Origin of the sequence: Knoellia terrae, assembly GCF_048606435.1 — a bacterium.
GTDB lineage: Bacteria > Actinomycetota > Actinomycetes > Actinomycetales > Dermatophilaceae > Knoellia > Knoellia terrae.
The window spans coordinates 1-56,146 of record NZ_JBMBWH010000006.1; the positions used below are offsets into that span (position 1 = coordinate 1).

Consider the following 56,146-nt stretch of genomic DNA (forward strand, 5'->3'; position numbering starts at 1 on the left):
TCCTCGACAAGCTACTGTCCGAGCACGACAACCCCGGTGTTTCCTTCACCGCTTGAATCCACCCCGCACTACGGTGCAGTAGGTCGCTCGAGAAGCGGCGCGGTATGCCGGGTGGGCGGCTCAGTCGGTGACGTGCGCCGCGACGTGGGCGGCGTCGTGGACCAGGGGGCTGAGGCCGACGGAGCGGTCGACGGCGTCGGGGTCGCCGCACACCTCGAGCCAGTTGGCGAGGAGGCGGTGGCCTCCCTGGGTGAGCACCGACTCCGGGTGGAACTGGACGCCGTGCAGCGGCAGCTGGCGGTGCTGGACCGCCATGATGATGCCGCTCTCGGTGTGCCCGGTGGAGACGAGCGACTCGGGCAGGGTCGCGGGGTCGATCGTCAGCGAGTGGTAGCGCGTGGCCGTGAACGGCGTCGGCAGCCCGGCCAGCACCCCGTCGCTCTCGTGGTGCACGAGCGAGGTCTTGCCGTGGAGGAGCTCGGGTGCCCGCCCGACGACCCCACCGGCGACGACGCCGAGCGCCTGGTGCCCGAGGCAGACGCCGAGCATCGGCTGCGCCCGCTCACCGCACGCCTCGATCATCGCCATCGACACCCCGGCCTCCTCCGGCGTGCCCGGCCCCGGCGAGACGAGGACCCCGTCGAAGTCGGCGCCGTCGGCAGCGCTGATCGCGTCGTTGCGCACGACCGTGCACTCGGCGCCGAGCTGCTCGAGGTAGCCGACGATCGTGAAGACGAACGAGTCGTAGTTGTCGATGACGAGGATGCGGCGGGGCGAGTCGGTCACGAGGGCTCCGGAGTCGGGAAGGGCGGGTATGCCGTGCCACCAGTATCGGTGCCCACGGTCGTCTCGTCGTAGGGCAGCCAGGAGGCGACGAGCGGGAAGAGCCACTCGAAGCAGGCGACCACGACGAGCCCGACCAGCAGGAGCAGGAGCAGGACCCTCACGAGGACGGGTCCCGGCAGCGTGCGCCACAGTGCGGCATACATCAGGACGTCTCCACGCGCGGGGCGGGCAGGTCGTCGACCAGCGAGAGCTGCGCCCGTGTCCGGGTGCGGACGAGCTCGGCGTGCACGATCCACCGCTGCTTGGCACTGAAGCGGGGATGACAGGACGTGAGCGTGAGCATGGACTTCGTCGGCGTGGCACCCGGGTCACCCGGCACGGGCGCGATGACGTCGGACTCCCACGGACGCACGATCTCGTGGCTGGTCACGGCATAGGTGCTCTCGCCGGCCGCGGTCTCGACGACGACCTCGTCGCCTGCGCGGAGCCGGTCGATGTCGGCGAGCGGCTTGCCGTAGGTGGTGCGGTGCCCCGCGATGGCAACGTTGCCGACCTGTCCGGGCGCGGCCGTCCCGACGTAGTGGCCGAGGCCCCGTGCGAGCTCCTTCGCCGACGTCCCCTCGACGAGCGGACGGGCGTAGTCGGCACCGAAGCGCGGGATCCGCACGACGGCGAAGACGTCTCCCTCGATCCGCACCGTGCTGTCGGCATCACCGGGGTCGCCGGCGCCACCCACGTCCCGAGACGCCTGAGCGAACTCGCGCTCCAGGGACGTGACCGTCGCCGCGTGCGCCCGGTCGGACTCGACGTCGGTCCACCACACCTGCCAGACGACGAAGAGCAGGACCAGGGCGCCGAGGGTCACGAGCACCTCGCCGACGACCCCCACGACCCCTGCTGCCCTGCCGCGCAGGCTCCGGCTCACGGCGCCACCGTGGCGTAGTCGGGCGTGATCGAGCCGGCATACGCCGGGAACGAGAAGTCGTCGAAGGACGCCACGTCGTAGCCGAGACCGACGGCCTTGACGTACTCCTTGTAGATCGAGACCTCGGGCGACTGCTCGAGGATGTCGCGCAGCCGCTGCGGGTCGCCGATGGCGCGGATGCGGTAGGGCGGGGAGTAGACCCGGCCCTGGAGGATGAGGGTGTTGCCGACGCAGCGGACGGCACTGGTGGAGATGATCCGCTGGTCCTGGATCATCATCGCCTCGGCGCCGCCGGCCCAGAAGGCGTTGACGACCGCCTGCACGTCCTGCTGGTGGACGACGATGTCGTCGACTGTGAAGCCGGGCGGCAGGGCGTCGACCCCGAGCTCGGAGTCGTCGAGCTGGACCTCCACGCCGGGGCCCTCCACCGGGGTGCGCCCCGCGGCGACGGCGAGGGCGTCGGCCTCGCGCTTGAGCTCGCCGATCGCGGCGTTGCCGGGGGTGCTCGTGCGGGTGAGCTGCTCGACCTCGGTCTCGAGGGCCTGCAGCTCCTGCGTCATCCGGGCGTTCTCCTTGGTCTCCTGCCGGATGATGTCGGGGATGCCGGCCGCGTCCGAGCGCAGGCTGCGGCCCTGGGCGACCGACCCGCTCGTGGCGAAGAGGATGCCGGCGAGGATGGCCACGACGGGGACGAGGAGCGACCACCCGCTGGGTCGCGTCGTGAGGAAGGTCCTGCGCTCGGCCACGGGGGTCACCGCCTTTCAAGGTCCAGGCTCTACGCTAGGCCACGACCCCGAACGTCAAGGAGACAGTCCGTGCCAGAGTCCAAGGGCCGCGCCAAGCCCGCCTACACCCCGCCCCGCACGGCGCAGACCAACGCCACGAAGCCGAACCCGCGCTGGTTCGTGCCCGTCATGCTCGGGCTGATGCTCATCGGTCTCGTCTGGGTCGTGACCTACTACATCTCCGGCGTCAAGGAGTACCCGCTGCCCCAGATCGGCCGCTGGAACCTCGGGGCCGGCTTCGCCTTCATGATGGCCGGCTTCCTCATGACGACGCGCTGGCGCTGACCGCCCGAGCCGCGCGAGCCGCCCGAACGGCATACGAGAACGGCCCCTGACCTCATCGGTCGGGGGCCGTTCCGCGTCTGCCGCCCACACCGTGTGGGGACAGGCTGTGGACAACCGGGAGTTGTCCACAGGAGTTGTCCCCAGTGTGGATGAATGACAGCGATGTAATCCGGCGTCAGATCGGGGACGAGGTGAGCGCGTACTTGAGCAGGGTGAGCCCGACGAGCGCGACCGCGATGGCGCCCAGCCCGATCCAGTGCACCCCGAAGCTCGCACGCTGCGTCGGCGCTGCGTCCGCCGGCCGACGACCGGTGTAGGCCACGACCGCCGCGCACGCCGCCCCGACGAGGAGCCCCCCGAGGTGCGCCTGCCAGGCGATGCCCGGGATGACGAAGCCGAGGACGGCGTTGATGCCGATCGTCGCGTACATCGTCGCCGCCGAACGGCCGAGCCGGCGCTGCAGCACGAGGAACGCCCCGAACAGCCCGAACACCGCACCGGACGCGCCCACCGCTGGGGTCTCCCACGCGCCGAAGTCGCGCCGGTTGAGCTCGTCGATGGTGTGCGGGAAGGCGAGCAGCAGGTAGACGACCGAGCCGCCGATGGCGCTGATGAGGTAGAGCGCGGCGAAGCGGGCCCGCCCCAGCATCGGCTCGAGGTACTGGCCCATGACCCACAGCGCGTACATGTTGAAGCCGATGTGCAGCAGCATGCGCGGGCTGTGCGCGAACGCCGAGGTGATGAAGCGCCACGGCTCGGTGTCGCCGAGGTAGGGCACGAAGGCCACCTCGTCGGTGACCGGTGGTGAGGCGAGCTGGGCGAGGAAGACGGCAATGCAGATGCCGATGATCGTCGTCGTGACCATCGGCCGGCCGGCGACCCCGCTGACGTCCCCGCCGAAGACGGTGCGGCCCTGGCGGATCGACTTCTGGCCCTCGCGCACGCAGTCGACGCACTGCACGCCGACCGCCGCCGCGCGCTGGCACTCGGGGCACACCGGCCGGCCGCAGCGCTGGCATCGCACGTACGAGACGCGGTCGGGGTGACGCGGGCAGACCGGCACTTCTTCCGGGGTGCCGGTCTGTCCGTATGCCGTGGGCTCGCTCACGCGCTCACGCTCGCCTTCGTTCTGCTGGGGTCAGTCCTCGATGGTGAAGCTCTCGATGACAACGTCCTGGACCGGCTTATCGTTCGCACCGGTCCTGACGGCGGCGATCGTGTCGACGACGTCGCGACTTTCCTGGTCGGCCACCTCGCCGAAGATCGTGTGCTTGCCGTTGAGGTGCGGGGTCGGCGTGACCGTGACGAAGAACTGGCTGCCGTTGGTGCCCTTGCCCATGCGCTTGCCGGCGTTGGCCATGGCGAAGAGGTAGGGGCGGTCGAACTGGAGCTCGGGGTGGATCTCGTCGTCGAACGTGAAGCCGGGGCCACCGAAGCCCTGGCCCATCGGGTCGCCGCCCTGGATCATGAAGCCCGGGATGATGCGGTGGAAGATCAGGCCGTCGTAGTACTTGTCCGGGCTGGTGCGGCCGGCGTCGTCCTTGTACTCGAGCTCGCCCGTCGCGAGGCCGGTGATGGTCTTCACCGTCTTGGGCGCCTGGTCGGGGAACAGGGTCAGGTTGATCGTGCCGTGGTTGGTCTTCATCGTTGCCTTCATGCGTCCCATCGTATGGGTTGCCCTGTGACCCGACTGTGACAGTGCTGGTCAAACAGTGTTTGATGGAAGGAGCCGTTGAACGGCGACACCGTTCAATCGTCCATCGATAGGAGATCGTCGTGTTCCGCACGAAGAGCAAGACCGAACAGGCCCGTGAGGCCGTCGCGGCTCGGGTCGAGACCGCCGCCTCCAGCGCATCGGACGCCTCGTCCGCTGCCCAGAACACCGCTGCCGACCTGCGGGCTCGCGCCGCCGAGCTCAAGGTGAAGGCCGCGCCCCGCGTCGAGCACGCCCGCGAGACCGCGCGCAGCTACGCCGACGAGGCCGCCCCCAAGGTGCAGGACGCCCGGGACACCTTCGTCGAGGAGGTCGTGCCCAAGCTCGCGTCCGCCCTCGCCACGGTGCTCGCGGGTGCCGCGGCCACCAAGGCGGCCGCCTCCGAGGCCGCCGACCGCGCCCCCGACGCGTACCACGTGCTCAAGGGTGACGCCGTCGCCAAGCCGGCCAAGCGCGGTGGCGGCAAGGGCCTCGTGCTCCTCGGCCTTCTCGCCGCCGGCGCCGCCGCCCTGGCGTGGAAGAAGTCCACCGAGAAGAAGGACCCGTGGGCGACCGCGGGCGCCTACAACGCTCCCGGCTCGGGCCGTGACTCCTCCCTCGGCGGCACCCACGCCAGCACCAACGGCTCCAGCGTGGGCGACAAGGTCACCGACCTCGCCGCCGCCGCCAAGGAGAAGGCCGCTGCTGCCGGCGCCGCCGTCAAGGACAAGGCCGTCGAGGTCAAGGACAAGGCGTCCGACAAGGCCGCCGAGTCCAAGGACTCGGGCTCGGGCTCGGCGGGCGACGCCTCCGAGTTCGGTGGCGAGCAGACGACCGAGACCGTCTCCGACAGCAACGCCTGGACCGACGCCGGGGACTGGGCCGAGGGCTCCGCTCCCTCGACCTCGGGCACGTCCGAGGGCTCGGACCTCTCCACCCCGCACCTCGACGAGAGCCGCAACGACAGCAACACCTGAGCTGCGCGCCCTTTTCCGCCTGATCCCGGAAAGTGACCGTTCCCCCCGGAAGTGTTCCGGGGGGAACGTCGCGTTTCCGGGGGGCAGGCCACCCCCGTGACGGCCCGATAGGTTGAGCGCCATGTCATCGCCGACGACGCCCGCTCCCCTGGTCGACACCGGGCTCCGGCCCACGGACGACCGGGCGTGGGTGCGCGAGGCGATCCGCAAGCTGCGCGCCGACGCGACGCGGACCTCCGACACCCACCTCATCAAGGTGCACCTGCCGGGGTGCGACCGCGTGGACCTCTACCTCAAGGACGAGTCGACCCACCCGACCGGCTCGCTCAAGCACCGGCTCGCGCGCTCGCTCTTCCTCTACGGGCTGTGCAACGGCGTCATCGGGCCGAGGACGACCGTCGTCGAGGCGTCGTCGGGGTCGACGGCGGTGAGCGAGGCGCACTTCGCCCGGATGCTCGGCGTGCCGTTCGTGGCGGTGATGGCGTCGACGACCTCGCCGGCCAAGATCGCCCTCATCGAGCGCGAGGGTGGGCGGTGCCACCTCGTCGACGACCCGACGGCGGTCTATGCCGAGGCGCGCCGGGTGGCCGATGCGGCCGGTGGCGTCTACCTCGACCAGTTCAGCAACGCGGAACGGGCGACGGACTGGCGCGGCAACAACAACATCGCCGAGTCGATCTTCGAGCAGATGTCGATGGAGGAGCACCCGGTCCCCGCCTGGATCGTCGTGGGCGCCGGGACGGGCGGGACGTCGGCGACGATCGGGCGGTTCGTGCGCTACCAGGCGCTGGACTCGCGGGTGTGCGTCGTCGACCCCGAGCACTCGGCGTTCCTGCCGGCGTGGCAGGGCGACGGGGAGGCGCGGCTCGAGCCGTCACGGATCGAGGGCATCGGGCGGGCCCGGCTGGAGCCGTCGTTCCTGCCGCTCGTCGTCGACCGGATGCTCGGAGTTCCCGACTGCGCGTCGATCGCGGCGATGCGCTTCCTGCGTGAGCGGACCGGCATATCGGCGGGCCCGTCGACCGGGACGAACATCTACGGCGCGCTGCGGTTGGCGGCGGAGATGGAGGCGTCTGGCGAGCGCGGGTCGATCGTGTCGCTCGTGTGCGACCGCGGCGACCGCTACGACGAGACCTACAACTCGGACGAGTGGGTGGCGGCCAAGGGTCATGACCTTGCGCGGTATGCCGGTGTGCTGGCTTCCGCGTGGGACGACGGTCTCTGGACCGGCTGAGTTCCAGAAGGTTTCGCTGTAAGCAGGGGGACGGCCTAGCCCCGGATGGCTCATTCTGGCTATGAGGAATTGACTAGCCCGGTTTCACGATTCGCCTCATCACAAGTGTCAGGCCGACCTAGGTTCGCCGTGGGGGACAACTCCCTACTCGCCGTCGACCACCCTGCCAGGAGAGCCCGTGAGAACGTCCCTGCTCCGTCGAACGTCCCTCGCCGCGATAGCTGCCATCGCCCTCACCGCCGGCGCCGCCACCGCCATTGCCGACGATGTCTTCAACACTGTGGGCAACACCCTGGACGACACAGTCGAGTCCATGTCATTGGCCGCCGGTGGCGCGACAGGGACGACCGCGTTCGATGTCCAACCGAGGGTCGGCGACGGTGAGAACGGCTGCAACGTGAAGAACGACGCAAGCCTCACCGTCAACGTCGTCTCGTCCGACGCCACCAAGGCCACGGTCTTTCCTAGCAGCCTGACGTTCACCGACTGCGGCACTCCTCAGAGCATCACCGTCACCCCCGTGTCGGCTGGCTACAGCCGGGTCACCCTCACAGTGGCAACCAACAACAGCACTGGCACCTTCAACCTCGCGCCAGCGACCTTCGATGTCGTCATCGCGCCGGGCGCCCAGACGAACACGGCGCCGACCGTCACGGTGACAGGCGTGACGGACGGCGCCTCCTACGAGCACGGATCCGTTCCCGCAGCCACATGCGCGGCTGATGACGCCGAGGACGGTTCCTCCACTCCACCCGTGTCACTGACTGAGATCACCGGTCCGCTCGCGGCATACGGTCTGGGCTCACAGACGGCGACCTGCAGCTACACCGACAAGGGCGGCCTCATTGCCACGTCGTCCGCGACCTACTCCATCGTCGACACCACGGCACCGACCATCTCGGCCGTGATCAGCCCGGTCCGCCCTGACAGCGGCTGGTGGAACGTCACCAGCGGTGCTCCGACCGTCACGTACACCTGTGGCGACACGGCTTCCGGCATCGCCGACTGCCCCGCGCCTCACACCTTCATCGAGGGCGAGGACCAGCTCCACGAAGGCACGGCCTACGACAGGGCGGGCAACAGCGCCAAGGGGGGCGTGAGTGACGTCGATGTCGACCTCACTGGGCCGGGTGTGACCTGGCTCGGCGGGCCGGCCGCTGGCGCGAGCTACTACTTCGGCTCGGTTCCTGCTGCAGGCACCTGCGAGGCGAGCGACGCCCTCTCCGGTCCGGACGGCTGCGCCGTCACCGGCTACGGCACGACGGTCGGCGCTCACACCCTGAGCGCCACGGCAAAGGACAAGGCGGCCAACTCCACCACGGAGCAGCGCGACTACACCGTGCTCGCGTGGACGCTTCGCGGCTTCTTCCAGCCGGTCGACATGGGCGGCGTCCTCAACACCGTCAAGGGCGGCTCCACCGTGCCACTGAAGTTCGAGGTCTTCGCCGGCAACACCGAGCTGACCGACCCGGCGGTCGTCGAGGCCTTCTCGGTCAAGCAGGTGAACTGCGGCACGAGCACCGTGACGGATGACGTCGAGCTCGTCACCACGGGAGCCACCTCGCTGCGGTACGACGCCACCGGCGGCCAGTTCATCCAGAACTGGCAGACCCCGAAGAACGCGGGCGCGTGCTACACGGTCACCATGAAGACCGACGATGGGTCCGCCATCAGCGCCAACTTCAAGCTGAAGTGACCCATGACGAAGGCCCGGGTGAGCACTGCTCCCCCGGGCCTTCCTCATGTCCAGTGTGCGGGTCAGACCACCATGCCGGCGCGGTCGACCTTGCGGTGGTAGCGAACACCGGTGATGGCACCGAGGATGGCGCCCACGAGGCTCGCCACCAGGGCCACCACGAGGGCGATGATCCCGGCCGTGCTCAGCGTGCCCTCGTCCACCGGGATGCGGGGGAAGACGTTGATGTCCTGGAGGACGTTGTACTCGTTGCCCGCGAGGACGGCGAGCAGGGCCAGCAGCCCGGCGATGACCAGGGCCCACACCCAGACGGCCACGCCCTGGGCAGGGCCGCTGAAGCGGGCCATCCGGCCGGCGACGTAGCCACCACAGAAGTAGGCCAGCAGGAGGATGAGGCCGAGGCCGACGATCCCGGCGGTACCGACACCGGTGGCGTTCTCCGTGGCGTCGCTCGCGGCCTGGTCGACGTCCGTCCCGGTCGCGATGCCCAGCGCGGCACCCGCCGCGGCGAGCAACGCCGTCAGGACGACGGTCATGCCGGTCGCGGTGAGCCAGCCGAAGAAGGCCGCGCCCGGCTTGACGCCGCCGTACTCCGCCTTCTGGGCCGCCACGTCGGTGATGGGACGGGACGGGTCGACCACATGCCCGGCCCTGTCGTCACGTCGGACGTCCCTGTCGTAGTCGTGGTCGCGCCGGACGTCCCGGTCATACGCGTCGTCGCGCCGGACGTCCCGCTCGTGCCCGATGCGCCGGTCGTCCCGGTCGCTCGGGTCGTCCCGGTCGTTTCGGTCACGGTTGAACACGCCGCGCCGACGGCCGTCCTGGTCACTCTCGGCGTGCTCGTACCTGTCGTCGGGGTCGGTGTTCCTGCGGCCAGGTGTGCTGCTCATGTCGCTTCTCCTGTGTTCGGTCCTCGGCAGGTGCCGGGGAAGCCGTCGTGGGGCCGATCCGGGGGTGCGGATCGACCCCACGACGTGTCTCGGGGTGTGAGCGCTGGATCAGCGGTCGCGGGTGCCCCGGGTCTCGTCGACGCCGTCGGCCTCGATCTGCTCCTTGCGCACCTCGCCGCTGACCTGCTCCTGCTCGGTCACGGTCTCCTTGCCGAGGCTGACGCGCTCGACCGGGACGGCCTCGGTCGCGACGACCGGTCGCTCCTCGTGGAGCGTGATCTCGTGCTCCTCCTCGGAGATCGCCGGACCGGCCATCGCCTCGTCGCGGTTGGCGTCCGTGATCGGCTCGCGCTCTACCCGGACCTCCTCCCGGCTGACCGGGACCGTGACCTGCTGCTGCTCGGTCGTGACGTACTTGCGCAGGCGAGCCCGACCGGTCTCCCGGGCCTCGGTGCCCACCCGGAGCCGCTCCTCCGACCGCGTCATCGCGTTGTCGGTGTCGGGCCCGGACGTGTCGCCACGGTCGCCACGACCCAGGTCAGCGTCGTCGTCGACGCCGCCGGTCGCGTACGCGGTCTGGGTCTGGTCGCCGTCGATGTCACCACCGACGCCACCGCTGACGCCGTAGTGGCGGTAGAGCCGCTCCTCCTCCTCGGGGTCGAGGTGGCCCTCATCCGGGTTGACGTTCGGCGCGTCCTTGACGACGTCCTTGGTGAAGGGGACCGTCAGCCTGTCGTCGCCGAACGTCGCGGACTCCAGCGGGACGAAGCTCTCGTTCATCCCGAACAGGCCGGTGTTCACGGTGACCCACTCGGGGCGTCCGGACTGGTCGTCGAGGTAGACCGTGCCGGCGCGGCCGATCTTCTCGCCGTCGCTGCTGTAGACGTCGTTGCCCATCACGGACTGGATCTGGTTCTCGTCGAGCATGAATCCTCCTGGTGCGGTGCACGGTGATGTCCGTGGGTCGGCTGCCTCCCTCCCAGACGGGGGGGCGGCCGTGCCGACCGCCTCGGTGTGGCAGTCGACCCACTCGGCACGACGTCTCCTGGTCGAACGGAGCCTCGTGCCGGCACAGGGTCGGATACCCCTGCGGCTCGGGCACAAACCTCCTGCTCTCTGCACCTAGTCACCGACGGCCCGACCTGACCGGGAAAATTTGGTCCCGTTGAGTGCGTGAAACGGCTTCGCCCTCACAAGGGCGAGGCGGATCATGGAGCGCGTGGGGCCGCGCGCCCGGTACGGCGCCGCGCAGGAGGTGGACCATGAGCCAAGCACGTCGTCTGTCGACCCGGGCGGGCGCCGTCCTCGCGGCACTCGCCATGGCCCTGGTCCTGCCCGGGGCGGCCCAGGCCGACCCGGCCACCCCCGGGAGCTACCCCGCAGCCTCCTCCGCGAGCCGTGTCTCCGCCTACTTCTTCGACACCTGCACGGCTCCGTCCCTCACCGCCCTGGGCGCGTGGAGGGGCAGGGCCCCCTACACCGGCGTGAACACCTACTTCGGCGGTCGCAACCGCGCCTGCACCCAGCCGAACCTCACCGCCTCGTGGGTGCGCAGCGCGACGGCCGCCGGATGGTTCCTCGTCCCGACCTACATGGGCGACCAGCCGTTCTGCATGTTCGGGAGCAAGCCCTATCGCTACAGCACCACCAGTGCGGCAGCACGGGGGGCGGCCGACGGGGCCGACGCCGTCGCCCAGGCCAAGGCACTCGGCATGATCCCCGGAAGCGCGCTCTACGCCGACGTCGAACACTACGACCGGGCGGCGGCCGGCTGCACCGCCGCCGTGCGCACCTACGTCTCGGAGTGGACCCGGGCCCTGCACCGGGCCGGCTACCTCGCCGGTGTGTACGCGCACCAGGACTCCGGCGTCCGCGACCTCGCGGCGAGCTACCTCTCGACGAGCCTCGCCCGACCGGACGCCGTCTGGATGGCGCGCTGGGACGGCGTCGCCACGACGCAGAACTGGCCGACGGCCGGCAACACCCTGTGGGCCGAGTTCCAGCGCGCGAAGCAGTACCGCGGCGACCACAACGAGACCTGGGGCGGCGTGACCCTCAACATCGACAGCAACCTCATGCGCGGACCGGTCGCCACGGTGCTGCGGACCTACCGCGTGACGAGCACCGGGACGCTCAACGTGCGCAGTGGCCCCTCGAGCGCCTACCCGATCGTCGGGACCCTGGCACCCAACGCCTCCGTCTCCGTGATCTGCCAGGCCCGCGGCCAGGTCGTCGGCACCACCTCCGTGTGGGACCGGATCAGCACGGGCGGATACGTCTCGGACCGCTACATCTCCACCCCGTCGTCGACGACCTTCAGCGCGCCGCTGCAACGGTGCTCCTACCCGGGACAGACGACGATCTCGACACCCGTCAACACCCGCAGTGGTCCAGGGACCTCGTATGCCGTGAACGGCTCGTTGCAGGGCGGCGCCCTCGCCTGGGTCGCCTGCCAGAGGTCCGGCACGGTCGTCGGCACGACGGGGGTGTGGAACCAGCTCGTCGACGGCAGGTGGATCAGCGACTACTACGTGTCCAACGCCTCGAACACGACGTTCAGCGCGCCGGTCCCGCGCTGTCCCTAGTCCGACGCTGGGCCGGTGCCGCAGCCCGGATGGCGTCGGTGAGCCGGTCGACGAGCGGTGAGCGCAGCCGCCACGACTGCCAGTGGAGCGGGACGTCGACGTGGTCGCGGGTGCCGAGCCTGACGAGCGACCCCCGCTCGAGCTCCTCGGCGCACTGGGCCTGCGGCAGGGCTCCCCACCCGAGCCCCGCGCGCACGGCCTCGGCGAACGCCTCGGAGCTCGGGATGCGGTGGGTCGGTGGCATCGCCTCGCGCTCGACCCCGTGGCGGGCGAGCACACCGGCCTGCACCTCGTCGTGCTCGTTGAACCGCAGCACCGGCATCCGGGCCCAGTCGACGGTTCGACCCCTGGTGAACCGGTCGCGCAGCTCCGGGGTCGCGACCGGCAGGTAGCGCATCCCGCCGATCCTCTCGACCGAGCAGCCCTGCACGGGAACGGGGTTCGACGTCACGGCACCGAGCACCGTGCCCGCACGCAGCAGCTCGTGGCTGTGTCCCTCGTCCTCGACGTGCAGCCGGAGGACGACGCCCTCCCAGCCGGCGAACTCGTGGAGGATCGGGCGGAACCAGCTCGCCAACGAGTCCGCGTTGACGGCCACGGCCAGCTCCCGAGGGGCGGCCGACTCCTCGAGCGCGGCCCGTGCCTCCTGCTCGAGGAGGTGCTGCTGGCGCGCGAGGCGGACGAGCACCTCGCCCGCCGGCGTCGGCTCGCACGGCAACCCTCGCCGGACGACGACCTGCCCGAGCGAGTGCTCCAGTGCCTTGATCCGCTGGCTCACCGCCGAGGGCGTCACGTGCAGCCGGCGTGCCGCGGCCTCGAAGGTCCCCCCGTCGACGACCGCGAGGAGCGCCCGGAGCTGGTCGGTCTGCACCCATCGATCCTAGATGAAGCGCCACTAAGGGCTGCGAAGAATCCTTCGCTGGGCTTCACCGCCCGCGAACCGTAGCGTCGACCACGATGACCACCACGATCCTCACCACCGTCCTCGCCGGGCTCCTCTCCGGCTTCTCCCTCATCGTCGCCATCGGCGCACAGAACGCCTTCGTCCTCCGGCAGGGTGTCGCCCGGGACCACATCGGCGTCGTCGTCGCGATCTGCGCACTGAGCGACCTCGCCCTCATCGTCGCCGGGGTCGTCGGCGTGGGGGCCATGGTCGAGGGCCACCCGACCGTCCTGCGGGTCTTCACCCTGGGCGGGGCGGCATACCTCGTCTGGTTCGGGGTGCGCTCCCTGCTCGCGGCACGCACGCCGAAGACCCTCGTGGCCGGCGCACCGTCGGCGAAGGGGTCGATCGTCCTCACCGCGCTCGCCCTGACGTGGCTCAACCCGCACGTCTACCTCGACACCGTGCTCATGCTGGGCAACCTCAGCGCGTCGTACGGGCCGACCGGGAAGTGGTGGTTCGGCCTGGGCGCCGGGGTCGCCAGCGTCGGATGGTTCACCGCTCTCGGGTATGCCGCTCGGCTCGCCTCGCGGTGGTTCGCCCGCCCCCGCACCTGGCAGGTGCTCGACATCGGCATCGGTCTGGTCATGCTCGCGCTGGCCGCCTTCCTCCTCCGCACCGCCTTTTAGAACCAGTTTGGCCGCCGCCGATCGGGGAAGGAGGAGGTGGAGGAGAGAGCCATGAACCACCACACGTCGCACCTTCGACCGGACGGGAGCACGTTCCCGCCGGTGACGCCGGACCCGCCACCGCCCCCCGGCTACGTCGACCCGCTCCAGCAGCTCGAGCAGGCGCTTCGGCGCAAGATGTCTTCCGCTGACGGGTCGGACGACGAGGGAGGGGAGTCGACGGAGTCCGCGGCCGACGTCGAGAACGACGCCTGAGCTGGGTCGGCGCGCGCTCCGCGTGGTGCCGCTCAGGGTTCTTTCGTGCCGGATGCCCTCAGTGCCTCGGCACCCGGGCCGGTGAGCCGTTCGAGGGCCGCCGGACGGCCGGTGAGCAGGAGCAGCAGCGCTCCGATCGGGCCCTCGATGCTCGGGCCCTCACCTCGGGTCCAGTCGGTGTCGGTGGCAGCGAGTCGGTACGCACCCAGCGGGAGCCGGCGGAAGACCGTCGAGAGCCAGCTCCGGCGGGTGTCCCACCGCCTGGTCGCCGCGGTCTTGCAGGCGGCGGGCGGCATCGCGAGTTCAACGCCGAGGGGGATTGCGATGTCCTGGCTGTGGACGAGGATGTCGGTGAGCGTCTCGAGCGGCGTGACGAAGGAGTTGTGCCGCCGGGTGCCGATGCCGCTGCGGATCCGGTCGACGATCTCGTCGGTCGCAGCGGTTCGGCCCGGAGCACGGCCGAGTCGTGGATCATCCGGTTGAGGGTGAGGTTGCGCAGCAGGTCCGTGACGCCCTCACGGCGCTGCGCGGGGTCACCGACCCCGACCTGTGACGGCCAGCTGCTGCCGGTCAGGTCCGCGTGGTCAGCTCGGGGTGTTCGGCGGGGTCCGTGACCACTGCCCGGGCGACGTCGCTGATCCGGTGCCGATGGCGGCGGGCATAGAGGCGCATCAGCTCGAAGGCGGCATCGACATCGATGCCGTGGGTCCGGGACAGGATGCCCTTCGCCTGCTCGATGGTGATCCGGCTGGTGAGCGCCCGCTTCAGCTGTTCGGTGAGGATCTCCGCGTTGCTGATGCTGCGCTCTTGCAGGAGACCGATCGTGGCGATGTCGGCAAGCCCTTGGAGGATGCGGACATCGGTCGGCTCGAGGTCGCCGGTCCCGGAGCCGAAGAGGTTCAGCGCCCCGATCACGGTCCGCCGGTGTCGCAGGGGGAAGGCGTGGACCGACTGGAACCCGGCAGCCGCCGCGCGCGGTGCGAAGCGCGGCCACCGCTGCCCTGCTCGCTGCAGGTCGCTGTTCACCACGGCCTCGCCGGTGCGGTAGCAGTCCAGGCACGGCCCTTCGTCGTACTGGAGCTGGAAGAGCTCCAACAGCCGCACCGACTCCTGGGAGGACGCCATGTACTGCAGCTGGCCGTGCGGGTCCGCCAGCAGCAGGCCGGCTGAGGTGGAGCCGCTGACCTCGGCCGTGTGCCTGGTCAGGGACTCGAGGAACTCGATGACGTCGAAGTCGTCGACGAGGGTGTCGGCCACCTCGACGAAGACCTCGGTGAGACGCTCAACGGCGATCATGCTGTCCGCCTCCCGCTTCTGCGGTGCGCCATCGCGTGGGTTCCGACGCTCTCATGTGCTGTCTCGTTCCAGGACGAGCTTTCCGTCGACGATGTCCTTGGCGACATCACTGATGGCCCGCCCTTCACTGTACGAGAAGGCCCTCAGTCGCGCCATTGCCTCGTCGAGGCCGACGTCGAGGTCCACCATGACCATGCCCTGCGCCTGGTAGACCTCGAGGCGGTGAGCCATCGCGCCATCGAGGTCGGTTGAGGGCGCGTCGGCGGTCGCTCGGGCCTGCGTGTCCACGAGCAGGCCCATGGCGACATCGGCGAAGGTGCGTGCCCGGTCGAGGGCGCTGGGGGCCAGTGAACCTACCTCCGAGCGGTAGATGTCCATGGCGCCCGCGCGAGCCGAACCCACCTGCAGTGGGAAGGCGAAGACGGCTCGGACACCGCGCTGCTGCGCAGCCGGCGCGTACCCCGGCCAGCGGCGGGTGCCCTGACCTTCAAGGTCGGGCTCGAAGACCGGCCGCCGGGTGGCATAGGCGTCGATGGAGGGCCCTTCACCGAGGCTGAACTGCAGCTCTTCGAGCACCCTGCTGTCGGGGTCTGAGACGGCGACGGTGGCACCGGCGTGGACGTCGTCGATGAGGAGGCTGACCCCGACCCCGGTTGCCGGGAGCACGCGGGCGAGGGTCGTGCACAGGCGTTCCAGTCGTCCCAGGCTGCCCGACGGGGGAGCCGTGCTGCCCGCATCGTCGCCGAGAATCCGGTCGAGCGCCACCCGAAGATCCTCGTCACTCATGACACACCCGCTCTCGGGAGGGGGCGGGGACGCACCCTCTCCGCCACCGCGAGCCTCCGGAACGGCGCCAGCGGGATCCCTTGTGTGCGACCGCCAGGCTGCTGGCACTCACGTCGATCCCTTCCCGGACCTCGTTGGGCGGTGGAGGACCCTGACACCAGGGGCGACCATGATCCACCTGTCAGCGTATCCCCCTGCGACGACGGCACCGCCGGATCGTCTCGTGGCGCGAGGTCTGCGTGTGACGACAGAGCCCTCCACCGGTGGCTCGATCGGGTTGGCCCGCCCCAGGCCTGTCCGATGGAAGCGACGTGCCATAGACTCGACGGGTACGGCTGCCCTGGACCCCGGTGGCGAGATCCCCCCATCGCGGGAGTCCATCATCATGGCAGTCACCGACGGCAGGCACGCTGCGTGCGCAGATGCGCTCGGTCGGGCGCGTGTGGTGACCGGGCTCCGCGACCACAAGCACGCTGGCGCCAGCTGTCGACCTCACGTTGGCGCCAGCGCTGAGCCATGAACGCTGGTCCGTCGCCTCTCCCTCCGGCGCGACGGATCAGCGGCGCGAAGGTGCCCGTCCCCCTCCAAATCTGACGGGCCGCCTGGGGCTGAGCGTCGTCGGCGTCGCGGCCCTGCCCGTCGACGGGATGCTCGTCGCCCTCGACGGGCTCGCCCTGGGCACACCCCACCGACCGGGACGTATCTGAACCGGGCCTCGCGGCTCCTCAGTCCCGGTGCCTCACCACACCCACCCCCATCCGCCACGGGCCCACACCGAGGGTCCCGTTCGCTCCTCCCAGAGAAGGACTTCCGCCATGACCGTCGAGACCACCCTCGACCCCACCCCCGTCTCTCCCGCCGACGCCCTGCGCGACCTGTGCGGAGGAGCGGTCCACCTGGCCGGCGATCCCGGCTACGACACCGCCCGTATGCCGTGGAACGTCGCCGTCGACCAGCGTCCGGCCGCCGTGGCCTTCCCGCGTCACGCGCAGGACGTCACCGACGTCGTGCGTGCCGCCGCCGCTGCCGGGCTGCGCGTCGCCCCTCAGGGCACCGGGCACAACGCCGGGGCGCTGGCCGACCAGGCGCTCGAGGACGTCGTCCTCCTGCGCACCAACGAGATGTCGGCCGTGAGCATCGACGCGGAGTCGCGGATCGCCCGCGCCGAGGGCGGTGCCCTGTGGCAGGACGTCGTCGAGGCCGCAGCCCCACACGGGCTCGCCGCCCTGCACGGCTCGTCGCCCGACGTCGCCGTCATCGGCTACTCGCTCGGCGGTGGGCTCAGCTGGTACGCCCGCTCGCTCGGCCTCGCCGCCAACAGCGTCACCGCCGTCGAGGTCGTCACCGCCGACGGCTCGCTCGTGCGCGCCGACGCCCGCACCGAGCGCGACCTGTTCTGGGCGCTGCGCGGCGGCGGCGGCAACTTCGGGGTGGTCACCGCCATCGAGTTCCGGCTCTACCCGATCTCGGACGTGTATGCCGGCATGCTCCTCTGGGACCGCGAGCGCGCTCCCGAGGTGGTCCGGACCTGGGCCGAGTGGTCGCGCACCGCCCCCGACTCCGTGACGACGTCGCTGCGGGTGATGAGCTTCCCGCCACTGCCGGAGCTCCCGCCTTTCCTCAGCGGCCGCCAGCTCGTCGTCATCGACGGCGCCGTGCTCGCCGACGACGCCGTCGCCGAGGCGCTGCTCGCGCCGCTGCGGATGCTCGAGCCCGAGATGGACACGTTCACCCGCGTCCCGTCGGCGACGCTGACCCGGCTGCACATGGACCCCGAGGGTCCGACGCCCGCGGTGTCCGCCGGGACGGTCCTCGACGGACTGCCCGAGGAGGCGATCGAGGCGTTCCTCGCCGAGGTCGGTCCCGGCTCGACGACGTCGCTGCTCGCGGCCGAGCTCCGCCAGCTCGGCGGGGCGCTGGGTCGCTCGTCCGCCGACGCCGGTGCGCTCTCCCACCTGGACGGTGCGTATGCCGGGTTCTTCGTCGCGATCGCGGCGACCCCGGAGATGGCCCAGCAGGGGCGGGCCGACGCCACGTCGCTCGTCGGGGCGCTCGCGCCGTGGGCCACTGGCACCTCAGTCCTCAACTTCACCGAGGAGCGGACCGACACCAGCACGGCATACGACAGGGGAGCCTGGGAGCGGCTGCGCACCATCCGCGCGCAGGCCGACCCGGACGGGCTGTTCGCCGCCAACCACCCCGTGCCCGGGCGTCGACGCGGTCCGGCCTGACCCCCGACTCGGTGTCCCGGGCGCTGCAGGGGCGCGCCCGGGACATCGTCGGAACGCGTCGACGACCTCCCGATCGTGGGCACACTGGACGCATGGCGCGGACGACGACCAGCGAGGCCCATCGGGCCGGCGTCCGCAGGTACTACGACCGCAACACTTGGAAGTTCCTGCTCAGCGGCAGCCAGCGGGCGATCCATCGCGAGCTGTGGGGGCCCGGCGTCACGAACCGCCGCGAGGCGGTGCACCACGCCCACGCCCTGGTGCTCGCGGAGCTCGGCCCGGACGACCGGCGGGTGCTGGACCTGGGCTGTGGAGTGGGGACGGCCGCGCTGTATCTCGCAGCGCGGAGGCCGGTCGAGGTGGTGGGTGTATCGATCAGTCCGGACCAGATCCGACGGGCGGAGCGGCACGCCGCTGCCGCCGCCGCTGGGCCGGGGCCGGGACAGGTGCGCTTCGCGGTGGCCGACTTCACCGCGCTGCCGAGCGACCTGGCCGGCGTGGACCTGGCGTTCGCGATCGAGTCGTTCGTGCACGCCGACCCGGCCGCCGCGTTCTTCCGCGAGGCGGCCCGCGTCCTGCGTCCGGGCGGCACGCTCGTCGTCATCGACGACGTCCTGGCCGGTGACGCGAGCCATCCGCGCCTCGACGACTTCCGGTCCGGCTGGCACGCGCCGTCCGTCCTGTCCGTCGCCGAGGCTGCCCGACTGGCCCGGGTGGTGGGGCTCGAGCTGGTGGAGTCCCGCGACCTGTCGGCGATGCAGCGGCTGAGCCGCCCGCGGGACCGGCTCATCCACCTGGCCCAGCCGTTGCTCCGCCTCGGGCGCGGCCGCTCCATGTGGGCCGACTCGATGGTCGGTGGAGACGCCCTCCAGGCCTGCCATCTCGGCGGGGTGCTCGAGTACCGGCTGCTCCGCTTCGTCCGACGCGCGGATCACGGCTGAGCGACTCGTCCGGGACATCGTCGGGACATCTCGACGATGTCCCCGGGACGGTGGGCGCACGACGGTGGATTCATGACCACCACCTCGCTCCCCAGCTCCCCGTCCACCGAGACCTCCACCCCCGAGGTCTCCCGTCCGGGCCGCGGCCGCCGCGCCGCCGTCGCCCTCACCGGGCTGCTCGCCTGCGCCCTCCCCACGTCGTTCGCCGTGAGCATCACCGCGATGCTCGTCACCGGCACCGAGGCCGACCACCGCTTCCACCAGCTCACCGGTCAGGGCCTGCTCCTCGTGGCGCTCTGGTTCGGAGCGCTCCTGCCGATGCTGCGAGCCGGGTGGAGGGGCGAGCGGCCGTCGACGGCGGCCGGCTACCGCCACCTCGCGTTCGTCGGTGTCGGCCTCGTCGCCTCGGCGGTCTCGGCCGGCGGCGGCGCTCGCTCCCTCATGGTCATCGTCACGCTCACCGGGGCGCTGGTCTGGGCGGCGCTGCCGCAGCGGCCCCGGCTGCGGGCGCGGGTCTCGCTCGACCCAGGGGACGAAAGAGGCCCTTCTCGGATTCGAGAAAGGGCCTCTGACCTGTGGTGGAGCCAAGGGGACTCGAACCCCTAACCCCCTGCTTGCAAAGCAGGTGCGCTACCAATTGCGCCATGGCCCCCGGGCGGCAATCAGCACCGCCGAGGTGTTCAGTTCTTGCTGGGGACCTGCGGCGTACCCGAGTCGGTGGCCTCGGCCCACAGCCGCTGGTCCGCGCCCTGGGCGTCGAGCTTCTTCTTCACGATGCCGGCGGTGAGCGCGGTCAGGGCGACGACGAGGATCTTCTTCACGGATCTCCACCTCTGCAGGTCGAGGATCGGATGGTGGGCCTAAGAGGACTTGAACCTCTGGCCTCTTCCTTATCAGGGAAGCGCTCTAACCGTCTGAGCTATAGGCCCGTCGCCGATCCGGCGGCGCCACCTTCACGGCGGCGCGAGAGACGAGGTTACCCCACCCTCCGGCCTACCAACAAAACGGTATGCCGCCCACGCAAGCGCGCGGACGGCATACCGGATGGAGGTGGTGAGGTCAGTCGTCGGTGAGGGTCAGCTGGAGGCCGCCGACGAGGCTGCTCGACACGTTGTAGAGGAAGGCCGCGAGGGTAGCGAGCGCCGTCATGAGGATGACGTCGATGACGCCGACGACGATCGCGAGCGAGACGACCCGGCCGAAGCCGAGGAAGTCCATGATGTCGAAGGTGTTCTCGCCGTCCTGGATGATCTGGCCGACGAGGCCGTTGACCTGGTCGAAGACGCCCATGCCGGCGAGGATCATCCACAGCACCGAGACCATGACGACGCCGGCGATGCCGAGGGCCACGGACAGCAGGAAAGACATCTTCATCGCCGACCACGGGTCGACCCGCGAGACGGTGAGCCTCACGCGACGACCGCGCGCCGGAGCCGAGGCGGCGGGCGCCTGCGACGCAGGAGCCGACGCGGCCCGGCTGGAGCCGGAGGACCCGGTCTGGCTCATCGATCGGGTGGGCTCAGGGGCCGGGGCGCCCGACGCCGAGCGCATCGAGGTCCCTGCCTGGTCTGCCGTGCTCACTCGTCGTCTCCGTCACGCTCGTCGTCGCCAGCGGCGCCGTCCTGAGGTTCCGACGGTACGCCATCGGTCGAGCCGAGGTCATCCCCCGCACCTGTGACTGCAGCCGTGTCGTCGGTGTCGTCCACCTCGGGACCAGCGGCCTCGACCGCCGTCTCGAGGGGCGCGTCGAGCGGGGTCCCGTCGACCGGGGAGACGCCCTCGGCGTCGGCCTCGGCGACCTCCTCCTCGACGACCTTCTCGGCGTTGCGGGCCACCCCGACGATCGCGTCGTTCTTGTTGGGCTTGGCGAACCAGACGCCACCGGTGTTGCGGCCGGTGAGACGGACCTCGTCGACGCGGGAGCGGACGATGTTGCCGCGCTCGAAGACGACCATGACCTCGTCGTCCTCGTCGACGGTGAGGGCGCCGACGAGGTCGCCGCCCTTCTCGGTCTGCTTGGCGACGGTGACACCCTGGATGGCGCGCCCCTTGACGCTCCACTGCGAGGCCTTGGAGCGCTTGGCCATGCCCGTCTCGAAGACGACGAAGACGTCCGGGTCGGTGCCCTCGTCGATGACCGACATCGCGAGGAGCGAGTCGTCGCCGACGAACTTCATGCCGGTGACCCCGGAGGTCGACCGGCCCATCGGCCGCAGGGTCGCGTCGTCGGCGTGGAAGCGCACCGACTTGCCCTTCTTGGAGACCAACAGCAGGTCGTCGGCCGACGAGGTCAGCCCGGCGGCGACGAGCTCGTCACCGTCGCGCAGGTTGACGGCGATGAGGCCGCCCGAGCGAGGGGAGTCGTACTCGGAGAGCCGGGTCTTCTTGACGAGGCCGTTGCTGGTGGCGAGCACGAGGTAGGGCGACTGCTGATAGTCCTTGAGCGCCAGCACCTGGGCGATGTGCTCGTCGGGCTGGAACGCCATGATGTTGGCGACGTGCTGGCCCTTGCTCTCGCGGCTCGCGTCCGGCAGGTCGTACGCCTTGGCGCGGTAGACCCGGCCGAGATTGGTGAAGAACAGCAGCCAGTGGTGCGAGGTCGTCGTGAAGAAGTGCGCCACGACGTCCTCACCGCGCAGGGCCGCGCCCTTGACGCCCTTGCCGCCGCGCTTCTGCGAGCGGTAGGCGTCGACCTTGGTGCGCTTGGCGTAGCCGCCCCGGGTGATCGTCACGACGACGTCCTCCTCGGGGATGAGGTCTTCCATCGACATGTCGCCGTCGAAGCCGTGGATCACCGTGCGGCGATCGTCGCCGAACTTCTCCACGATGGCCGCGAGCTCCTCGGAGATGATCGTCCGCTGGCGCTCGGGCTTGGCGAGGATGTCGAGGTAGTCCTCGATCTCGCGCTGGATCGAGTCGTGCTCGTCGATGATCTTCTGGCGCTCCAGGGCCGCGAGGCGACGCAGCTGGAGCTCGAGGATGGCGCGGGCCTGGATCTCGTCGATCTCGAGGAGCTCGATGAGCCCGTCACGCGCGGCCTCGGCCGTGGGCGAGCGGCGGATGAGGGCGATGACCTCGTCGAGGAGGTCGAGGGCCTTGAGCAGCCCGCGCAGGATGTGGATCCGGTCCTCGGCCTCCTTGAGGAGGAAGGCCGTGCGGCGCTGGATGACGTCGATCTGGTGGTCGACCCAGTGCCGGATGAACGCGTCGATCGGCAGCGTGCGCGGCACCCCGTCGACCAGCGCCAGCATGTTGGCGCCGAACGAGGTCTGCAGCTGGGTGTGCTTGTAGAGGTTGTTGAGCACGACCTTGGCGATCGCGTCGCGCCGCAGCACGATGACGAGGCGCTGGCCAGTGCGGCCCGAGGTCTCGTCGCGGATATCGGCGATGCCGTGGAGGCGGCCGTCCTTGACGTGCTCGGCGATCTTCTGAGCGAGGCTGTCGGGGTTGACCTGGTAGGGCAGCTCGGTGATGACGAGGCACTGCCGGCCCTGGATCTCCTCGACCTCGACGACCGCGCGCATGATGATCGAGCCGCGGCCCGTGCGGTAGGCGTCGTCGATGCCCTTGCGGCCCATAATGAGCGCGCCGGTGGGGAAGTCCGGCCCGTGCACGCGCGCCATGACGGCCTCGAGGGCCTCTTCGCGCGTGGCGTCCGGGTGGTCGAGCTGCCACTGGGCGGCGTCGGCGACCTCGCGCAGGTTGTGCGGCGGGATCTGCGTGGCCATGCCAACGGCGATGCCGGACGAGCCGTTGACGAGCAGGTTGGGGAAGCGCGCCGGCAGGACCGTCGGCTCCAGCGTCTTGCCGTCGTAGTTCGGGGCGAAGTCGACGGTCTTCTTGTCGATGTCGCGGACGAGCTCCATGGACAGCGGCGCCATCCGGCACTCGGTGTAGCGCGGCGCGGCGGCGGGGTCGTCGCCCGGGCTGCCGAAGTTGCCCTGGCCCTGGACGAGCGGGTAGCGCAGCGACCAATCCTGGACGAGGCGCACGAGGGCGTCGTAGATGGCGCCGTCACCGTGCGGGTGGTACTGACCCATGACGTCACCGACGACGCGGCTGCACTTGTTGAAGCCGCGGTCGGGCCGGTAGCCCCCGTCGTACATCGCGTAGACGACGCGGCGGTGCACCGGTTTGAGGCCGTCACGCACGTCGGGCAGCGCCCGGCTGACGATGACGCTCATCGCGTACTCGATGTAGGAGCGCTGCATCTCCGTGTTGAGGTCGACCGGCTCGACCCGGTCGGTTTCGCCCGGTGACCGGTCGGGCGCGACGGAGCCCTGCTCGGCCACGTCCTCCACGTCGAGGTCGTCCGTGCCGTCGATGTCGTCAGCCATCAGTTCCCTTGTCTCTCAGTACAGTGCGACAGCGGTATGCCGCAGAAGTTCGGTTCGTCAGGGGCGAGGCGCGAGCGCCAGGCGAGCGGACGGCATACGCATCAGATGTCGAGGAAGCGCACGTCGCGAGCGTTGCGTTGGATGAACGACCTCCGCGACTCGACGTCCTCGCCCATGAGGACCGAGAAGATCTCGTCCGCAGCGGCCGCGTCGTCGAGCGTGATCTGGAGCAGGACCCGGGTGTCGGGGTTCATCGTGGTCTCCCACAGCTCCTGGTAGTCCATCTCGCCGAGGCCCTTGTAGCGCTGGATGCCGTTCTCCTTGGGCATCCGGCGGCCCTTGCTCTGCCCCTCGGCGACCAGCGCGTCGCGCTCGCGGTCGGTGAAGGCGAACTCGTGGGCGGCGTTGCTCCATTTGATGCGGTAGAGCGGGGGCTGCGCGAGGTAGACGTAGCCGGCCTCGATGAGCGGCTTCATGAAGCGGAAGAGCAGCGTCAGCAGCAGCGTGCGGATGTGCATGCCGTCGACGTCGGCATCGGCCATGATGACGATCTTGTGGTAGCGAGCCTTCTCGATCGTGAAGTCCTCGCCGATGCCGGTGCCGAACGCCGAGATCAGCGCCTGGACCTCGGTGTTGGCCAGGGCCTTGTCGAGGCGGGCGCGCTCGACGTTGAGGATCTTGCCGCGGATCGGGAGGATCGCCTGGTTGTGCGGGTTGCGGCCACGCACGGCCGAGCCGCCGGCCGAGTCGCCCTCGACGATGTAGACCTCGGAGACCGCAGGGTCCTTGGCCTGGCAGTCGCGCAGCTTGCCCGGCAGGCCGCCGGACTCGAGGACGCGCTTGCGGGTCGCCTCGCGGGCCTTGCGGGCCGCGAGGCGAGCGGTCGCGGCCTGGATCGCCTTGCGGACGATCTCGCGGCCCTCGGCCGGGTGCCGCTCGAGCCAGTCGCCGAACGAGTCGGTCATGGCGCGCTGGACGAAGCCCTTGACCTCGGAGTTGCCGAGCTTGGTCTTGGTCTGGCCCTCGAACTGCGGCTCGCCGAGCTTGACGCTGATGACGGCGGTGAGGCCCTCACGGACGTCGTCGCCGGTGAGGTTCTCGTCCTTGTCCTTGAGCTGGTTCTGCTCGCGGGCGAAGTCGTTGATCATCCTCGTGAGGGCGGAGCGGAAGCCCTCCTCGTGGGTGCCGCCCTCGTGGGTGTTGATCGTGTTGGCGTAGGTGTGGACCGACTCGCTGTAGGAGCCCGTCCACTGCATTGCGAGCTCGAGGCTGAGCTCGCGGGCCTGGTCCTCGACCTCGATGCTGATGATCTCGGGATGCACCGGCTCGGACTTCTTGCTCGAGACGAGGTGGGTGACGTAGTCGACGAGGCCGTTGTCGTAGCGGTAGGAGACCTTGCGCTTGCGGGTCTCGTTGCCGGCGACGTCGTCGGCCTCGTCCTCGTCGGCGGCCTCCTGGACGCGCTCGTCGACGAGGTTGATCGTCAGGCCCTTGTTGAGGAAGGCCATCTGCTGGAAGCGGGCCCGGATCGTCTCGTAGTCGTAGTCGACCGTCTCGAAGATCTGGTCGTCGGCCCAGTAGGTGATCGTCGTGCCGGTCTCGTCGGTCTCGCCGACTTTCTCGAGCGGGGCGATCCGCTCGCCGTGGTCGAACTCGATCCGCCACACGTGCCCGAGCTGGCGGACCTCGGCGATGAGCCGGGTGGCGAGGGCGTTGACGACGGAGGAGCCGACGCCGTGGAGGCCACCGGACACCTTGTAGCCGCCGCCGCCGAACTTGCCGCCGGCGTGGAGCTGGGTGAGGACGAGCTCGACGGTGGAGACGCCGTAGGCCTCGTTCATGCCCGTCGGGATGCCTCGGCCGTTGTCGGTGACCCGGACGCCGCCGTCCTCGAGCAGGGTGACGTCGATCGTGTCGGCGTGGCCGGCGAGGGACTCGTCGACGGAGTTGTCGACGATCTCCCAGACGAGGTGGTGCAGCCCACGCTCGCCGGTGGACCCGATGTACATGCCGGGGCGCTTGCGGACCGCTTCGAGGCCTTCGAGGACGGTGATCGCCGAGGCGTCGTATGCCGCGTCGTGGGCGACCGCTGACGAGGACCGACCCGGGGTGGTCGTCCGTCCGGACGTGTCGCCCGGCGCCACCTCGGGGGTGCTGTCGAGGCCGCTGTCGGCGCCGGAGTCGAGCGGGGACTCGAGGTCGGCGGGCGTCGCGATGCTGTTGTCGTCGGGCGTGCTGGGCACGGGGCTCCTTCGGCTGGCGTGGCTCATGCCGCGCGCCCGGGGCGCAAGTGCACCCTGGGCGCGACGTTCACCCCGAAGTTTACCTGTCAGGACCGTAAGCGCACGCCAGTGGAGGCCCGTGAGGGCGGTTTGTTCGACATTTCAGAGGTGTTTCCGACCCGGCATACGGCCCCCACCCCTCTGAGGCCGTCTGGGGCGGCTTTCGCGAGAGCGCCGAAGAGCTCAGCGGCCGGTGGTGAAGAAGGTCCAGGTGCCGTCGCCGGCGATCCCGACGCGGTAGCCGGTGTAGCCGCCGTCCTGCTGGCGCATCCTCTCGGCGGAGGCCCGGGTGACGAGACCGGCGGAGACGACCGCGTCCCACTCGGCGTCGGTCTCGGCGTACTGCTCGGAGAAGACCCGCGGCTGGATCGTGCCGTCGAAGGTCTCGGTGGGAACCATCGTGAGCAGGGTCGCCAGGGCGACGAAGTTCTGGGGCGTGCCGGCGCTGAAGACCGTGGCCGGCGCCCGGTCGCCGGCGAGGCCGGTGCCGTCGGCCTTCGCCATCGCGACGAGGGTCGCGGCGTCGCACTTCTTGGCGGCCGAGAGGAGCTTCTTGGCGGTGGCGGCTGCTGCCGGAGCCATGCCGGTGGTGTCGGCGGCACCCGCCCTGCCGGCGGCGCAGGCGGCCGTGGTGCGGCTCGCGGAGGGCGAGGCCGACGACGTGCGGGTGGCGGAGGGACGCACGGTCGGCGTCGCCGACGGGGTGGCGCTCGGCGTCTCCGTGACCGTCGGGGTGTGGGTGGGGTTCGGCGTCTCCGTCGTGGGGGTCGGCGACGGCGTCGCGCTGGCGGTGTCGCTCGTGCTCGGCGAGGTCGCCGGCGCGGCGGTCGGCTCGTCGTCGGAGCAGGCACCCAACGCGAGTACGGCGACGAGCATCGGCACGGCCGCGCTCCCCAGGCGGAGGCGGCGGGCAGACAGCAGGGATCCCCGGGTGGTCATGGTACCCACTGTAACGGGAGTGACTGGTGTGACTACTCCGCCACGCTGCGGGCGGGCTGGGCGGCCGCGGTGCGCTCGACCACCTCGCGCACGACGTCCGGCAGGGCGACCGTGTGCCGCCCCACCCGGTCGATGTAGACCTGCGCCCACAGCCCGTGGGCGGCGATGGCGTCGCTGCCGTCGGCGAAGAGGCCGAAGGCGAACGTCACGCTCTTGGTGCCGACCCGCTCGACCCGGACCCCGACGTCGATCGGCTGCGGGTAGGCCAGCTCGGAGTAGAACCGGCACGACGACTCCGCGACGACGCCCATGGCCTCCGACACCGTCTCGTCGATCCCGGTCTCACGGATGAGCCAGGCGTTGAGCACGGAGTCGAAGAGCTCGTAGTAGACGGCGTTGTTGAGGTGGCCGTACATGTCGTTGTCGGACCACCGCGTCGAGACCCGCTGGATCTCGGGGAAGTCCGCGCGCTCGAGGGTGCGGGGGTCGGGCAGCTCCGAGGTCATGCGGCTCAGGCTAGTTGGGCCCGTCGGACGCTCCGTGCTGGGCACACACCCACCACGCACGACGCGGACGTCGCCCCAACGACGCGGCGCGAGCCACGGCATACGGCGACGCGTCGTGGGAGGAACGGCCTTTGGGTGGGGGCCCCTCCCTACCGCCCTGGGACGTGTCTTTGCACCGGGTGGCGATGCAAGGACACCCCCATCTGCGTCACCTGCGAATGCGAATGGGGGTGCCCGTGCGTCACGAGGCGCAGCAAAGACACTGTTGGACCAAGGGAGGTGTCCGAGTCCTCAGAGGTGGATCGGGGCGAGGCTGAGAGGTCGACCGACGGTTCCGCGTCAGCGGGCGAACGGTCCGTCAGCGGGACCCTCAGGCGGCGGGGAGCACCGACCCGTCGGCCCAGGTCTTCTCGATGAAGGCCTTGACCTCGGGGGAGTGGAGCAGCTCGTCGAGCTTCTTGAGCGCGGCGTTGTCCTTGTCCGACTCCTGCACGGCGAGGAAGTTGGCGTAGGGGTTGCCCTCCGCGTCCTCGACGAGGATGGCGTCCTTGGACGGCGACAGGTCGGCCTCGAGGGCGTAGTTGCCGTTGATGACGGCGACGTCGAGGTCGTCGAGCGAGCGCACGAGCTGGGCCGGGTCGGTCTCGACGAACTTCAGCTTCTTGGCGTTCTGGTCGACGTCGTAGATCGTCGCGTTGGTGGCGTCCTTGCCCTCCTTGAGGGTGATGACACCGGCCTTGGCGAGGAGCTCGAGGGCGCGGCCCTGGTTCGACGGGTCGTTGTTGATGCCGACCTGGGCGCCCTCGGGCAGCGCGTTCACGTCCGTGACCTTCTTGGAGTACAGCGCGAACGGCTCGACATGGACGCCGTCGTAGTGTGCGAACTCGTAGCCGCGGTCCTTCACCTGCGCCTCGTAATAGGGCAGGTGCTGGTAGTAGTTCGCGTCGAGGGTGCCCTCGGCGAGCTGGACGTTGGGCTGGACGTAGTCGTCGAAGGACTTGATGTCGAGGTCGAGGCCGGCCTTCGGAGCGAGCTCCTTGTCGACGAACTCGAGGATCTTGGCGTGCGGCGTGGGGGAGGCACCGACGACGAGCGTGGTGACGCCCTCGTCATTGGCCTCGGGGCCGCTCGTGTCGCCGCCTCCGGCGCCGCACGCGGTGAGGCTCATGGCGGCGAGCACGGACACTCCGGCGACGAGACCACGACGGGGGAACGGGAACATGGGCATTCCTTTCGGTGTGCCGGCCTGGCGGCCGACGTCTGTATGCCGCGTGCGCGGCGGATCAGGTGGGCCGACGACGGTGTCGGAGCGGGCGGCATACGCCGCACGGAAGGGAGCGGTCAGCGGTGGTCGACGGCGCGGGCGACGCGGTCGCCGACGACCTGCACCAGCTGCACGACGACGACGAGCAGCACGACGGCGGCGATCATCACGTCGGTCTGGAAGCGGTTGTAGCCGTAGGACATCGCGGTCGCCCCGAGGCCGCCACCACCGACGGCGCCGGCCATGGCGCTGTAGCCGATGAGGGCGATGACGGTCGTCGTCAGCCCGGCGACGATGCCGGGCAGGGCCTCGGGCAGGAGCACCTTGCGGGTGACGTCCCAGCGGGTCGCGCCCATCATCGTGGCCGCCTCGACCTTGCCGGACGACACCTCACGCAGCGAGGTCTCGACGAGGCGCGCGAAGAACGGCACGGCGCCGATGGTCAGCGGCACGATCATCGCCCGCCACCCCACGGTGGTGCCGGCGACGAAGCGGGTGAACGGGATGATCGCGATCATCAGGATGAGGAACGGCAGCGAGCGCCCGACGTTGACGACCGCGCCGAGGACACGGTTGAGGCCGGGCTTGGGCGCTATGCCACCCGGTGAGCTGTTGTGCAGGAGCACCCCGACGACGACGCCGAGCAGGGCGGTGATCGCCGCTGACCCGATGGTCATCGCCAGCGTCTCCCAGAGCGCCGTCGGCAGGCCTTCGGTGATGACGGGGTTGTCGAGCCACTCGCCCTCGGTCTTCATGCCGCCACCTCCGGGTGGAGGTTGGCGGTGTCGAGGACGCCGTGGGCGCGCTCGACCTGGCTCGGGTCGGCGAGCTCGACGAGGAGACGCCCGACTCGGCGGCCGGCGATCGTCTCGACGGTCGCGGCGGCGACGTCGGACTCGATGCCCTCGCGGCGCAGCAGCGCGACGATGCCGTCGATGGTGCCGACCGTGGCGTCCGGGTGGCCGAGGGCGACCTGGAGACGGGTCAACCCGTCCTGCGCCGGCTCGACGAGCGGGATGAGCTCGCGGTGCAGGCGGTTGGTCGGGTCGGAGATGAGCGTGCCGAGGCGGCCCTGCTCGAGCACGGCGCCGTCACCGAGGAGGGTCACGGCGTCGCAGACCTCGCGGACGACGGACGGCTCGTGGGTGATGATGACGATGGTGATGCCGAGCCGGTCACGCAGCTCGCGGAGCAGGCCGAGGATCGAGCCGGTCGTGCTCGCGTCGAGCGCCGAGGTGGGCTCGTCGCAGAGGAGGATCTCGGGGTCGGCGGCCAGGGCGCGGGCGATGCCGACGCGCTGCTGCTGGCCGCCGGAGAGCTGGCCCGGGTGGTTCTGGGCGCGGTCGGCGAGGCCGACGAGGTCGAGCAGCTCGGTGACGCGGGCGTCGATGCGGGCCTTGTCCCAGCCGGCGATCTCCAGCGGCAGGGCGACGTTGTCGGCGGCGGTGCGCGAGTCGAGGAGGTTGGCGTGCTGGTAGACGACGCCGAACCGGCGCCGGGCCGCGCGGAGCTGGTCGCCGCGCAGGGCGGTGATGTCCTGGCCCGCGACGACCACGTCGCCCGACGTCGGCTGCTCGAGGCCGGTGAGGCAGCGGATCAGCGTCGACTTGCCGGCGCCCGAGCGCCCGACGATGCCGTGGATCTCGCCCCGGGGGACGGTGAGGGAGACCCGGTCGAGCGCCGTGACGGCGCCGCTGCGGGACTCGAAGGTCTTGGTGAGGTCGCGCACGGCCAGAGCCGGGCCCCCAGATGAATCGTCAACCACACACCCATAATCGACGGTTATCCCTCGCATAATCAAATCGGTCCCACGCTCTGGCGGCCGCAGCACCTTTCCCACCTCAGGCGGGAAACGCTCACGTCGCTTGACCGCGGCAGTCAGGCGAGGTGGGAGGAACCCACTTCCGGCGGGAAAGGGGGGAGGCGACGGGGGTATGCGGGGTACGCCCGTCGCGGGGTCAGGCGGACGGGGCGGACGGGGAGGGGGCGGCGGGGGTGGGGGTGGGCGGGTTGGCCGGTGAGGGCCCGAGGGTGCGCTCGCCGACGAGGACGCTGGGGATCATGCCGAGGATGATCGAGACGAGGACCTCGGTGCCGACGGGGTAGCGGACCGAGTGCGGCTGCCACGACCGGACGGTGCGCCCGGAGGGCAGGCGGACGGTGTGCAGGACGAAGGCGCCGTGGTACTCGACGTGGGTGACGGTCGCCGGCGCACCGTGGACCCCGGGTCCGGGCAGCTTGAGCGAGACCTCGTGCGGCCGCAGGACGATCTCGGCCCGGTCGGCGTCGCGCCGGACGGTGACGAGGCCGAGCTCGCACGCGAGCCCCTCCTCGACGAGCGCCGCGGGGAGGAAGTCGGCGTCGCCCATGAAGGAGGCGACGAACCGGCTCACCGGTCGCTCGAAGACCTCGACGGGGCTGCCGAGCTGCTCGATGACGCCCTCGCGCATGACGCCGACCCGGTCGCCGACGGCGAGCGCCTCGGTCTGGTCGTGGGTGACGAGCACGGCCGTGGTGCCGGTGGCGCGCAGGACGTCGACGGTGTCGGTTCGCACGCGGGCCCGCAGCGACTCGTCGAGCGACGAGAACGGCTCGTCCATGAGGACGACGGCCGGGCGGGGGGCGAGAGCCCGCGCCAGGGCGACCCGCTGCTGCTCACCGCCGGACAGCTCGTGCGGGTAGCGGTCGACGACGTGCGAGAGGTGGACGAGGTCGAGGACCTCGCGGACCCGGGCCTCCTGCTCGCCCCGCGGCCGGTCGTCGAGGCCGAAGCGGATGTTGTCTCCGACCCGCAGGTGCGGGAAGAGGGCGTGCTCCTGGAAGACGAGCCCGACGCGGCGCTGCTCCGGCGGAACCCAGGACGGCCCGGCGACGACCCGGCCGCCGACGCGGACCGCGCCGCCGTCCGGGCGCTCGAGCCCGGCGACGAGCCGCAGCAGCGTCGACTTGCCGCACCCGGACGGGCCGATGAGCGCGAGGATCTCGCCCTCCGGCATCACGAGGTCGAGGTCGCTGACGGCCGGGGTGTCGCCGTAGGACTTGGAGACCGCGTCGAGGACGAGCGCGTCGGTCATGACGTCACCTGCCGGTGCGGCTCGGCGAGGCGGACCTGGCGGACGAGGAACCACACCGGGACGATCGCCAGCGCGACGATGAGGAGGGCGGGCAGGGCCGCCTGCTCCCAGAAGTTCTCGTTGGCGAGCTCGTAGACCCACACGGAGAGCGTCGTGAACCCGAACGGGCGCAGCAGCAGCACGAGCGGCAGCTCCTTGACGGCGTCGACCGCGACGAGGACCAGCGCGACGGCGATGCCCGAGCGCGACAGCGGCAGGTGAACCCGGCGCAGCACCCGCAGCGGAGAGGCTCCGAGCGAGAAGGCCGAGTTCGTCACCGACGGCGAGATCGTCGCGAAGCTCGCGTCGACCGCCTGGTAGGCCGGCGCGAGGAAGCGTACGACGTAGGAGGCGAGGATGCCGAGCACCGAGCCGGTGACGACGAGGCCGGTGCCGCCGGGAACCCCGAGCGCCTCGAGCCAGCCGTCGAAGGCGGCGAAGGCGACGAGGACACCGATCCCGATGACCGCACCCGGGACGGCATACCCGAAGGTCGTGAGCTGGGCGGCGCCCCGGGCGAGCCGGCCACCGGTGACGCGCACGCCGTGGGTGACGAGCAGCGCCAGCGCGACGCAGGCGAGCGCGGCGAGGCCGGCCATGACGGCGCTGTTGGTGAGGTTGGTGGCGAAACGGCCGGTCGAGAGGGCGGACGAGTCCGCGAGCGTCGCGCTCACCGCCCACCAGAGCAGCTGCACCACGGGCAGGAGGAAGCCGGCGGCGAGGACGGAGCCGGCCGCGGCGAACGCCCACCAGCGGGAGGCGCCGGTGAGCAGGTGCGGCGTGGCGGGCGGGCGCTGGCCACCACCGCGGGAGTCGTAGCGGGCGCCGCCGCGCAGGATCCGCTCGCCGGCGAGGACCATGACGGCGAAGACGAGCACGAGCACGGAGAGCTGGGCGGCCGACGCGAAGTCGAAGCTGCCCTTCCAGGTGAGGTAGACGCCGACCGAGACGGTGCGGACGCCGAAGTACTGGACCGTGGCGAAGTCGGTGAGCGTCTCCATCATGACGACGGCGAGCCCGCCGGCGAGCGCCGGACGCGCCAGGGGCAGCAGCACCTGGCGGAAGGCGCGCCACGGCGAGGCTCCGAGCATGCGGGCAGCGTCCCACGTCGCCTGGCCCTGCCCGCGGAAGGCCGCCCGCGACAGGAGGAAGACATAGGGGTAGAGCGTCAGCGACAGCACGACCGGCGCACCCAGGGGTCCGGCCAGCAGCTCGACGACCCTCGAGCCGCCGAACAGCCCCCGGCTCGCCCGGGCGGGCCCGCCCGCGGCGCCGAACGTCGAGAGGAAGAGGAAGCCGAGGACGTAGGCCGGCATCGCCAGGGGGAGGACGAGCAGCCACGAGAAGGCCCGCCGTCCGGGGAAGTCGTAGGCCGTGACGAGCCACGCCAGGCCCACCCCGAGCACCGCCGTCCCGACCGCCACCCCGGCGAGCAGCAGCACCGTCGTGAGCAGCATCTCGCCGAGGTCACCCGGCCACGCCGGCGACCCCACCGAGGCGGTGGCGGCGACGAGCACCGAGACGACCGGCACCGAGACCACCAGCGCGATGACGACGACGGCCGCCGACCACGCGGGTCGGCCCGTCCCGGCGAGCCGGCTGGCCCGCCCGCTCGCTCGCACGCTCATCGCGTGCTCATCGACGGCTCACGACCGGTCGGTCACTTGTAGCCGGCCTCGGAGAGGACCTTGACGGCCTCGGCGTTCTGGGACCCATAGGCCTCGGCCGACAGCGGCATGCGCTCGAACTCGCCGAACTCGCCGATGACCGGCTCCGGCTTCACGGACTCGTTGACGGGGTACTCGTGGTTGCCGTCGACGAACGCGCTCTGCCCCTTCGTCGCGAGCCACTCGATGAGCTGCTGCGCCTGGGCCGCGTTGTCGGAGGTCCTCACGACCCCCGCGCCGGAGATGTTGACGTGCGTGCCGGCGCCCGACTGCGAGGCCCAGAACGGCTTCACCTTGAGGTCGGGCTTCTTCTTCAGCTCGCGGGCGAGGTAGTAGTGGTTGGTGATGCCGACGTCGCACTGGCCGGCGTCGATCGCCTTGAGCAGCTCGACGTCGTTGGACTTGATGTCGACGCCGTTGGCCACCCAGCCCTTGACCGTCGCGAGCGCCTTGTCGCGGCCGTCGAGGTCGATGAGGCTGGCGACGAGGCTCTGTGTGTAGGCCGAGGTGGAGTCGCGCATGCAGAGGCGGTCCTTCCACTTCGGGTCGGTCAGGCCGGCATACGTGTTCGTCGCGTCGAAGTCGGTCGGCTTGACCGCGTCCGGGTTGTACATCGTCGTGCGGGCGCGCATCGCCAGGCCGTACCACTGGTTGCCACTGTCCCGCAGGTCCTCGGGCACGCCCTCGGTCAGGGCCGTGGAGTCGAGCGGCCGCAGGACGCCCTCCTCGGCGGCGTTCCAGAGGTTGCCGGCGTCGACGGTCATGTAGACGTCGGCCTCGCCGTCCTCGCCCTCGGCCTTGATCCGCTGGAGCAGCTCGGCGTCGTTGCCCGAGATGAACTCGACGCTGATGCCGGTCTCGTCCTGGAAGTCCTTGAAGGCACCCTCGAGGTCGTAGTGGCGTGCGGAGTAGATCTGCAGGTCGGCGTTGCTGCCACCGATGCCGAGCACGCCGCACCCAGCCAGGGGGAGGACGGTCGCCGTCGCGACGAGGCCGGCGGTGAGGACACGGGCGGTGCGGGGCACGGGGAGCTCCTGGTCTGGGTGGCGAACCCCTCCATTGAACCGGAGTTAGGTAAGCCTGACCAAATCCCCGTATCATCAGTCGCCATGACGGCCCCCGCCCTGCCCCGGCACCGCGTCGCCCTCGTCGGGCGGCTGCGGTCCTTCGGCGGCGCGACGGCCCTGTCCTGGAGCGGTCCCGAGGGCCTGGAGACGCTGACGTATGCCGGCCTGGCCGACCGCGTCGACGCCCGCCGGGCCGCGCTCGGGGCGGCTCCGCGGCTCGTGCTGCTCGAGGCCGCGAACGACGTCGAGACCGTGACGACGCTGCTGGCCGCGCTCGCCGGCGGCCACCCCGTGCTCCTGTGTGCCCCAGTGGAACCCCTGGCTTCCGGTGAGGCACACGAGGCGAGGTGGTGGGAGGCCTACGACCCCGACGTCGTCGCCCGCGGCGCGGTGCTCGAGGCCCGGCGCGAGGGCAGCGCCCACGAGCTGCACCCCGACCTCGCCCTGATGATGTCGACCTCGGGCAGCACCGGCTCACCCAAGCTCGTGCGGATCAGCACCGAGAACCTCGACTGCAACGCCGCGCAGATCGTCGACGCGCTCGGGCTGCGAGCCGACGACGTCGCGGCGACGACCCTGCCGCTGCAGTACTGCTACGGGCTGTCGGTCCTGCTCAGCCACCTCTCCGTCGGCGCCGGGGTGCTGCTCACCGACTTGTCCGTCGTCGACGCCTGCTTCTGGGAAGCGTTCACGCATGCCGGTGGGTCGACCCTCGCCGGGGTGCCCTACACCTTCGACCTGCTCGACGCCGTCGGCTTCGCGTCGATGGCGCTCCCCCGGCTGCGCCTCCTCACCCAGGCCGGCGGGCGGATGGACCCGGCGTCGGTGCGGCGCTGGGCCTCGCTCGGCGAGGAGCGCGGGTTCGACCTCCTGGTGATGTACGGCCAGACCGAGGCCACCGCGCGGATGGCCACCCTCCCGACGCACCTGGCCGCCGAGCACCCTACGAGCATCGGCGTCGCCGTGCGCGGCGGGCACTTCTCCCTCGAGCCCGTCGAGGGTGCGCCGGCCGGGGTCGGCGAGCTCGTCTACGAGGGCGGCAACGTCATGATGGGCTACGCCTCGTCACCCGCCGACCTCGCCCGCGGCCGGGACGTCACCTCACTGCACACCGGGGACCTCGCGCGCTTCACCGCCGACGGTCTCGTCGAGATCGTCGGCCGGCGGAGCCGCTTCGCCAAGGTGTGCGGGCTGCGCATCGACCTGGACCGCATCGAGGCCGACCTCGTCGACGCCGGGCACCCAGTGCTCGTCATGGACGGTGGGGACCGCCTGCTCGTCGCCGTCACCGGCACCGGCACCGGGGACGTCGACCCCGCGGCCGTGCGCCGCGAGGTGAGTGAGCGGTATGCCGTCCCGCGCGCCGCCGTCGTGGTCACCGACGTGGGCGAGGTGCCGCGCACCGCGTCCGGCAAGCTCGACCGCCCGGCCCTGGCCGCCCTGGTCGATGCGTTCGGGACGGGCACCTGCCCGACCTCGTCAGCGCTGTCCGTCGGCGAGCACGGTGACGTCGACGACGTCTCCGAGCGGGTCCGCGCGCTCTACGCCGAGCTGCTCGACCGCCCCGACGCCTCGCTCGACGACTCCTTCGTGACCCTCCGCGGCGACTCCCTCTCCTATGTCGAGGCCTCGGTGCGGCTCGAGGGCCTCCTCGGGACCCTGCCCGAGTCGTGGCACGTCCGCCCCGTCCGTGAGCTCGGCCGGCTCGGCGACCAGCCCGGACCCGGCACGGCCGCCGAGAACGGTGCCTCGCCCGGCCCCACGAGCCGGCGCGGACGCGCACTGGGTGAAGGGCCGTCGCGGCGCCACTGGCGCTCGCTCGAGACCTCGGTCGTCCTGCGCGGCGTCGCCATCGCCGTCATCGTGCTCACCCACGCCGGGGTGCTCGACGTCAGGGGCGGGGCGCACGTCCTGCTGGCGGTCGCCGGGTTCTCGTTCGCCCGCTTCCAGCTCTCCGGCGGTCCGCGCTCCGAGCGGGTGGCCCACGTGCTCGAGTCGGTGACGCGGATCGCGCTGCCCAGCGCCGTGTGGCTCGGCGTGCTCACCCTCGTCGACGAGCGCTACTCGTGGTGGAACCCGTTGCTGCTGACCTCGGTCGGCGGCGGCAACGTCCACGCGCAGTGGCGCTACTGGTTCGTCGAGGCGCTCGTCCACGTGCTCGTGGGCGTGACCCTCCTGCTCTGCGTCCCGGCGCTCGACCGGCTCGAGCGGCTCCGGACCTTCGCCGTCCCGATGGGGCTGGCGGTGCTCGCCCTCGTCGTCCGCTTCGGCCTGGTCGACGTCGGCTCCCACCACGTCAACGGCCGGCCCGCCATGGTGCTGTGGCTCTTCGTCCTCGGGTGGGCCATGGCCCGCGCGACGGCGACGTGGCAGCGGTGGCTCCTCACGGCATACGTGCTCGTCGTGGTCCCCGGCTTCTTCAGCGACCCGCTGCGCGACGCCACGATGGCCGCCGGCCTGCTCGTCCTGCTGTGGGTGCGCTCGGTGCGCGTGCCGGCGTTCCTCGTGCCGGTGGTCGTGCCGGTAGCGTCGGCGTCGCTGTTCATCTACCTCGTGCAGTGGGAGGTCATGGGCCGCGTGGGCTACTCGGCCCTCGGCGCGGCCGTCGCGCTGGTCACCGGGTGGATCGCCTGGCGCGGCTCGTCCCCGCTCGTCGAACCGGCGGCCCGCTGGGTCGGCTCCCGGGTGTCGCCTCCCCGCACCCCCGTCAGCTGAGGATGTCCTGCCGGCGGAAGCGCCGGTAGCCCAGACCGACGAAGAGGACCGTGTAGAGGACGGCCCACAGCGCGCCGTGCCGCAGGTCGGTCCAGTCGATGGGGCCCGAGACGAGTAGGTCGAGCCACGCCCGGGAGTAGTGGCCCGGCAGCCCCTTGCGCCAGTCCCCGAGGGCGTCGATCGAGTCGAGGATGCCCGAGACGATGAGCAGGATCAGCGCGCCACCGACCGCGGCGAGCGGAGTCTGGCTGCGGACCCCCACCCAGAACGAGAAGGCGCCGATCGGCGCGACCATGACGAGGACGTAGCCGACCGCGATCGCCATCCGCGGCAACCACTCACCCCAGGGCAGCTCGCCGCCGCCGAGGATGCTGAAAGGCTCCTGCCCGTAGGCGAGCGTCCCGACGAGGAGCGCCCAGACCGGCAGCGTGACGACCAGCGCCGCCGTCGACAGGAATCCGATGACGAGCTTGCTCGTGAGCAGGCGGGCGCGGGTCACCGGTGCCGTGAGCAGGTAGCGCAGCGAGGCCCACGACGCCTCGGCGGGCACCGGGTCGCCGGCGAAGAGGGCGGCGACGATGAAGAGGAGCAGCTCCGCGGAGACGAAGAACGCGAAGACGGTGAAGTTCGGCCCGCCGCCGGTCGCGAGGTCGACGAGCCGCACCGTCGGGTCGCCCGGGCGGCCCGGGTCGCTGTCGAGGGAGAACGCGGTGACGAGGATCAGCGGCAGCGCGGCGACGATGCCGAGGATCCAGAGGGTCCGGCGCCGGCCGAGCTGACGGCGCAGCTCGGCCCGCCAGGACAGGGGGCGGCTCATCGGGCGCGCACCTGTCGCAGGCGCTCGACGAGCGCAGTGTCACCGGTCGAGCCGTCGGAGCTCGCCTGCGAGGACGCGATGACCCCGAGGAAGACCTCCTCGAGGTGGCGCCGGCTGCCGACCCCGACGACCTCGGCCCCGGACTCGACGACCGCGCGCACGACCGCCTCGCGCGGCAGGTCGGAGACGACGGTGAGCGTCACCTTGGACGGGTCGTCGATCGTCTCGACCGACCGTATGCCGTTCGCCCCCGTGAGTGCCGCCCGCGCCGGGGCGAAGGAGGCGGCCGACGCGAGCTCGAAGACGGTGGTGTCCTCGCTCGAGAGCAGCTCGGACACCGGCCCGGCGGTGACGACCCGGCCGGCGTGCATGACGACGACGTGGGTGCAGGTCAGCTCCACCTCGGCGAGCAGGTGGCTGGAGACGACGACGGTGCGTCCGGACGCGGCATACGACTGGAGCATCGGGCGCATCGCGGCGATCTGGGGCGGGTCGAGGCCATTGGTCGGCTCGTCGAGGAAGAGCACCTCGGGCCGGCCCAGCATGGCCTGGGCGATCCCGAGGCGCTGCTTCATGCCGTGGCTGTAGGTGCGCACCGGCCGGTCGAGGGCGCCGCCGAGCGCCGCCACCGCGATGGCGTCGTCGAGCTCGGCCTCCTCGGCGGGGCGGCCGGTGGCGGCCCAGTAGGCCTCGAGGTTCTGCCGGCCGGTGAGGTGCGGCAGGAAGCCCGGCCCCTCGACGAGGGCACCGACCCGGCCGAGCACCTCCGACCCCGGGTGCACCGGGCGCCCGAGGACGTGGACCGAGCCGGAGTCGGGGGTGATGAGGCCGAGGATCATCCGCATCGTCGTCGTCTTGCCGGCGCCGTTGGGACCGAGCAGGCCCACGACCTGGCCGCGCTCGGCCCGCCACGAGACGTCGTCGACGGCCCGGTGCCCGTCGGCATACGTCTTGACGAGCCGGTCGACGACGAGCGGGACGTCGGCGTAGTCCTCGCGAGGGACCTCGCGGTGGCGGCGGCGGCTGCGCCAGAGCGCGGACCCTCCGATCAGGGCGAGGAGCCCGGCGATCCCGCCGGCGAGGGCGATGGACTCGGTGTCGCGCTCGGTGGTCGTCGGGAGGAGGCGGCCGGTCGCCGTGGGCACGGTGAGGGTGGGCGTGGTCAGGCTGACCCGGTCGGCGCGGGCCTCGCGCGGTGAGGTGAAGGAGCTGTCGGTCGAGGTGACGAGCACCCGCCACTGGCTGCCGGCGGCCATCGACCACACCGAGGCGGGCAGGTCGACGGTCACGTCGGTGGGCCGGCCGGGTGTCAGCGCGACCCGCACCGGCGCCGTCAGGGCCCGCTGCTGGACCGCATCGGTGCCCTCTACCCGCCAGAGCGAGACGAAGAGCGTCGCCTCGCTGCCGGTCGAGGTGACGGTGAGCCCCACCCTGGGCGCACCCACGACGGTGAGCGACCGCTCGAAGACCGAGCTGTCGAAGGCGGCCGACATCCCGGGAAGCGCCGCGAGCCGGTAGGTCGGCAGCTCGAGGGAGCCGAGGCCGGGCAGGGACGTCATCGAGCTCGGCTGGCCGCCCGGCGGAGTGAGCAGGACGGCGGGCTCGTCGGGGGCGCGCAGGCGCACCTGCTGGGAGCCGGCCCGCAGGCCGGGGTAGGTGTCGAGCGTGGCCACCGGCGCGCTGTTGCTCCGGCGCGGAACGGGCAGCGCGTAGCTGAACGCGGGGACGGGGAGCGGGTCCGTCCGGCTGCCCTCGAGATAGGTCCGGAGCCAGGTGCGGGCGGCGTCCTCGTCGAGGCCGGGGTTGGAGGAGGCGCCGTCGTGCCCGCCGTCGGTCCACCGGACCGCGTGCCGGGTGCCGGCCGCGGCCAGCCCGGCGGCGTTGGCGTCGGCCTGGTCGAGCCCGAAGAGGGTGTCGGCCTCGCCCTGGACGAGCAGGGTCGGCGCGGTGACGGTGCCGATGGTCGCGCGGGGGCTGTTGCGGCGCAGGGTCGCGGTGAGCTCTGCGCTCGGCCGGCCGGTCTCGGCGGCGTCCTGCAGCTGGGTGCAGAGGGTCCGGTCGAAGCGGCCGCACAGCAGCTCGGCGGGGTTGCCGGAGCCGGACGGTGCAGGCGTGGGTGCGGCGCCGAACGACCCGCCGGCCATCGAGCCGACGCTCGCGCCGAAGAACCGGGTGCCCCAGAGCTGCTTGTAGGGGCCGGGGGTGGTGCTGCCCGCCGCCGCCTGCGGGAAGAGCGCGGTCGAGAGGTCGTGCCAGGTGATCGCGGCCACCGTGGCGTCGACGCGCCGGTCGGCCCCGGCGAGCATGAGCGCGAAGGCGCCACCGTAGGACCCGCCGACGACGGCGACCTTGGGGTCACCGGCTCCGTCCTTGCTGACCTCGGGGCGGACGGCGAGGAGGTCGAGGAGAGCGACGCCGTCCTTCACCTCGTGGTCGGGCGAGTTGAGGTGGATGCGGCCTCCGGAGCGACCGAAGCCGCGCGCGGTGAAGGTCAGGACGACGTGGCCGTCGGCGGCGTACTGCCTGGCCTCGCGGTCGACGGACTCCTTGCTGCCGCCGAAGCCGTGGGCGAGCAGCACCGCCGGGTGCGGCCCGTCACCGGCCGGCAGGTGCAGGCGGGTGTCGAGCCGGACGGCCGTCCCGTCACCCTCCGGGCCGACGTCCACGAGCTGGTCGGAGGTCCTGACGTCGGGGTCCGCGGTCTCGGCCGAGACGCCGCCCAAGGGAGCGCCGACGAGGACGAGCCCGGCCAGAAGCGGAACGACCACCCCGCGACGCCGTGCCTGAGCGAGCCGCTGCATGGCTCATCCTCTCGCGACGACGTCAGGGGGACCGGTTCGTGCCGGAGGCACACCCGTCGAACGCTCCGACCGCGCGGCTGGTTCCGCCCTGTCCGGAGTGGCGCGTCCTCGACCCCGACGTCAGGCCTCGAGGGTCCGGTCGAAGAGCGCCCGCACCTCGCCGGGCAGGGAGGGTTCGGGGATGAGGACGTCGAGCGGCGGGGCCTCGCAGCTCACGCCGTAGCAGAAGCGGTCGGGCTGGGCCGGTCCGCCGGCGAACGAGGTCAGAGTCGGCGTCGGCCCAGCGAGCAGGGAGCGCCAGGCGGAGGCGTCCGCGTCGGGCAGCTCGTCGAGGGTGACCGTGCGCTCGCGGACGAGACCGGCGAACCCTCCGGTCCGGCGGACCTGGACCTCGACCGTTCCGGCGGGTGCCTCGGTGCCGCCAGAGGCCTCGGTGCCCCCGGTGTCGTCTCCGGTCCGGTCTGCGCGGTCGGCGCTGTCCGTCACGCCCACCTCGCGCCACGCGGAACGCACGGCCTCCACCTCGGTCGAGCCCTCGCCGTGCAGGGTGACAGCTGCCGCCTCGGTGAGCGCGGCGAAGGTCGCGAAGTCGCAGTCCGCCTTGATGTCACCGGTGATCGCGGCATACCAGATCGCGCCCGGTCGCTCCCAGGCGTTGCCGCCGAGCGCCGTGGCGACGAGGTGGAACGCCCTGTTGGGGATGCCGGAGTTGATGTGCACGCCGCCGTTGTCGCCGTCGGTGACGACGAAGTCGCGCATGTGGCCGGGTTGGGGATCCTTGCCCAGGCGCGGGTCGTCGTAGGCGGTACCGGGCTCCTTCATCGAGCGCAGGGCCACCCCGTTGACGGTCGGACCCAGCAGCTCCGCGCCGATGAGCCAGTCGGACTGCTCGGCGCTCAGCCTGCGGGCCCGCTGCTTGACGAGGATCCCGAAGACGTCGGACACGTGCTCGTTGAGCGCGCCGGCCTGGTCCTGGTAGACGAGGCCCGAGGTGTACTGGGTGACGCCGTGCGCGAGCTCGTGCCCGATGACGTCGAGGCTGCGGGTGAAGCCGAGCAGGACCTCGCCGTCACCGTCGCCGAAGACCATCTGGGTGCCGTCCCAGAAGGCGTTGTCGTAGTCGCGGCCGTAGTGGACCGTCGCGAGCAGCCCGAGGCCCCTGTTGTCGAGGCTGTTGCGGTCGTAGGCCGCGTGCCACAGGTCCCACGTGGCGCCCAGCCCGTCGTAGGCCTCGTTGACCGTGGTGTCGTCGGTGGCCGGCTCGCCCTCGGAGCGCACCACGGTGCCCGGCAGCGACGTGCCGCCCCCGGCGTCGTGGACCACCCGGTTCGGGGCGACCGACGTGGCCCGGGTCGCGCGGCGGCTCACCCGCGGCTCGGGTCGCAGCGCCCGCTCGCGGGCCCGCTGCTCGTAACGGAGCTGGTCGAGCCGCAGCGTCTCGCGGGCCCGCCGCTCCAGTCGCGGCTCGCCCGAGGTGGCCAGGGCCTCGAGGAGGTAGGGAGGCACGATCCCGCACCACACCGGAGCGGTCGGGGAGGTCGCGGCGTTCTGCGGCTCGTGCGTCGTCATGGCCCCATCCTTCCTCCGCCCTCCGACAGTCGCGCGGCGAGACAGGGGAGCATCTCCGGGTGGATCATCGAGGAAGTCGTTCCCCCGTGGAGGAGACCAGATGAGCGACAGCGACGAGGACCGGTTCGCCGACGTCGTCGCTGCCCGCACCGCGACCCGGCGGGTCCGCGCCGGCCTGGCCGCAGCCACGGTCGTGGGCCTCCTCGTCCTGGGGACCGGCATGCTCGGGAGCCGCGACGCCGGGAGGCCCCTGACCATGGGCCTGGGGCCCGTCCCGTCCGCGCCGTTGCAACCCGTCGTGTCCGGTTCCCCGACGCCGCTGCCGGCACGCGCGGCGCTCGATCCCGGGACGTACGCGATGCGCCGGCCCGCCGGCTCCGTCGCGGACTACGAGCAGCTCGTCTTCACGGTGCCCGCCGGGTGGTCCTCCAGCGACGGGCTCGTCCACAAGCACCGTGGCCAGCCGGGCGAGGTGGCCTTCAGCGCCTGGACGGTGCAGCGCGTCCACGTCGACCCGTGTCGCTGGCGGACCGGTGGCGTCACGTGGCTCGAGCTCGAGGACGAGGCCCTCCACGAGGAGTTCCACACGAAGCCACCGGGGGCCATGCTGCTCGCTCGACCGGCGGGCGGGCTCGCGAACCAGCGGGGACGGGGACCCGCGGAGTTGGTCAGGTCCGCCCTCGGCGGCGAGCCGGCCCTGAGCATGGAGCTCTCCGTGCCCCCTGACCTCGACCTGCGGGACTGCGACCAGGGCCAGTTCAGGAGCTGGGAGGGTCTGGGCGGCAGTGGTCAGGTGGCGAACACCCACCACGCGCCGGCACAGGTCGACACCGTGTACCTCGTCGACCTCGACCGTGCTCCACTGGTCGTCGATGTCTCGACGATGCCCGGCGCCACGCCGTCGGACGTGGCCGAGCTCAACGCCATCGTCGCCTCGATGGTGGTCGACCGCGGGCGCTGAGCCCGACCGTCGACCCGGGTGTCGCACCATCGTGTCCGCCGTGCGCCGTGTCACGCTGGGCAGGCACCACCATCGCCACCCCGGAGCCGTTCGCATGCCGACGCCACTGCCCCGCCGCACCGCCCTCCGCTCGGCAGCCGCGGCCGCGGTGGTCCTCGCGAGCGGGTCGGCCGCCGCCTGCTCGGCACCGGACAGGTCCGAGGACGAGGCCCGCCCGCACGAGCTCGTGCCCCGGTCGGGCAGTGCCATCGGTGCGGTCGACCCGGCGACGGCTGCGCTCGACGCGGTGACGCTGGCCGCCTCCCGCTGCCTGCTGGCGCGCGCCACGACCGTCGTCGTCAGCTCGGCGGAGGGCTCCGACGTCACGGCCGGGGCCGCGGCCGCCCGCCAGCTCGGCGTGCCCCTGCTCGTCGCCGGACCCGCCCTGGTGGCCGAGCTCGACCGGCTCGGCGTCCGCACGGTCCTGCGGTATGCCGGACGCGCACCCCAGGCGTCCGCCTCCGTCCCCACCGACCTGGGGAACCGCGAGGTCGTCGAGGGCACGGCGATGGGCGACCTCCCGGACCTGCCCGGCCTCCCCGCGAAGCCCCGCCCCGGTGGCGCCACGGTCCTCCTCCTCGAGGGCACCACGCTGCCGCCCGCGCTCGTACCCCTGCTCCACGCGGTCGGCGCCGAGCCCCTGGTCGTCGCAACCTCCGACGTCCGCTCCTCCAGCGAGGCGCGCACCGCGCTGCGCACCGGCACCGAGTCCCCGGTCCTCGCCATCGGGTCCGGCTTCGGCGAGGACGCGGTGCTCGCCCAGCGGGTGCGCACGACGACCCGGGCTCCCGAGCTCCCCGGTGGCGGCCACCTGCCCTTCCCCGACCGGATGATGGTCGCGCTCTACGGGCACCCGCTGACCGCGGCGCTCGGCATGCTGGGCGAGCAGCCGGCGCACGAGGCCGTCGAGCGCGCCACCGCGCTGGCGGAGCAGTATGCCGCTCTCACCGACACCCGGGTCGTGCCCGCGTTCGAGCTCATCGCCTCGGTCGCGTCCGTGGAGAAGGGCGACGGCTCCTACTCCAGGCGCACGAAGACGTCGACGCTGCTGCCGTGGATCGAGGCCGCCGAGAAGGCCGGGGTCTACGTCCTGCTCGACCTGCAGCCGGGCCGCTCCGACTTCCTCACCCAGGCCAAGGCCTACGAGGAGCTGCTGCGACGTCCGTGGGTCGGCCTCGCCCTGGACCCGGAGTGGCGACTGCGCGAGGACCAGGTGCACCTGACCCAGATCGGCTCGGTGGGCATCGACGAGGTCAACGAGGTCGGCGCCTGGCTCGCCGGTCTCGTCCGGACCCACGACCTGCCGCCCAAGGTGCTCACCCTGCACCAGTTCAACCTGCGGATGATCCGGGAGCGCGAGCGCCTCGACACCTCGCTCGACGAGATCCAGTGGCTCCTGCACGCCGACGGACAGGGGTCGCAGGGCGACAAGCAGGGCACCTGGAGGGCGTTGCGGCGCAACCTGCCCGAGGGTGTCTGGCTCGGCTGGAAGAACTTCGAGCACGAGGACGCGCCGATGCTCACCGTCGAGCAGACGATGGAGAGCGTGGACCCCCGCCCCTCCTTCATCTCCTACCAGTAGCGTCGGCTCAGCCGTAGGTGTCGCGCGGCCCCCGGCCGTCCTGGACCCGGCGGGCCCCCTTCGACCACGACGGCGCCGACGGACCGACCACGCGGATCTGGCTCACCGTGCCCTCCCCGACCTCGCGCTCCAGCGAGGCCATGAGCGTGTTGACCATGAGCCGCAGGTTGGTCGCCCACGCGGTCGAGTCGGCCCGCACCGTGAGGACCGTGTCGACGAACTCGACCGGGTGGCAGTGCTGGGCGACCTCCGCCCCGACGATCGAGGGCCAGCGGCCGATGACCGACCCCACGGCGACGTCGACCTTCCACCCGCGCTCGCTGACGAACGCGTCGAGCTCGTCGCCCAGCAGCTGCGGGTCGCGCCCACCACGACGACCCTCGCCGCCGGTGCCCGGCAGGTCCCGGAAGCGCCGCTTCGGCTTGACGCCGGGACGCAGCCCCCGGGCCCGAGCCGCCGCCCGAGCCCGCAGCAGGGCGTCGGCCGGCGCCCCCAGCGCGTCCTCGGGTGCCGGCCCGGCGTCGGGGTCGGGCACGTCCTCGCGTCCGGTCCCGTCACCCACGCGCGGTCACCTCACCCAGCGACACGGCATACGTGCGTCCCCGCAGCTCGGCGGGCACGTCCTCCTCGACCGCCGCGGTGATGAGCACCTGCTCGCAGTCGGCCACCATCGCGGCCAGGCGCGACCGCCGGCCCGAGTCCAGCTCGGCGAACACGTCGTCGAGGATGAGGACCGGGTCGTCCCCGAGGTCGTGACGGAGCAGGTGGTATGCCGCGAGCTTGAGTCCCAGCGCGAAGCTCCAGGACTCGCCGTGGCTGGCATAGCCCTTGGCCGGCAGCTCTCCGAGGGTGAGGACGACGTCGTCGCGGTGCGGCCCGACGAGCGTCACCCCGCGCTCGATCTCCTGGGCGCGCACGTCGGCGAAGGCCTCGAGCAGCTCGGTGTGCAGCTCCTCCATCTCGGGCACCTCCCCGGCGGCGATCCGGGCGGCCATCTCCTCGCGCAGCGAGGCGCGGTAGCTGGCCCGGGCGTCCGACTGACCGGCGCTGACCTCGTCGTAGGCCTTGCCGAGCAGCGGTCCGAGGTCGCGCAGGAGCCGCAGGCGGGCGTAGAGCAGGGGAGCCGCGACGCTCGCGAGCTGCCCGTTCCACACCTCGAGGGTGTGCAGCGCGCTCTCCCGCTCGCTCGCCACGTCGCTCCCCTCCACCGGGCGCCGCTGCTTGCCGCGGCCGCGCAGCACCGGCGCTGCCGACTTCAGCAGGGCGTTGCGCTGCTTGAGGATCTTGTCGTAGTCGCCGCGCGCCCCGGCCCACCGCGGCTGGCGGGCCACGAGCAGGTCGTCGAGGAAGCGGCGCCGCTCCGACGGGTCGCCCTTGACGAGGGCGAGGTCCTCGGGGGCGAAGAGCACGGTCCGCACCTGGCCGAGGACGTCACGGGGCCGGGTCAGCGGCGACTTGTTGAGCCGGGCCCGGTTGGCGCGGCCCGGCGTGATCTCGAGCTCGACCATCGACTCCCGGCCGTCACGCACCACCGCACCGCGGATGATCGCCTGCGCCGCACCGAAGCGGACGAGCGGGGCGTCGGTCGAGACCCGGTGGCTGCTCAGCGAGGCGAGGTAGCCGATCGCCTCGACGAGGTTGGTCTTGCCCTGCCCGTTGAGCCCGACGAAGGTCGTGATCCCGGGCTCGAGCGGGAGCTCGGCGCTCGGATAGCTCCGGAAGTCGCCGACCGTGAGGTGCCGGACGTACACCCGGGCCGCTCAGGCCTTCTTGGCGGCGCGCTTCCGCGTCGACGCGGTGCCGGACGTGGGGCCGGAGGACGACCCGGTCGAGCCGGAGCCCGACGAGGGACCTGCCGACGCGGCCTTGCGACCCTCGGCGGCGGCCGCCGGAGCCTGCTCGACCGGCTTCTCCTTCGTATCGGCCTTGGCGCGGGCGGTCTCGGGCTTCTTCGGGCCGGCGGCGGCCTCGTCGCGCAGCTCCTGGCCCTCGGCGAAGGTCATGACCTGGTGGCCACCGAACTGGCCCCGCAGCGCGGCCACGGCCTGCATCGTCGGCGAGGCCTGCTGGCGGGAGGCGAACCGGGCGAAGAGGGAGGCCGAGATGACCGGCATGGGCACGGCGTTGGCGATGCCCTCTTCGACGGTCCAGCGGCCCTCGCCGGAGTCGGCGGTGTAGTCCGAGACGTCCTCGAGGTCGGGGTTGTCCTCGAGCGCCTTGACCATGAGGTCGAGCAGCCAGGAGCGGACGACGGTGCCACGGCTCCACGCCTTGAACGACCCGGGGACGTCCTTGACGATGTCCTTCTTCTGGAGCAGCTCGTAGCCCTCGGCGTAGGCGTGCATGAGGCCGTACTCGATGCCGTTGTGGACCATCTTCACGTAGTGGCCCGCGCCGATGTCACCGGCGTGGACGAAGCCCTCGTCGCGCGGACCCTCGGGGCGCAGGGCGTCGAAGATCGGCATCGCCTTGGCGACGTTGGCCTTGGTGCCGCCGACCATGAGGCCGTAGCCGTTGTCGAGGCCCCAGATGCCGCCGGAGACACCACAGTCGATGTAGCCGATGCCCTGGGCCTTGAGCAGCTTCTCGTTCTCGATGTCGTCGGTGAAGCGGCTGTTGCCGCCGTCGATGACGAGGTCGCCCTTCTCGAGCAGGCCCGCCAGCTTGGCCACCGTCTCGCGGGTCGGGTCGCCGTGGGGAACCATCACCCAGACCACGCGCGGTGCCTCGAGCTTCTTGACCATCGCCGCCAGCGTCCTGACGTCGGACACCTCCGGGTTGCGGTCGTAGCCGACGACCTCGTGCCCGGCGCGGCGGATGCGCTCGCGCATGTTGCCGCCCATCTTGCCCAGGCCGATGAGTCCGAGTTGCATGTGGCTGCCCCTTCAGGTGACGGTCGTTCGAGTGCTCGCAGTGCTGGTCAGGCTACGCCGCTCAGCTCGCGAAGCGGACCGGCATGATGACGTAGCGGTAGCTCGTGTCCGCCTCGCCGTCGATCTCCGCCTGGCCGCTGAGCACCGCCGGGCGCGAGGGCTGCGTGAAGGACAGCCGGCTGAACTCGGTCCCGACTGCGCCGAGGCCGTCGAGGAGGAAGCCGGGGTTGAACGCGACCTCGATGTCTGGACCGGTGAGCGTGGCCTCGACGGCCTCGCTCGCCTGGGCGTCCTCGCCGGTGCCGGCCTCGATGGCCACCTGCCCCTCGGAGAAGCGCAGCCGCACGGGGGTGTTGCGCTCGGCGACGAGGGCCACGCGCTTGACGGCCTCGACGAGGTCGGCGGTCGCGACGACCGACTCGGTCTCGGAGGTGGACGGGAAGATCGAGCTGACCTTGGGGTACTCACCGTCGAGCAGGCGGGTCGTCGTGCGGCGCGAGCCGGCCTCGAACCCGACGAGCCCGTCGCCGCCGGCGGCCGAGCCGAGGGCCACGTCGATCGAGCCACTGGCGCCGAGGGAGCGGGCGGTGTCGGACAGGGTCCGGGCCGGGACGAGCACGATGTGGCTGGCCGCGCTGTCCGTGGGGTTCCACGTCAGCTCGCGCATGGCCAGGCGGTAGCGGTCGGTCGCGAGGAGCGTCATCTTGTCGCCCTCGATCTCCACGCGCACCCCGGTGAGGATCGGCAGCGTGTCGCCGCGGTCGGCCGCGATGGAGACCTGGCCGACGGCCTGGGTGAAGAGGTGCCCGTCGATGGAGCCGCTCGGCTCGGGGCTGGTCGGCAGCGTGGGGTAGTCGTCCGAGGGCATCTGGAGCAGGCTGAAGCGGCTCGAGCCGCAGACGACCTGGACCTTGGAGCCCTGCACCTCGACGTCGACCGGCTTGTTGGGCAGGTTGCGCGAGATGTCGGCGAGCAGGCGACCCAGCACGAGCACGGTGCCGGCCTCGGCGACCTCGGCGGGGACGGTCAGCCGGGCGGAGACCTCGTAGTCGAAGGCCGACAGGGTGACGGTCCCCTCCTCGCTGGCCTCGATGAGGATCCCGGCGAGCACGGGCACGGGCGGGCGCGCCGGAAGTCCACGGGCCACCCAGGTGACCGCCTCGGCAAGGACTTCACGCTCGACGCGGAACTTCACGGCATACCGACCTTCGCTGGAGTGCTGCGACGTGAGCGCAGCGGACTGTGGCACGCAGAGATGCGGGCACGGGCATACGGGAGACACGACATTAGTGCACGGCGTCAAGCGGGGGGACCTGAGCCCGATCCTGTCGTTTGTCCGGTCCGTCCGGGCCAGGGGATCCACAGGCAGGTCATCGGGGCAGGACAGGAGAGAGGGAGATCTCGTCACAGTTGTAGGAGGTGTGGATCCTGTGGACAACGAGGTGTCCGTGCAGGTCAGCGGGCAGTCGGTGCCGTGGACAACCCGTGGACCCGATGTGGAGCGGGCCGGGCCGGGTGTTGACGACGCAGCGGCCGTGCGAGCGAGTCCACCGGTGCGTGGCGGTGCGTCCACGTCCGAGACCCGGTTGTCCACAGTTGTCCACAGGCGTCTGGGGACAAGACCGGGCATGGGGGATGCCGGTGGACATTTGTCCACAGGGTTGTGCACATCCCGTGGACGAGGGGTCGACCGTCAACCGCGGACCCTCGTGCGGGAAGCGGGGCGCGTGCCGCAGGTGACGAACCGATGTCGGGCCACCCACAGCTGTGGAACCACCTGTGGACAACGGGGGCCGGGACGGCACGCTCGAGACGTCAGCGCGACTGTTGCTTGATCCGGTTGGTCAGCTCGGTGACCTGGTTGTAGATCGCCCGGCGCTCAGCCATGAGCTGACGGATCTTCTTGTCGGCGTGCATCACCGTCGTGTGGTCGCGGCCGCCGAACTGCTGGCCGATCTTGGGCAGCGACAGGTCGGTGAGCTCGCGGCACAGGTACATCGCGATCTGCCGCGCGGTGACGAGCACCCGGGAGCGCGACTGGCCCTGCAGGTCCTCCAGCGTCAGCCCGAAGTAGGCGGCCGTCTGGGCCATGATCGTCGCGCTGGTGATCTGGCTCGAGCTGTCGTGCGGGATGAGGTCCTTGAGCACGATCTCGGCCAGCGAGATGTCCACCGGCTGGCGGTTGAGGCTGGCGAACGCGGTGACCCGGATGAGCGCGCCCTCGAGCTCGCGGATGTTGGTCGTGATCCGCGAGGCGATGAACTCGAGCACGTCGTCGGGGACGCTGAGCTTCTCCTGGGCCGCCTTCTTGCGCAGGATCGCGATCCGCGTCTCGAGGTCGGGGGGCTGCACGTCGGTCATGAGGCCCCACTCGAAGCGGCTGCGCATCCGCTCCTCGAAGCCGCTGAGCAGCTTGGGCGGCAGGTCGCTGGTGATGACCACCTGCTTGTTCGCGTTGTGCAGGGTGTTGAACGTGTGGAAGAACTCCTCCTGCGTCTGCACCTTGCCCTGGAGGAACTGGATGTCGTCGATGAGGAGCACGTCGACGTCGCGGTAGCGACGCTGGAAGTTGGCGGCCTTGTCGTCGCGGATGCTGTTGATGAAGTCGTTGGTGAACTCCTCGGAGTTCACGTAGCGCACCTTGACGTGCGGGAAGAGGTTGCGCGCGTAGTGGCCGATCGCATGCAGCAGGTGCGTCTTGCCCAGCCCGGACTCCCCGTAGATGAACAGCGGGTTGTAGGCCTTGGCCGGCGTCTCGGCCACGGCGAGGGCGGCGGCGTTGGCGAACCGGTTGCTGGCACCGATGACGAAGGTGTCGAAGGTGTACTTGGGGTTGAGCCGGGTCAGCTCGACCTGCTCGGGGACCGTGACGCCGGGACGGGGACGCAGGGCGCCGGACCTCGCCTGCGGGACCGAGCCGCGGCGCCGCGAGGAGCCGTCGCCGTCGTCGTCGTCCTCGACCAGCGCGATGCCGTCGAGCTCGGCGCGGCGCTCGGCGCGGCGTCCGTCGGCGTCACCGGGTGCCGGCTGGTGCCCCGCGCCGGGTGCTCCGGTGGACGGGTCCCCGGGGCTGTGGCCGTTGAGCGCGTCCGCCGGCGGGTCCTGGACAGGGATGTCGCCCAGGGACTGGTCCACCGTGACGGCGAGCCGGACGTCGTGGCCGAGCTGGCTGCTCAGCGTCTCGGTCACCCGGTCGCGCAGCCGCGTCTCGACGATGTCCTTGGTGAAGTCGTTCGGGACGGCGATGAGGGCGGTCTCGTCGATGAGGCCGACAAGCCTGGCCAGCGACAGGAAGGCGCGCTGCTGGACGGGGATGCCGTCCGAGTCCAGGGCATCCAGGGTCGTCCGCCAGATCTGGTCCATTCCCACATCCGGCACCTGACCACGTTCCTTCCGTCTCGGGCCCATGTGCCCTCGTCTGTGTCCACAGAGTTGTCCACAGACTGTGGGTATGCCGGGTGACGCTAACAAGGGGGCGTCGGTGCGGCAACCCGTGGCGACGACGTCCGCGCGTGGGACGTCCCGGCGTGTCGTCGCCGACCTGTGAGGCCGTGAGGTGAGAGCATAGGCGGTTGCCTTCGGGGCTGGGGGTCTAAGCCAGCGGGTTTGACCCGTCGGGACCCCCTCCCGTACCGTGGACTGGCCTGTTGGTGCGGCCACTGACGCCTGCCCACAGCCACGAGCCAGCACCACCCAGACTGCCCCGACCATGCGGACCTGCTCCGTGTGGGTCCGTCCCGTGAAGAGAGATCTCCGTGAGCAAGCGCACGTTCCAGCCCAACAACCGCCGCCGGGCCAAGACCCACGGCTTCCGCCTGCGGATGCGCACCCGTGCGGGTCGCGCCATCCTCGGTGCCCGTCGCCGCAAGGGTCGCTCCGAGCTCTCCGCCTGAGGCCCCGGTGCTGCCGGCGCCGAACCGACTGCGAGAGCGATCGGACTTCGCGACGGCCATCCGAGCCCCTGGTGCGACACGAGCCGGATCGAGGATCCTCGTGGTGCACGCCAACGTGACCGACTCTCGTGCGGGACTTCCGCCGCGGGTCGGTTTCGTCGTGTCCAAGGGCGTGGGCAACGCGGTCGTCCGCAACCGGACCAAGCGGCGGCTGCGCGCCGTCGTCGCGAGCGAGCTGCCCGGCATACCGCAGGGTGCGGACGTCGTCGTGCGCGCCCAGCCGGCCGCCGCGCAGGCAACCTCCGCGGAACTCGCGGATTCGCTGAAACCGTTGCTGCACAAGGTGATTCGTCGACTCGAGGTCCGGACATGACCGTCGGTCAGGTCGCTGCCAAGCCGTTGATCTGGCTCGTGCGCGCCTACCAGCTCGTCCTGTCGCCGATGACCCCCGCGACCTGCCGCTACTACCCCTCCTGCTCCGCGTATGCCGTGACCGCCCTCAGCCGTCACGGCCTGTTCCGCGGAACCTGGCTGACGATCCGGCGGTTGGGCAGGTGTCACCCCTGGTCGCCCGGAGGTGTCGACCACGTGCCCCCGCTCCCCGGCCAGCCGAAGGACGAGGACCTCGTCGCCCGGCACATCCCCCCAGAGACCACCACCTGACCCACACGCCCTGCAGCACGGTGTGGGACCACCCCGGCAGAGACGCCGGAACTACCGAAGGACAGCATGGGAGACTTCTTCAACACCCTGCTCCGCCCGATCGAGCTCCTCGTCGCGTGGATCATGTACGGGTTCCACCAGGCGTTCACGTCGATCGGTCTGGACCCGGCGTCCGGGCTCGCGTGGGGCCTGTCGATCATCGGGCTCGTCATCGTCATGCGTGCCGCGATGATCCCGCTGTTCGTCAAGCAGATCAACGCGTCCCGCAAGATGCAGATGATCCAGCCCGAGCTGCAGAAGATCCAGAAGAAGTACAAGGGCAAGACCGACCCCGAGTCACGCCAGGCGATGACCCAGGAGACGATGGCGCTCTATCGCAAGGAGGGCACCAACCCGTTCTCCTCGTGTTTGCCGATCCTCGTGCAGTCGCCGTTCTTCTTCGGCCTCTTCCGCGTGCTCAACGGCCTCGAGAAGATCTCGACCGGTCAGAACGACGAGATCGGCCCGATCACGCGTGAGGTCGCCGGCCAGGCCGAGCAGGCGACGCTCTTCGGCGCGCAGCTGTCCGACACGTTCCTCAGTGCCGACAACACGGCGACCTACATCGTCACGGTCATCCTCATCATCCTCATGTCGGCCACGACGTTCACGACGCAGCGCCAGCTGATGACGAAGAACATGCCGGCCTCGGCGCTGGACAACCCGTTCGCCAAGCAGCAGAAGCTCATCATGTACATCATGCCGATCGTCTTCGCGGTCTCCGGCGTGAACTTCCCGATCGGTGTGCTCCTCTACTGGTTCACCACCAACCTGTGGTCGATGGTCCAGCAGTTCTACGTGATCCGGAAGATGCCGGCGCCCGGCTCTGCCGCCGAGAAGGCCCTGCACGAGCGGCTCGCCAAGCGCGGGAAGCCGATCCCCGGCGAGGCGGAGCGCAAGGCCGCCGAGGAGGCCGAGGCGGCTGCCTTGGCGGAGCGGTCCCGGCAGCGGGTCCAGCCCAAGGGCAAGAAGCGCGCCAAGAAGAAGGGCTCGAGCGCCTCCAGCGCCTCGACCGGCTCGACCGCGGTGTCCGGTTCGGCGGCCTCGGCCCCGGAGAAGGTCGCCAAGGCCCCGAAGGCCACCCAGCCCGACACCTGACCACCCCCAGCCGCATCAGGTCCCTGACCTGCGACGATGCGGCTTTCGATCGGCGGACCGCGCGTCCGCCGCCACGAGAGGAACACCCCGATGAGCGACAATCAGCCGACGAGCGACGAGCTCGACCAGGACCGGACAGCACCCTCGGCCGACGAGGACACGGCGCCGACGCAGGCCACGGAGCCCGAGGACACCGACGGCGGCGAGCCGGCCGACACTGAGCCCGCGCAGACTGCGGATGGCGACGCCGACGGCGAGGACGGTGCCGGCGAGGCTCCCGCAGGACAGGCCGGCCCCGCCGATCTCGAGAAGGAGGGGGAGGTCGCCGCCGACTTCCTCGAGAACCTCCTTGACATCTGCGACCTCGACGGAGACATCGATGTCGACATCGACGGGGACCGGGCCGCCGTGGCCATCGTCGACTCCGAGGACGGTCGCGTCCCGCGCCGGCTCGTCGGCGAGAACGCCAAGGTCCTCGACGCGCTCCAGGAGCTGACCCGCCTCGCGGTCCAGTCGGCGACCGGCCACCGCAGCCGACTCATGCTCGACGTCGCCGGCCACCGGGCCGGACGTCGCGCCGAGCTCGTCGAGGTCGCCAAGGACGCCATCGCCACGGTGCGCGAGACCGGAGCCCGGACGGCCCTCGACCCGATGACCGCGTTCGAGCGCAAGGTCGTCCACGACGAGGTGCTCGCCGCCGGGCTCGTGTCCGAGTCGGAGGGCGTGGAGCCGCGCCGTCACGTCGTGGTCCTGCCCGCGTGAGCGATGTTTCACGTGAAACGTTGAGCGCCGACGGTGCCGACGCCACCGCTTCGCTTCCCACAGCCGCACCCTCGGGTGCGGCTGTGGTGTTCGGTGACCGGACGCCCTTGGCCGAGCAGTTCGTCCGCATCCTGGCGGACACCGGGGTGAGCCACGGCCTGATCGGGCCTCGCGAGGTTCCCCGCCTGTGGGAGCGGCACGTGCTCAACTGCGCCGTCATCGAGGAGACGTTTCCCGATTCAGCGCGCGTCATCGACGTCGGTTCCGGTGCCGGCCTGCCGGGGGTCGCCCTCGCGATCGCCCGTCCGGACCTCGATGTTCACCTCGTCGAACCGATGCAGCGCCGGACCGACTGGCTCAGCGCCACGGTGACCGACCTCGGGCTCGACAACGTCACCGTGCACCGGGGCCGCGCCGAGGAGCTCGTCGGCATGGTCGCCGCACCGTGGGTCACGGCGCGTGCCGTCGCGCGGATCGCGAAGCTCGCGCGGTGGTGCGTCCCCCTGCTCGACGGTCGCGGCACGCTCGTGGCCATGAAGGGCCGGTCGGCCCAGGAGGAGCTCGAGGCCGACCGGCGCGACCTCACGAGACTGGGTCTGCTCGACGCGGCGGTTCGCCAGCACGGCAAGGTGATCCTCGAGGAGCCGACGATCACCCTCGAGCTCACCTTCGAGCCCAAGCCGCGCGGCGCGAAGGACGGCGTTACGCGGCGCCGCGGGAAGCCGCCCCGCCCGACGCCCTGACAGGGGTTTCGCCCACTCCGTGCCGATGGCACCGAGATGGAGAACAAGGCCACGGCGGCGTGGGTCTGCTCGACCGCTTGCGGGAACTTCCCTGAGGTTTTCAGCTGAGGGGACGTCTACACGGTGTTTCACGTGAAACATCCACGCCAAACGCCGGCCCAGCGCTGCGTTAGGCATGGCGGTTTGGCGTGTCGGGAGGTGCTCCTGTTGGATGGGGGATCCGTGCCCGACGACCGTGAGGTGGATCTCCGAGGATGGCAGTCGAGACCGAACGCCAAGTGACCCCCGGACTGGGCTTCCCCGCTCTGCCCGGACGCCCCACCGCTCCGTTGGGGTGGCCGCTCGAGGACGGGGTAGATCGCGGCGATGTTCCACGTGAAACATCGGCCGTGCATGGGGACGGTGGGGAGTCCGGGCTCGATCCGCACGCGCGGCGGACATCGGACGGCACGCTCGGCACCGCTCCTGACGACGGGGGCGCCTCCGCAGGGGAGATCCCGACCGGCTCGGACGGTTCTAGCTCAGGCGACCCGGTGCCGGCAGTGGCGGCCCAGGGGTGGCCTGAGTCGAGCAGCGCTCCCGATGATGATGTGCGCGAAGCACTAGGCGATGTGACGAATGACGGCATCAGTTCCCGCCCGGCCGACGTCGCGCTGGATGGAGCGTCGGGGGGGACTGCCCCGATTGATGTTTCACGTGAAACGGTCGGGGCTGCGACCGAGTACGAGCGCGGCCTTCACGCTGACAGCCCCGTTTCACGTGAAACATCGCTTCGCAAGCCGGATCCCGCCTCGAAACCGGCCTCGGACGGCACCGAGGCCGAGCGAGCCGCCGATGCCCTGGCCAACGTGGCTCGCGAGGTGCAGGACGAGGACCTCGCCGACGTCCCGACGGCCGGCGCGGACACCCCACTCGCCCAAGCGGTGGCAGCGGACACTCGCAAGCGCATCGCGCTCTCGGGCCGGAACCTCCCCCGGCCCGCCACGACCCGCGTGCTCACGGTGGCCAACCAGAAGGGTGGCGTCGGCAAGACGACGACGACCGTCAACGTCGCTGCAGCCCTGGCTCAGGCCGGAGCCACCGTCCTCGTCATCGACCTCGACCCGCAGGGCAACGCCAGCACCGCACTCGGGATCCCGCACCATGCCGAGGTCCCGAGCATCTACGACGTCCTCGTCGACGGGGACCCCCTGAGCTCGGTGGTGCAGGCCTCCCCGGACATCTCGGGCCTGTGGTGCGCGCCGGCCACCATCGACCTGGCCGGTGCGGAGATCGAGCTGGTCTCGCTCGTCGCCCGTGAGACCCGGCTGCGCAAGGCCGTCACGGCCTATGTCACCGAGCTGACCGAGAAGGGCGAGGCGCTGGACTACGTCTTCATCGACTGCCCGCCCAGTCTGGGACTGCTCACGGTGAACGCCTTCGTCGCGGCGAGCGAGGTGTTCATCCCCATCCAGTGCGAGTACTACGCGCTCGAGGGCC

Annotated in this window: 52 protein-coding genes and 2 tRNA genes (1 of these 54 cut by a window edge); 20 read left to right on the forward strand and 34 right to left on the reverse strand. The window is 71.3% G+C overall.

Annotation, left to right across the window (positions count from 1 at the left end; all coding sequences use genetic code 11):
• Positions 1–120 precede the first annotated feature (120 nt).
• Genes ACOJV9_RS09580 through ACOJV9_RS09595 form a run of 4 tightly spaced genes read right to left on the reverse strand, consistent with a single transcriptional unit; the run spans position 121 to position 2,457 of the window.
• Entirely contained in the window at positions 121–786 is a 666-nt protein-coding gene (locus ACOJV9_RS09580) for an aminodeoxychorismate/anthranilate synthase component II (RefSeq protein WP_420184980.1), read from the reverse strand.
• Positions 783–989: a hypothetical protein gene (locus ACOJV9_RS09585; RefSeq protein WP_420184981.1), complete on the reverse strand. Its 207-nt coding sequence runs from the start codon at positions 987–989 to the stop codon at positions 783–785. Before ACOJV9_RS09585 ends, ACOJV9_RS09580 begins: the two co-directional genes overlap by 4 nt.
• Complete coding sequence (locus ACOJV9_RS09590) at positions 989–1,711, reverse strand: class E sortase (RefSeq protein ID WP_420184982.1); 723 nt, start codon at positions 1,709–1,711, stop codon at positions 989–991. The genes ACOJV9_RS09585 and ACOJV9_RS09590 overlap by 1 nt, the downstream gene beginning before the upstream one ends.
• On the reverse strand, positions 1,708–2,457 hold the full coding sequence (locus tag ACOJV9_RS09595; protein WP_420184983.1) for a DUF881 domain-containing protein: 750 nt from the start codon (positions 2,455–2,457) through the stop codon (positions 1,708–1,710). The genes ACOJV9_RS09590 and ACOJV9_RS09595 overlap by 4 nt, the downstream gene beginning before the upstream one ends.
• A 69-nt stretch (positions 2,458–2,526) precedes the next feature.
• On the opposite strand from ACOJV9_RS09595, the gene ACOJV9_RS09600 reads away from it, so the two are divergent.
• The gene (locus tag ACOJV9_RS09600; RefSeq protein ID WP_420184984.1) at positions 2,527–2,781 is read left to right on the forward strand and encodes a cell division protein CrgA; all 255 of its coding nucleotides are present in this window, start codon (positions 2,527–2,529) and stop codon (positions 2,779–2,781) included.
• Between the two features lie 175 nt (positions 2,782–2,956).
• Here ACOJV9_RS09600 and ACOJV9_RS09605 read toward each other — a convergent pair whose 3' ends face one another.
• Both ACOJV9_RS09605 and ACOJV9_RS09610 read right to left on the reverse strand, forming a co-directional pair.
• Positions 2,957–3,889, reverse strand: a complete 933-nt coding sequence (locus ACOJV9_RS09605) for a rhomboid family intramembrane serine protease (protein WP_420184985.1) — start codon at positions 3,887–3,889, stop codon at positions 2,957–2,959.
• Positions 3,890–3,919: 30 nt separating this feature from the next.
• Positions 3,920–4,438, reverse strand: a complete 519-nt coding sequence (locus ACOJV9_RS09610; RefSeq protein ID WP_420184986.1) for a peptidylprolyl isomerase — start codon at positions 4,436–4,438, stop codon at positions 3,920–3,922.
• 119 nt (positions 4,439–4,557) lie between these two features.
• Between ACOJV9_RS09610 and ACOJV9_RS09615 the strand changes: the two genes are divergently transcribed.
• The 3 genes from ACOJV9_RS09615 to ACOJV9_RS09625 all read left to right on the forward strand — a co-directional run bounded on the left by ACOJV9_RS09615 (position 4,558) and on the right by ACOJV9_RS09625 (position 8,381).
• On the forward strand, positions 4,558–5,451 hold the full coding sequence (locus ACOJV9_RS09615; RefSeq protein WP_420184987.1) for a hypothetical protein: 894 nt from the start codon (positions 4,558–4,560) through the stop codon (positions 5,449–5,451).
• A 121-nt stretch (positions 5,452–5,572) separates the two neighbouring features.
• Positions 5,573–6,685, forward strand: coding sequence for a PLP-dependent cysteine synthase family protein (locus ACOJV9_RS09620; protein WP_420184988.1), 1,113 nt, complete (start codon positions 5,573–5,575; stop codon positions 6,683–6,685).
• A 397-nt stretch (positions 6,686–7,082) separates the two neighbouring features.
• Complete coding sequence (locus ACOJV9_RS09625) at positions 7,083–8,381, forward strand: PxKF domain-containing protein (RefSeq protein WP_420184989.1); 1,299 nt, start codon at positions 7,083–7,085, stop codon at positions 8,379–8,381.
• A gap of 62 nt (positions 8,382–8,443) precedes the next feature.
• On the opposite strand, the gene ACOJV9_RS09630 is transcribed toward ACOJV9_RS09625, so the two are convergent.
• The gene (locus ACOJV9_RS09630) at positions 8,444–9,271 is read right to left on the reverse strand and encodes a hypothetical protein (protein WP_420184990.1); all 828 of its coding nucleotides are present in this window, start codon (positions 9,269–9,271) and stop codon (positions 8,444–8,446) included.
• A gap of 108 nt (positions 9,272–9,379) precedes the next feature.
• Positions 9,380–10,198 carry a DUF2382 domain-containing protein gene (locus tag ACOJV9_RS09635; protein ID WP_420184991.1) on the reverse strand — a complete coding sequence of 273 codons (819 nt, stop codon included), beginning with the start codon at positions 10,196–10,198 and terminating at the stop codon, positions 9,380–9,382.
• A 335-nt stretch (positions 10,199–10,533) separates the two neighbouring features.
• Here ACOJV9_RS09635 and ACOJV9_RS09640 point away from each other — a divergent pair, with 335 nt between their 5' ends.
• A complete protein-coding gene (locus tag ACOJV9_RS09640; protein WP_420184992.1) occupies positions 10,534–11,856 on the forward strand; it encodes a glycoside hydrolase domain-containing protein in 1,323 nt (440 codons plus the stop codon).
• On the opposite strand, the gene ACOJV9_RS09645 is transcribed toward ACOJV9_RS09640, so the two are convergent.
• Complete coding sequence (locus tag ACOJV9_RS09645; RefSeq protein WP_420184993.1) at positions 11,828–12,727, reverse strand: LysR family transcriptional regulator ArgP; 900 nt, start codon at positions 12,725–12,727, stop codon at positions 11,828–11,830. The genes ACOJV9_RS09640 and ACOJV9_RS09645 overlap by 29 nt on opposite strands.
• 86 nt (positions 12,728–12,813) lie before the next feature.
• On the opposite strand from ACOJV9_RS09645, the gene ACOJV9_RS09650 reads away from it, so the two are divergent.
• Positions 12,814–13,428, forward strand: a complete 615-nt coding sequence (locus ACOJV9_RS09650; protein ID WP_420184994.1) for a LysE/ArgO family amino acid transporter — start codon at positions 12,814–12,816, stop codon at positions 13,426–13,428.
• Positions 13,429–13,479: 51 nt separating this feature from the next.
• The gene (locus ACOJV9_RS09655) at positions 13,480–13,683 is read left to right on the forward strand and encodes a hypothetical protein (protein ID WP_420184995.1); all 204 of its coding nucleotides are present in this window, start codon (positions 13,480–13,482) and stop codon (positions 13,681–13,683) included.
• 32 nt (positions 13,684–13,715) lie between these two features.
• Here the strand turns inward: ACOJV9_RS09655 and ACOJV9_RS09660 are convergent, their stop codons facing one another.
• The 3 genes from ACOJV9_RS09660 to ACOJV9_RS09670 all read right to left on the reverse strand — a co-directional run bounded on the left by ACOJV9_RS09660 (position 13,716) and on the right by ACOJV9_RS09670 (position 15,765).
• Positions 13,716–13,979 (reverse strand): hypothetical protein, encoded by a 264-nt coding sequence (locus tag ACOJV9_RS09660; protein ID WP_420184996.1) that lies wholly within the window; start codon positions 13,977–13,979, stop codon positions 13,716–13,718.
• A 274-nt stretch (positions 13,980–14,253) separates the two neighbouring features.
• Positions 14,254–14,979: an ANTAR domain-containing protein gene (locus ACOJV9_RS09665; RefSeq protein WP_420184997.1), complete on the reverse strand. Its 726-nt coding sequence runs from the start codon at positions 14,977–14,979 to the stop codon at positions 14,254–14,256.
• A gap of 51 nt (positions 14,980–15,030) precedes the next feature.
• The gene (locus tag ACOJV9_RS09670; protein ID WP_420184998.1) at positions 15,031–15,765 is read right to left on the reverse strand and encodes a GAF and ANTAR domain-containing protein; all 735 of its coding nucleotides are present in this window, start codon (positions 15,763–15,765) and stop codon (positions 15,031–15,033) included.
• A gap of 815 nt (positions 15,766–16,580) precedes the next feature.
• Between ACOJV9_RS09670 and ACOJV9_RS09675 the strand changes: the two genes are divergently transcribed.
• From ACOJV9_RS09675 to ACOJV9_RS09685, 3 genes are all read left to right on the forward strand, one after another.
• Positions 16,581–17,996, forward strand: coding sequence for an FAD-binding oxidoreductase (locus tag ACOJV9_RS09675; RefSeq protein ID WP_420184999.1), 1,416 nt, complete (start codon positions 16,581–16,583; stop codon positions 17,994–17,996).
• 92 nt (positions 17,997–18,088) lie between these two features.
• Positions 18,089–18,937: an SAM-dependent methyltransferase gene (locus ACOJV9_RS09680; RefSeq protein WP_420185000.1), complete on the forward strand. Its 849-nt coding sequence runs from the start codon at positions 18,089–18,091 to the stop codon at positions 18,935–18,937.
• Between the two features lie 72 nt (positions 18,938–19,009).
• Positions 19,010–19,543: a hypothetical protein gene (locus ACOJV9_RS09685; protein WP_420185001.1), complete on the forward strand. Its 534-nt coding sequence runs from the start codon at positions 19,010–19,012 to the stop codon at positions 19,541–19,543.
• Here ACOJV9_RS09685 and ACOJV9_RS09690 read toward each other — a convergent pair.
• The 14 genes from ACOJV9_RS09690 to ACOJV9_RS09755 form a co-directional block, all read right to left on the reverse strand.
• Positions 19,514–19,589: transfer RNA gene (locus ACOJV9_RS09690), tRNA-Ala, on the reverse strand. The two genes, ACOJV9_RS09685 and ACOJV9_RS09690, sit on opposite strands and share 30 nt — an antisense overlap.
• Before the next feature lie 28 nt (positions 19,590–19,617).
• The gene (locus tag ACOJV9_RS09695) at positions 19,618–19,758 is read right to left on the reverse strand and encodes a DLW-39 family protein (protein ID WP_420185002.1); all 141 of its coding nucleotides are present in this window, start codon (positions 19,756–19,758) and stop codon (positions 19,618–19,620) included.
• 31 nt (positions 19,759–19,789) lie between these two features.
• A tRNA-Ile gene (locus tag ACOJV9_RS09700) sits at positions 19,790–19,866 on the reverse strand.
• Positions 19,867–19,996: 130 nt separating this feature from the next.
• Positions 19,997–20,518 carry a DUF3566 domain-containing protein gene (locus ACOJV9_RS09705; RefSeq protein WP_420185003.1) on the reverse strand — a complete coding sequence of 174 codons (522 nt, stop codon included), beginning with the start codon at positions 20,516–20,518 and terminating at the stop codon, positions 19,997–19,999.
• A complete protein-coding gene (gene gyrA / locus ACOJV9_RS09710) occupies positions 20,515–23,274 on the reverse strand; it encodes a DNA gyrase subunit A (RefSeq protein ID WP_420185004.1) in 2,760 nt (919 codons plus the stop codon). Before gyrA ends, ACOJV9_RS09705 begins: the two co-directional genes overlap by 4 nt.
• Before the next feature lie 101 nt (positions 23,275–23,375).
• Positions 23,376–25,517, reverse strand: a complete 2,142-nt coding sequence (gene gyrB, locus ACOJV9_RS09715; RefSeq protein ID WP_420185005.1) for a DNA topoisomerase (ATP-hydrolyzing) subunit B — start codon at positions 25,515–25,517, stop codon at positions 23,376–23,378.
• 222 nt (positions 25,518–25,739) lie between these two features.
• Entirely contained in the window at positions 25,740–26,495 is a 756-nt protein-coding gene (locus tag ACOJV9_RS09720; RefSeq protein WP_420185006.1) for a hypothetical protein, read from the reverse strand.
• Positions 26,496–26,527: 32 nt separating this feature from the next.
• Positions 26,528–27,001: an acyl-CoA thioesterase gene (locus tag ACOJV9_RS09725; RefSeq protein ID WP_420185007.1), complete on the reverse strand. Its 474-nt coding sequence runs from the start codon at positions 26,999–27,001 to the stop codon at positions 26,528–26,530.
• 370 nt (positions 27,002–27,371) lie between these two features.
• Positions 27,372–28,223: a MetQ/NlpA family ABC transporter substrate-binding protein gene (locus tag ACOJV9_RS09730; RefSeq protein ID WP_420185008.1), complete on the reverse strand. Its 852-nt coding sequence runs from the start codon at positions 28,221–28,223 to the stop codon at positions 27,372–27,374.
• Between the two features lie 119 nt (positions 28,224–28,342).
• The gene (locus ACOJV9_RS09735) at positions 28,343–29,020 is read right to left on the reverse strand and encodes a methionine ABC transporter permease (RefSeq protein ID WP_420185009.1); all 678 of its coding nucleotides are present in this window, start codon (positions 29,018–29,020) and stop codon (positions 28,343–28,345) included.
• Entirely contained in the window at positions 29,017–29,994 is a 978-nt protein-coding gene (locus ACOJV9_RS09740; RefSeq protein ID WP_420185010.1) for a methionine ABC transporter ATP-binding protein, read from the reverse strand. The genes ACOJV9_RS09735 and ACOJV9_RS09740 overlap by 4 nt, the downstream gene beginning before the upstream one ends.
• A gap of 229 nt (positions 29,995–30,223) precedes the next feature.
• Positions 30,224–31,339, reverse strand: a complete 1,116-nt coding sequence (locus ACOJV9_RS09745) for an ABC transporter ATP-binding protein (RefSeq protein WP_420185011.1) — start codon at positions 31,337–31,339, stop codon at positions 30,224–30,226.
• Complete coding sequence (locus tag ACOJV9_RS09750; RefSeq protein ID WP_420185012.1) at positions 31,336–33,006, reverse strand: ABC transporter permease; 1,671 nt, start codon at positions 33,004–33,006, stop codon at positions 31,336–31,338. Before ACOJV9_RS09750 ends, ACOJV9_RS09745 begins: the two co-directional genes overlap by 4 nt.
• Positions 33,007–33,038: 32 nt before the next feature.
• A complete protein-coding gene (locus ACOJV9_RS09755; protein WP_420185013.1) occupies positions 33,039–34,070 on the reverse strand; it encodes an extracellular solute-binding protein in 1,032 nt (343 codons plus the stop codon).
• Positions 34,071–34,154: 84 nt separating this feature from the next.
• Here ACOJV9_RS09755 and ACOJV9_RS09760 point away from each other — a divergent pair, with 84 nt between their 5' ends.
• A complete protein-coding gene (locus ACOJV9_RS09760) occupies positions 34,155–36,827 on the forward strand; it encodes an AMP-binding protein (RefSeq protein WP_420185014.1) in 2,673 nt (890 codons plus the stop codon).
• Here the strand turns inward: ACOJV9_RS09760 and ACOJV9_RS09765 are convergent.
• The 3 genes from ACOJV9_RS09765 to ACOJV9_RS09775 form a co-directional block, all read right to left on the reverse strand.
• On the reverse strand, positions 36,820–37,644 hold the full coding sequence (locus ACOJV9_RS09765) for an ABC transporter permease subunit (RefSeq protein ID WP_420185015.1): 825 nt from the start codon (positions 37,642–37,644) through the stop codon (positions 36,820–36,822). The two genes, ACOJV9_RS09760 and ACOJV9_RS09765, sit on opposite strands and share 8 nt — an antisense overlap.
• Positions 37,641–40,445: an alpha/beta fold hydrolase gene (locus ACOJV9_RS09770; RefSeq protein ID WP_420185016.1), complete on the reverse strand. Its 2,805-nt coding sequence runs from the start codon at positions 40,443–40,445 to the stop codon at positions 37,641–37,643. The genes ACOJV9_RS09765 and ACOJV9_RS09770 overlap by 4 nt, the downstream gene beginning before the upstream one ends.
• Positions 40,446–40,565: 120 nt before the next feature.
• The gene (locus tag ACOJV9_RS09775) at positions 40,566–42,014 is read right to left on the reverse strand and encodes a protealysin inhibitor emfourin (RefSeq protein ID WP_420185017.1); all 1,449 of its coding nucleotides are present in this window, start codon (positions 42,012–42,014) and stop codon (positions 40,566–40,568) included.
• A 100-nt stretch (positions 42,015–42,114) separates the two neighbouring features.
• Here ACOJV9_RS09775 and ACOJV9_RS09780 point away from each other — a divergent pair, with 100 nt between their 5' ends.
• Together ACOJV9_RS09780 and ACOJV9_RS09785 are read left to right on the forward strand one after the other, a co-directional pair.
• Positions 42,115–42,975, forward strand: a complete 861-nt coding sequence (locus ACOJV9_RS09780) for a hypothetical protein (RefSeq protein ID WP_420185018.1) — start codon at positions 42,115–42,117, stop codon at positions 42,973–42,975.
• 94 nt (positions 42,976–43,069) lie between these two features.
• The gene (locus tag ACOJV9_RS09785) at positions 43,070–44,596 is read left to right on the forward strand and encodes a hypothetical protein (protein ID WP_420185019.1); all 1,527 of its coding nucleotides are present in this window, start codon (positions 43,070–43,072) and stop codon (positions 44,594–44,596) included.
• A gap of 7 nt (positions 44,597–44,603) precedes the next feature.
• Here the strand turns inward: ACOJV9_RS09785 and ACOJV9_RS09790 are convergent, their stop codons facing one another.
• The 5 genes from ACOJV9_RS09790 to dnaA form a co-directional block, all read right to left on the reverse strand.
• Positions 44,604–45,158 carry a DciA family protein gene (locus ACOJV9_RS09790; protein ID WP_420185020.1) on the reverse strand — a complete coding sequence of 185 codons (555 nt, stop codon included), beginning with the start codon at positions 45,156–45,158 and terminating at the stop codon, positions 44,604–44,606.
• Positions 45,151–46,347, reverse strand: coding sequence for a DNA replication/repair protein RecF (gene recF, locus ACOJV9_RS09795; protein WP_420185021.1), 1,197 nt, complete (start codon positions 46,345–46,347; stop codon positions 45,151–45,153). The genes ACOJV9_RS09790 and recF overlap by 8 nt, the downstream gene beginning before the upstream one ends.
• Positions 46,348–46,356: 9 nt before the next feature.
• Positions 46,357–47,469, reverse strand: a complete 1,113-nt coding sequence (gnd, locus tag ACOJV9_RS09800; protein WP_420185022.1) for a phosphogluconate dehydrogenase (NAD(+)-dependent, decarboxylating) — start codon at positions 47,467–47,469, stop codon at positions 46,357–46,359.
• Positions 47,470–47,530: 61 nt separating this feature from the next.
• Positions 47,531–48,664, reverse strand: a complete 1,134-nt coding sequence (gene dnaN / locus ACOJV9_RS09805; RefSeq protein ID WP_420185204.1) for a DNA polymerase III subunit beta — start codon at positions 48,662–48,664, stop codon at positions 47,531–47,533.
• A gap of 620 nt (positions 48,665–49,284) precedes the next feature.
• Positions 49,285–50,832 (reverse strand): chromosomal replication initiator protein DnaA, encoded by a 1,548-nt coding sequence (gene dnaA, locus ACOJV9_RS09810; RefSeq protein WP_420185023.1) that lies wholly within the window; start codon positions 50,830–50,832, stop codon positions 49,285–49,287.
• A 392-nt stretch (positions 50,833–51,224) separates the two neighbouring features.
• On the opposite strand from dnaA, the gene rpmH reads away from it, so the two are divergent.
• The 7 genes from rpmH to ACOJV9_RS09845 all read left to right on the forward strand — a co-directional run.
• Positions 51,225–51,362, forward strand: a complete 138-nt coding sequence (gene rpmH / locus ACOJV9_RS09815) for a 50S ribosomal protein L34 (RefSeq protein ID WP_035938086.1) — start codon at positions 51,225–51,227, stop codon at positions 51,360–51,362.
• Between the two features lie 7 nt (positions 51,363–51,369).
• The gene (gene rnpA / locus ACOJV9_RS09820; protein ID WP_420185024.1) at positions 51,370–51,735 is read left to right on the forward strand and encodes a ribonuclease P protein component; all 366 of its coding nucleotides are present in this window, start codon (positions 51,370–51,372) and stop codon (positions 51,733–51,735) included.
• A complete protein-coding gene (yidD, locus tag ACOJV9_RS09825; RefSeq protein WP_420185025.1) occupies positions 51,732–52,025 on the forward strand; it encodes a membrane protein insertion efficiency factor YidD in 294 nt (97 codons plus the stop codon). The genes rnpA and yidD overlap by 4 nt, the downstream gene beginning before the upstream one ends.
• A 66-nt stretch (positions 52,026–52,091) precedes the next feature.
• A complete protein-coding gene (gene yidC / locus ACOJV9_RS09830; protein WP_420185026.1) occupies positions 52,092–53,162 on the forward strand; it encodes a membrane protein insertase YidC in 1,071 nt (356 codons plus the stop codon).
• A 90-nt stretch (positions 53,163–53,252) separates the two neighbouring features.
• Positions 53,253–53,924, forward strand: a complete 672-nt coding sequence (locus ACOJV9_RS09835; RefSeq protein ID WP_420185027.1) for a Jag family protein — start codon at positions 53,253–53,255, stop codon at positions 53,922–53,924.
• Between the two features lie 83 nt (positions 53,925–54,007).
• Positions 54,008–54,667, forward strand: a complete 660-nt coding sequence (gene rsmG / locus ACOJV9_RS09840; RefSeq protein WP_420185028.1) for a 16S rRNA (guanine(527)-N(7))-methyltransferase RsmG — start codon at positions 54,008–54,010, stop codon at positions 54,665–54,667.
• Between the two features lie 542 nt (positions 54,668–55,209).
• Positions 55,210–56,146: the 5' portion of a ParA family protein gene (locus ACOJV9_RS09845; RefSeq protein ID WP_420185205.1), read on the forward strand. It continues 329 nt past the right edge of the window; the window shows 937 of its 1,266 coding nt (coding positions 1–937); the start codon lies at positions 55,210–55,212; the stop codon falls past the right edge of the window.

What these genes read in the sequence shown, in the direction of transcription:
- ACOJV9_RS09585 (WP_420184981.1), bottom strand. Translation starts at nt 989, where the DNA reads ATGTATGCCGCACTGTGGCGCACGCTGCCGGGACCCGTCCTCGTGAGG.
- ACOJV9_RS09610 (WP_420184986.1), bottom strand. Translation starts at nt 4,438, where the DNA reads ATGAAGGCAACGATGAAGACCAACCACGGCACGATCAACCTGACCCTG.
- ACOJV9_RS09620 (WP_420184988.1), top strand. Translation starts at nt 5,573, where the DNA reads ATGTCATCGCCGACGACGCCCGCTCCCCTGGTCGACACCGGGCTCCGG.
- ACOJV9_RS09630 (WP_420184990.1), bottom strand. Translation starts at nt 9,271, where the DNA reads ATGAGCAGCACACCTGGCCGCAGGAACACCGACCCCGACGACAGGTAC.
- ACOJV9_RS09635 (WP_420184991.1), bottom strand. Translation starts at nt 10,198, where the DNA reads ATGCTCGACGAGAACCAGATCCAGTCCGTGATGGGCAACGACGTCTAC.
- ACOJV9_RS09640 (WP_420184992.1), top strand. Translation starts at nt 10,534, where the DNA reads ATGAGCCAAGCACGTCGTCTGTCGACCCGGGCGGGCGCCGTCCTCGCG.
- ACOJV9_RS09650 (WP_420184994.1), top strand. Translation starts at nt 12,814, where the DNA reads ATGACCACCACGATCCTCACCACCGTCCTCGCCGGGCTCCTCTCCGGC.
- ACOJV9_RS09655 (WP_420184995.1), top strand. Translation starts at nt 13,480, where the DNA reads ATGAACCACCACACGTCGCACCTTCGACCGGACGGGAGCACGTTCCCG.
- ACOJV9_RS09660 (WP_420184996.1), bottom strand. Translation starts at nt 13,979, where the DNA reads ATGCCGCCCGCCGCCTGCAAGACCGCGGCGACCAGGCGGTGGGACACC.
- ACOJV9_RS09665 (WP_420184997.1), bottom strand. Translation starts at nt 14,979, where the DNA reads ATGATCGCCGTTGAGCGTCTCACCGAGGTCTTCGTCGAGGTGGCCGAC.
- ACOJV9_RS09670 (WP_420184998.1), bottom strand. Translation starts at nt 15,765, where the DNA reads ATGAGTGACGAGGATCTTCGGGTGGCGCTCGACCGGATTCTCGGCGAC.
- ACOJV9_RS09675 (WP_420184999.1), top strand. Translation starts at nt 16,581, where the DNA reads ATGACCGTCGAGACCACCCTCGACCCCACCCCCGTCTCTCCCGCCGAC.
- ACOJV9_RS09680 (WP_420185000.1), top strand. Translation starts at nt 18,089, where the DNA reads ATGGCGCGGACGACGACCAGCGAGGCCCATCGGGCCGGCGTCCGCAGG.
- ACOJV9_RS09685 (WP_420185001.1), top strand. Translation starts at nt 19,010, where the DNA reads ATGACCACCACCTCGCTCCCCAGCTCCCCGTCCACCGAGACCTCCACC.
- gyrA (WP_420185004.1), bottom strand. Translation starts at nt 23,274, where the DNA reads ATGGCTGACGACATCGACGGCACGGACGACCTCGACGTGGAGGACGTG.
- ACOJV9_RS09720 (WP_420185006.1), bottom strand. Translation starts at nt 26,495, where the DNA reads ATGACCACCCGGGGATCCCTGCTGTCTGCCCGCCGCCTCCGCCTGGGG.
- ACOJV9_RS09725 (WP_420185007.1), bottom strand. Translation starts at nt 27,001, where the DNA reads ATGACCTCGGAGCTGCCCGACCCCCGCACCCTCGAGCGCGCGGACTTC.
- ACOJV9_RS09730 (WP_420185008.1), bottom strand. Translation starts at nt 28,223, where the DNA reads ATGTTCCCGTTCCCCCGTCGTGGTCTCGTCGCCGGAGTGTCCGTGCTC.
- ACOJV9_RS09735 (WP_420185009.1), bottom strand. Translation starts at nt 29,020, where the DNA reads ATGAAGACCGAGGGCGAGTGGCTCGACAACCCCGTCATCACCGAAGGC.
- ACOJV9_RS09745 (WP_420185011.1), bottom strand. Translation starts at nt 31,339, where the DNA reads ATGACCGACGCGCTCGTCCTCGACGCGGTCTCCAAGTCCTACGGCGAC.
- ACOJV9_RS09750 (WP_420185012.1), bottom strand. Translation starts at nt 33,006, where the DNA reads ATGAGCGTGCGAGCGAGCGGGCGGGCCAGCCGGCTCGCCGGGACGGGC.
- ACOJV9_RS09760 (WP_420185014.1), top strand. Translation starts at nt 34,155, where the DNA reads ATGACGGCCCCCGCCCTGCCCCGGCACCGCGTCGCCCTCGTCGGGCGG.
- ACOJV9_RS09765 (WP_420185015.1), bottom strand. Translation starts at nt 37,644, where the DNA reads ATGAGCCGCCCCCTGTCCTGGCGGGCCGAGCTGCGCCGTCAGCTCGGC.
- ACOJV9_RS09770 (WP_420185016.1), bottom strand. Translation starts at nt 40,445, where the DNA reads ATGCAGCGGCTCGCTCAGGCACGGCGTCGCGGGGTGGTCGTTCCGCTT.
- ACOJV9_RS09775 (WP_420185017.1), bottom strand. Translation starts at nt 42,014, where the DNA reads ATGACGACGCACGAGCCGCAGAACGCCGCGACCTCCCCGACCGCTCCG.
- ACOJV9_RS09780 (WP_420185018.1), top strand. Translation starts at nt 42,115, where the DNA reads ATGAGCGACAGCGACGAGGACCGGTTCGCCGACGTCGTCGCTGCCCGC.
- ACOJV9_RS09785 (WP_420185019.1), top strand. Translation starts at nt 43,070, where the DNA reads ATGCCGACGCCACTGCCCCGCCGCACCGCCCTCCGCTCGGCAGCCGCG.
- gnd (WP_420185022.1), bottom strand. Translation starts at nt 47,469, where the DNA reads ATGCAACTCGGACTCATCGGCCTGGGCAAGATGGGCGGCAACATGCGC.
- dnaA (WP_420185023.1), bottom strand. Translation starts at nt 50,832, where the DNA reads ATGGACCAGATCTGGCGGACGACCCTGGATGCCCTGGACTCGGACGGC.
- yidD (WP_420185025.1), top strand. Translation starts at nt 51,732, where the DNA reads ATGACCGTCGGTCAGGTCGCTGCCAAGCCGTTGATCTGGCTCGTGCGC.
- yidC (WP_420185026.1), top strand. Translation starts at nt 52,092, where the DNA reads ATGGGAGACTTCTTCAACACCCTGCTCCGCCCGATCGAGCTCCTCGTC.
- ACOJV9_RS09835 (WP_420185027.1), top strand. Translation starts at nt 53,253, where the DNA reads ATGAGCGACAATCAGCCGACGAGCGACGAGCTCGACCAGGACCGGACA.